This window comes from Alkalitalea saponilacus, from assembly GCF_900168165.1.
Classification (GTDB): Bacteria; Bacteroidota; Bacteroidia; order Bacteroidales; family Marinilabiliaceae; genus Natronoflexus; species Natronoflexus saponilacus.
This window is the reverse complement of record NZ_FUYV01000001.1, coordinates 403,701-461,371: the sequence shown is the minus strand read 5'-3', so window position 1 is coordinate 461,371 and position 57,671 is coordinate 403,701. Positions and strand designations below refer to the sequence as shown.

Here is a 57,671-nt window from a genome sequence, read left to right as displayed (position 1 = left end):
CGACGATGTCCTAAATTAAATGTTCTAAATAAGGCTCTTCCTGTCCTTGAAAAGGTTGCAAAAGCAAAATATCGGCTGCATCCAGAATTTCATCACGTATATCATTCAATTTTTCAGGTGATACTTTGGGGGCAATAAAATTCAGGGCTTCTTCAAGACTAAAAAGCGCCTGCTCCGTATAAACAAGTTTCATCTACTACCTGGATTTGCTATTCTTTGCTCTATTTCTTCTCTTGAAAAAACCCTTCCGGCCTGGATGTCATGTTCCGATTTTTGAGCCCTGCTTCCCAGTTTTGCTTTTAAAACTTCTTCACTACGAAGTTTCTCATATAATTCATCAATTGTCTTTTCATCTGCACGATGCAAATGACTGTGTATAAAATCTCTTTTTTCAACTACATTCATAATTTCCATGGCTTTATCTCCTACAAATTTATAGATTAATAATACCTATTGCCACCGTTTAATGGGTGAAATTTCTCTAGCTTGCTCTGTAAGCTGTCCAGGTTATTCAACTGGGGATCTTTCTGTTGAACTCAATTATGACCGGCTATGTATTGGACTTGTCTTAGATTATGGTTTTTCAGCCAGGAGGTTATCACGCTTGTCCGGATTTGTTTTGGATGAAGGATTTCAATATTCTTCTTTTGAAGAAATTTAAACAGATGCAGACACCCCAAATGCAATAACCATTGAAGACAAAGGGTTAATTGAGCAGGTAAAGCTTATTCAGGAACTCGATGAGAAAGACAAGGACACAATCTTTAATTTTATTGACACCATGCTTACCAAACGTAAATTCAAAGATTTTTTTTAATAAAGATATTGCTGCTTTATAAAGCAAAAAGCCCGGAATTGCCGAACTTTGTTATTACATTAATAACGTAATCTTAAATTAAATCTTATTTTGCCTAATGGCAGTTACAAACTGCCGGTTAGGATTCGACGTAATTACAAATTACGCCGAGCTGGGGTGTTCTTTATTTATATTTTGCATTGCCCCAGTGTCCTCACAAACGAAGAAAGAAGTTCAATGAAAAAACGGAGTTTGCGTATATAAAAGAACCTGTAAGACCTTTCTAACATAATCAAACCGGACACCAATTGGATGGCATTGATTATTAGTTTCAACAAAAGCCATTTTACCCCTATTTTTTCTAATTCCAACACTACTAACTAGCTTGAAATTTTCAACATATATCACGCCAGATAAACTCGTAGACTCATCACTCGTAATTTTATTTTCATAATAAATCTCTCCATTGATATATATTTGAATTAAGTCTTCATTAAAATAGCCTTCTAAAATTATCAATAACGAGTCAATAGCACATGGTCTTTGATTATCTGTTTCAGCCAGATAAGACACTTCTATATCATAAAAATCTATGCTTTTAACAGAATTGCAATCTTGTCCTAAGACACAGCTCTGTGGATACCACCATAAAACAATAAACAAAACAAGTTGATAAAAACTGAAATAATTCATCTTTTAAAATATTTTATTGCTGTTCCTGAACTCTGTTCCTAAGGTCTTGCAGTTGTTCAGTATTTAAATACATTCCATTTTGACCATAAATGTACATTAAATTTCCACGTCCAATATCAATATTATTTTTAGCATCATAAGCTTTTTGATGCCTCAAACCTCCGTTGGCGCGAATTTGTAATTCGATCCCCTATTTACCTTAAAAACCCAGTTCTCGACTTTGCCCCGATTGCAAATCGGCGCTAACGGGATACCGCTCGGCTATAATGCTTAGTTTACCAAGTAGTTTGTGTAAATAAAATAGGTATGAGAACCTTTTTTTTCTAAACACTATCGTTTAGTTACTACCAAATAATGTTATATCTGTTATACCTCCATTATAGACTCCTAAATGACCTGTTTTATCAATTTTATATACTCCTCTGACTTTTACCTTTTTTCCTTTCAAAGTCATTAATCTTTTTCCATTTAAAGTATCATCATTATCACCTTTAAGTGGTTTAAAAAAGTTAAAATCTAACCATATCCTATTTTCATTGTTATTGTTATGTATATAAATATTCTCAATATCCATATGAAAGTAACCACTAATTTCAATTGGTTTATTGTCATAATCTAATGCTTTCATTTCTAAAGAATCAACATCAACAACCTGATATTTTACATCTTGAGAATCATCAGAATAAAAAACAACCTTATTATTACATCCGATTGATAAGAAGGCAGTTAAGAGTGATATTATTTTTAAATTATTCACTTTTAAAAATGTTTTCGCGTGTATCATAGCGTATTGTTACAGGATGATTATAAACTCTTATTATTCAACTCCCTCGCTGGTAGATGGCGGATAATAAGTCCTATATCTTTCGTATTTTCCTAATGGAGATATATAGTTTTTAAAATAACCTGATCTTCTTCCGCCAATACGACTAGAGATATTATAACTTTCGTTGGCGCGAATTTGTAATTCGGCTCCCTATTTACCTTAAAAACCCAGTTCTCGACTTTGCCCCGATTGCAAATTGGCGCGAACGGGGTGTAAATATTGTCTTTTATAAGTCGTTATTGCCCCTCGGCCGCACGGCTATGCCGCTTGGTTTAACAAGAATCATAGATTGACGAAGTCAATGGCAGTTACAAACTACCGGTTAGGATTCGACGTAGTCAACCAACACATAGCCTTGCACAAAAGACAACGAGCGAGGGAAAAGACAATCAATTATTCAACTAAAGCAATTTTTATTTCCTCCCAAGAATTAGATATTAATGAATTCTTTCTTATCAAGCCAATGATATTATCATCTTTAAGCAAGGTAATTATATTTTCATCTCGCCGAATATAGAGACTTTCTTTTAATACAATCAATGAATCTTTTTTAAAAAATGATTTATTAAAATAATGAATTTCAACTGTACTGTCTTTTATTTCAATAAATTCAACGTCTTTTCTGTTTAAATAAAAAACTGACAAAACGCCAATAAAAACAATTATCATACTAAATAAGTAGATAAAACTATAGTCAATATCAAGAGCGGTAAACATAAATAGACTAAGAACAATGCTTACAATGAACATTCTAATAAAAAGTCCATTTAAATATACTGCTCGAAATTTTAAAGCCCGATTCATACTTTCATTATTTATTAAAAAATTCTTTTACTAATGATTCATCAATATCATGTTTGCCTGTAAAATCAATAGGCCTTTCAGAAGAACTTGAAGGAATAACTCGTGTATTATCACTTTTAGCAGATGTATTATTCGTATCAGAAATTCCTATTCCACTATTATTCTCTTGAGTACTAAAGACAGAACCAATTAGGTCAATTGCGAGTGCTCCAACAACTACTTTTTCCGTCAAAGTTGAAGCTCCTCCACTAACATTTACTCCGAAGTCAACAAGAGTTCCAATTTGCCGTCCTGCTGTCCCTCCATCGCTCTTTGCTTGGTCATACATCATTCCGCCAGCTTCACCAAGCCCTCCTGGGATGTTTTGACCATTACCATTATCTCGAACTCCTTCTATAATTATACCTAAACCAATACTCGGAATTCCTGCTGAAATCAAAGCCGCTCCACCTACTTGTCCTGCACCTGTAGGTGTAATTGCTGCTCCTATTCCACCAATCGTTGAAGTAAGCCCTCCAGCTGTAACTGCAATACCGCTACCTACAGTTTTCCAATCTGTATAGCCATAAAGGTCTATGTTTTGTATTGGGTTATTCAAAACATAAACATATGGAGACCATCCAAAATGATGGTCATACATAGCATCTATGCTATGCCAACGTCCCAGTGTCGGGTCATACATTCTAGCTCCGTAATCGTACCAATCCAACACTCCATTTCCAATAACATCCTCTTGTAACTCTTTACCGTTGTAAAGGTACTTGTTGTCGGCACTGCCGCCTTTGCTAAAGGCCATTCCAAACGGATAGTATGCTGTTTGTTGCACGAGGGTGTTACTTTGATTTACCACGACCCTAGTGTTGCACAAATGATCTCTCAGGAAGTAGTGATAGTTGGGGGTGCCACTCATGTCAATGTAAACTTCGCCACGCAAAATTTGTTTTAAAGAGTTGGCATCATAAGTGTCTACTAAAAATTAATTTTCGTTCTTTGAAATCGTTGATAACATACGTTTTACAAGCTTTTTAATGTGGTGACGATTTGAATTGATTAAGTTAGTCTACAAAATAGGCTAACCATGAATCAAGGAAAATTTGTTTTTGCCCAAATTTGTGAGTTTTTACCTCAACGGGGTCTTGTGCGTTGGAGGTTAATATTTGAGTTTCTTATGGTTTTGTCGATTGTCCCCAAAATGTAAGTAAGATTATTTCCTTCTTGTAAGGTTTAACTTTATAAAACAAGCTATTGTGCTTGGTAACAAAGCCTTTTCGGACATTTCTTTTTCGAGGGGATTCAACAAAAGTTTTAGGATGTTTTTTAATAACACCGAGAACTTCCTCTGTCTTATCCACAAAGTTTTTCACTTCATTTAACCCCCAATTTTCATGAAGATAGTCCAATACTTTATAGTAATCTTTTCGTGCTTGATTTGACCAGGCTATTTCCATCTCAAATGCCATATCTTAAGCGAACTTCTTTCATAACTTCTTCATGAGGAGTAGTCTCTCCTCTGTCAGCTTCCTTAATCCCTACTTCAATGTCTTGCTGAACAGATATAGGCAATTCATCCCACCAGTCAGCTTCTTTCTCCTGTTTGAGGATTTGACTGACCTTTTCCAATAAACTTGGTCGGTCAGTATCTAATATCATCTGAACCAATTCCAGTTTTCTTGCTTGAAGATTCATAGCATTCATTGTTTTATCTCTTACAAATTTAAAGATTAATAATCACTTTTGGTATCATTTAATGGGTGAAGTTTTTCAAGTTTGCTATGTAAGCTGCCCAGGTTAATCAGCTGGTACCGTTCTGTTGAACTCACGTAATTTATGACCTGCCATATATTGGATTTACCCTCATTGGCGCGAGTTCCTTTGTAAACCAAGCGGCAGAGCGGAACGGCAACATTGTCGTTAGAATCTATATAGTCTCCTGACTACAATTGTAGAGATAACGCTTTTTTGCTATGGGGCTATGGCAGTTACAAACTGCAAGTTAGGATTCGACGTAATTACCGCTCGGATATGCCGCTTTGCTTGCAAAGAAATTACGCCGAGCTGGGGACTACAAACAATTATGAATTATCACTATCTAAACGACATTGAACCATAATTACTCACCTGCATATTCTTCTAATTCTATCAACAAATCTTGAATTTTACGTTCCCATCTGTTTTGGTTGCTTATATTTACCCCAAAACCCGTTTCAAAATCAAACTGAATCAAGCTTATTTAATTTGAGATCTATCACTTTATTATATGCATCAATATTTCTTTCATTTCTTTTTTGCAATATTTCAACAGCTCTTCTGATTTTCCGAGCATATACCTCATTTATATTAAAATGAATTTGTTCATGCTGCAACCAATATTTAACTGTTGTGTCATTTACAAATGATAGGTTTCTATCCATTTCATTCATCACGGAGACTTCCCAATAATTTGTTGCATATCGAGTTTCGAAAGAAATTGACGTAGCTAAATATGCCGCTGGGATATCATTAAAAACGCCTTTAGGATACCTTGTCTCAACTTCTGATGGCAGTCCTTTAAAGTCATCAATTGTAATTGGAAATTCTTTACTCCATCTCTTCATATTGTCCTGAGCAGAAACATTCGTAGATAATGCAAATACAATCACAAAAAAGATCGTTGTCAACATATTACTCTATAATTTTAAACTCAGTACTCATTCTTTTTTGACCCAAAGTGCTCTTATAATTATTTCCTTTATCATTATCCCATGTTATTTGAGTTTCAGGCAAACCATACGTACGCATTAAATATCGTTGCAATTCCCATGCCCTTCTGTTAATTGCAACTTGAGATAAATCATTTATGCCATCAACCCTCTCATTAAATGGAACATTAGTTTTAATCCTTATTTGGATTCTAATATTCTTATTTAAACGTAAATAATTAACAATTGGCGAAATAAACGCTTCAAAACGTTCTGAGGTTACAATCTCATATGAGTTTGGGGAAAATAAATTACCTTCAAATGACTGAGTAGCTCCAACCGTAATACGTGGCCGAGAGAATCCTCTATTTGTAATAGGTGTATCAACGATTTCCAAAGGAGGCTCAGTTATTGAAGGCATGCTAGATTGTGGTAGTCGCATAGGACTAACAGGTCGAGGTCTATTTGCTTCTCTAACTGCTAACATTGGCCCCATCGAAATTGTACCACCAAAATCAGGACCTGCAGCAACTGGACGCCCATATCCTCCCCTTCTATTATCATTGGGTGATTTTCTTCCATCTCCACTCCATCTTCGATCTCGTTGCCGCTTATCTCTGTTAATCTGCCTTTGTTTTTGACGTTGATGTCGTTTTTCCTTGCTTTCCCAAAATCGCCACCACATACCATCCGGATCCACCAGATTTACAGGATTGTTTAATACATAATTATAAGGTGATATACTAGGTGCAAAATCCGCCAACGGGTCAACAAAGCGAAAACATAAATACTATTGCAAATTGGTTAAAATTAAAATATTGCTGCGTTATAAATCAAAAAACTCATACTGGACAAGCTTTTGCTTTATCTTATTATACCTTCTTTGTTTTTTAGGTTTGATAAAGGAATAAAGTATTGATACTTCCCAAAATCCTTTTGAATTACAAGTCTCTCCATATCGACGACTTCATAAAAGCCACGAAGCATTCTTAAAACTTCCTTTATCCACAAAGCTTTAACTTTCTCATCAATTGAGGTATCTAGTATTGTTTCAATGAGAGCATCAAAACTTAAGAGGTCGTATATTTCAATTTTATTAGGCTTTATAATCAAAAAAGAGGTTAATGGATCTTCATATTCTAAATGATAAAACTTATAGAGGCTAAAAGTTTCAACATTTGTGCTATCAATAAGTTCTTCAATATTAAAACGTGTGCATAATTTATCTAATTCTAAATCTGCCTTTAACTCTCCTTTGATTATCTGATAGTTATACAAATGAAAATATAGACTGTCGGAAAACGCTTGCCCTTTAGCAAACAAAATCACAAATGAAATAGAAATTAATGTAATTATTTTTTTCATAACGCTATCCAATTAATTTGATGGTATAACAACTGCGGGTCTTGGCTCAAGTTTCTCTAAACGATACTGAGGTGTTTGCTTAATTACTTCTATTTGAGTCTGATTAGCGATGGCTTCCCTTTTTGCTAAACTTGGTTCGAAATGTGCATTAGCCGCCTTATTTGTTGCATGCTCTGCTTCGTGAGCTGCTACATTAGCCATAAACTCATCCGTATTTTTAGGTGCATTATCTAGTAAGGCCTGTGTTTCTTCTCCTGGTGTACTTGTTAGCCTTGCCCCATTCTCTAAAGCAGCTTTAACTGTCTGTATTTTATTTACGGTTTGTTCTGCCATTCCCTCATATATTACTATATCTGCACTACCAATATTATTGCCTGATTTGCTAGTTGAAGCATAACCATTTCGTGTACCATCGCCTTTTCCTGGGTCAATAGTTATTGTTATGTTGTGGTTTGCACTTACCATCTTATTAAACATTTCTTTTCCTTTTGGAGTTGCCATCATCGCTGTGCCTATTCGTCTAACATCAGCTGTAAAATTTGAAGACCAACCAGTTTGAGCTGAATATGTAATGGGTTTTCCTGTTGCATCAACAATTTTCCTACCGTCTGGATCAATAAACCTTAAAGGATTATTAGCCACATAAGCGTATGGCGAAATGGGAGCATATTTTTCCGCCAACGGGTCAACACTGTGCCAACGCCCCAGCGCCGGGTCATACATTCTAGCTCCGTAATCATACCAATCCAAAAAATCCAATGCAATCAGCAACCTGAATGCTAACTCACAACCGCTTCCTTATATTTTTCAATTAACCCGATAAACTCATCAAAAAGAAATTCTGTATCAGTTGGTCCGCTTGATGCTTCAGGGTGAAACTGAGTGGAGAAAAATGGCTTGGTTTTATGGCGAATCCCTTCGTTTGTATCGTCATTCAGATTGACAAACAGAGGCTCCCAATCTTTTTCAAGGCTTTTGGTGTCCAACACAAAACCATGGTTCTGACTAGTAATATAGCAAGTATCAGTCCCAACCTTTTTTACCGGGTGGTTATGCGCCCTGTGCCCATATTTCAATTTGTGTGTGGAACCACCGGCTGCGATGCCCATTAGCTGGTTGCCAAGACAAATTCCAAAAATTGGTTTATCACCTTTAAGTGCTTTTTGAATATTGGCAACTGTTTCTTTGTAAACTTCAGGATTTCCGGGTCCGTTTGACAACATGATGCCATCGTAATCCTCCTTTGTAAAGTCGTAATCCCATGGCACGCGAATAACTGTGGTATCGCGTTTTAGCAAGCAGCGAAGAATATTATACTTTGCACCAGTATCCACCAAAACAATTCGGTGCTTTCCGTTGCCATAAATCATCTTCTCTGTTGCGCAAACCTGAGCAGCAAGATTATCATTATCCGGGTTATAGAAAGGAACATCTACATCATCAATGATGATTTTTCCAAGCATTGGACCCTTTTCCCTCAGAATTTTTGTTAATTCACGCGTGTCGATATCAAAAATTCCGGGAACTTCATTTTGAATAAGCCAATCACTTAAGCTGTGGCCTGCATTCCAGTGACTAAATTCAAAGGAATAATCAGACACCACCAAGCCTGAGATATGAATCCGGTCGGATTCATAAAATTTAGGAATACCAAATTCTTCCTCTTTGGATGGAACTCCGTAATTTCCAACCAATGGATAAGTTGACACCAAAATCTGCCCCTTATAAGAGGGGTCGGTTAAACTTTCAGGGTATCCGGTCATGGCCGTATTAAACACCACTTCTCCCGAAACCGACTTAGGAAAGCCAAAAGATTTTCCATTGAACACAGTACCATCATCCAGCACCAGCTTTACTTTTTTTAATCCAGATATCATACAACAGGTTTAATTAGGTTTATTTTGTTGTTGCAAATTTACAAATAATAGAGTTGAGATAACAGAAAAATAATCACTTTTGCATATTTATTTATTAAAAACAACGCATTGTGCATATAAATACAAAAACGGCATCAATTTTAAATTGATGCCGTTTTGAAGTTATCTTCTGTTGATGGCGACATAATCTCGCCTGGTTGACACATTTTTATATGCCGGACGAATAATCCTGGCACTAGATGATGTAACCTCTTCAATTCGGTGAGCAGCCCATCCTGCAACCCTTGCAATTGCAAAAATTGGAGTATATAATTCTTCAGGAATACCAAGACACTGATAAACAAATCCGGAATAGAAATCCACATTGGGAGAAATCACTTTAGAGCTTGAACCTTTAAAACGATAAAAAGCTTCAGGCCCAAGGCGCTCAATGCTTTCATATAGGTTATACTCATCTTCACGACCTTTCTCCTTGGCCAATTCCCGTGCTTTCTCCTTCAGCAACACACAGCGTGGGTCTGATAGGGTATAAATGGCATGTCCGATACCGTATATCTTTCCTGAACCATCATAGGCCTTCTTATTCAGAATTTTTGTAAGATATTCATCTACCTCTTTTTCATCGGCCCAATTCTTAACATTTTTCTTGATGTCCTCCATCATTTCAATCACCTTGATATTGGCGCCACCATGCAAACCACCTTTAAGAGAGCCCAAAGCTGCCGCAATGGCCGAATAGGTGTCGGTTTGTGCCGAACTCACCACTCTTGTTGTAAAAGATGAGTTGTTACCTCCTCCATGCTCAGCATGAAGTACCAGAGCCAAATCAAGCAAATCGGCTTCTAAACGGGTATAGTCATCACCCTTTAGCATATAGAGAAAATTCTCAGCCAAACTCAAATCAGGATTTGGGTGACGAATTATCATTGACTTGTGCTGAAAAGAGTGACGCATCCCAAAGTACGCATATGCCACGATAACCGGGAAGCGAGCCAAAAGACTGATGGATTGCCTGATTAAGTTCTCTGGAGTATAATCCTCTGCATTGTCATCGTCGGTATATAAACCCAGTACCGTGCGGGCAAGCATATTCATAATATTTTTCCCGCGTAGAGATAAAATCAGGTTTTTGGAAAGAGAAAAAGGTAGTTCCTGCTCCTGCTTAATTAGGTCAGTAAATTCCTTTAAATCCTTGTTATCGGGAAGTTGTCCAGTAATTAAAAGAAACGCAGTTTCCTCGAAACCGTGGCGACCATCGGCCTGAAAGCCTCTTGTCAGTTTGGTTATTTCGTATCCTCTGTAATAGAGTTCTCCATGTTGCGGAATGTTTTTACCATCTTCTCCCTTTGTATAACCCACCACATCACCGATGTTGGTTAGTCCAACCAAAACTCCTGTAAAATCGGCGTTCCGAAGTCCCCGTTTTACATTATAAACATTGTAAAGCTCTTTGTCAACTTCGCAGCACTTAACTGCCGACCTGGCTAATCTTTCCAATAATGCCATTTTTCGTAATTTATATGGTTAAGTGATTATTTTTGCTATTGCTTCATTCATTTTATCGAAAGAAAATACCGATACCACCGCATCCATTTTCGATTTTATCTCATTGTTGCAAAGGTTTCCGATGCTTCCGGCATGAGAATGATGAATGGATTCAGGCACCTCAAATTTTCCGGCTTCAATTTCGCGGCCAACCTGTTTGTAAGCCTCCCTGAAGGGGATGCCTTCCAACACACGGCGGTTTACTTCCTCCACGCTGAATGCATATTTATATAGAGGATTTTTTAATAAATCCATATTCACTTTCATGTTTTTAACGGCAAAAGCCGTTAATTCCAAACAGCTCTTTAACTCATCAAATGCAGGAATAAACACCTCCTTGATGATTTGCAAATCGCGGAAATATCCCGAAGGGAGATTTCCTGTAATCATCCCAATCTGATTAGGAAGAGCCTGTATTTTGTTGCATCGGGCACGAATCAACTCAAAAACATCCGGGTTTTTCTTGTGAGGCATGATGCTGCTTCCCGTGGTTAACTCATCGGGCAAACCAATGAATGCAAAGTTCTGACTCATATACAAACAGGCATCCATGGCCAGTTTGCCAATGGTTCCGGCAATGGAAGCCAACGCCATAGCAACGGCACGTTCGGTTTTTCCACGTCCCATCTGAGCATACACCACATTGTAACTCATATCATCAAACCCAAGTAATCGGGTGGTCAGATTTCTGTCCAAGGGGAAAGAACTGCCATACCCTGCGGCGGCACCAAGCGGATTTTGATTAACAATTCGCCATGCCGCATTGAGCATGTACATGTCGTCCACCAAACTTTCAGCGTAGGCACCAAACCAAAGGCCAAAAGATGATGGCATAGCCACTTGCAAATGTGTGTATCCGGGCATCAAATCATCTTTATGCGCCTCACTCTTCCGTTGCAGTTCTGCAAAAAGCTGCTGAACGTCATGGCTGAGTTCGTAAATCCGATGACGAGAATATAGTTTTAGGTCGAGTAAAACCTGATCGTTTCTGGAACGACCACTGTGTACTTTCTTACCAACATCACCAAGTTTACGAGTGAGCATAAGCTCCACCTGAGAATGAACATCTTCGATGCCTTCCTCAATAACAAAGTTGCCATTAATGGCGCCTTTGTAAAGAGAATTTAATTCCGGCAACAGCTGCTGCAAATCAGCAGCGGTTAACAACCCAACCTTTTCAAGCATGGTGATGTGTGCCATGGTTCCCAGGATATCAAAAGGAGCCAATTCTACATCCAATTCACGATCCTTGCCAATTGTGAAATCTTCAATGGCTTTATTTACAACAGTATCTTTTTCCCAGAGCTTCATTCGCTATGCTTTTCTTTTTATATTTAGATATAAGACTTTTAGATTTTTAGATTCAAGATAGGTCTATAATCATTTCTGACTAACACATCTGTACAACTTCAAACTTATTGTCTAAAAAATATATCCCGAAACATTCGGCACCAACATTCTATTGATAATGCTTACGCCCATCCAGAGCTAAATTTAATTTAACACCACTTGCATAGGGCGTTGCCCCATGCTGATAATGACGCCCCCCTGGGGCTATACAAAACAACCATTTTAAAAGCAATCTGTCAAAATAGAGCTCTAACGTCTAATGATCTTATATCTAACATCTAATTTAAATTCCATCAGAACGTAAGTCCATCCAACAGTTTAATATATGTTTCAATACCGGCTTTTATTTCATCAATATATATATACTCGTTTACCGTGTGGGAGCGGGCTGAATCACCGGGTCCAATTTTCAGGGTATCGAATGGCATCACTGCCTGATCGCTTGTGGTGGGTGAACCAAAAGCCTCCAATCCCATGTCAATTCCACGTTTCACGATGGGATGTTCCTGCGGTATGGATGAGGAGTTCAGTCTGAATGAGCGTGCATTCAATTCACAACTTACCTGGTTTTTGAGAATTTCGAACACCTCTTGGTTGCTGTAACACTCATTGATTCTCACATCCACCATGAACGAACACCTGTCGGGTATAACGTTATGCTGAGTTCCGGCATTTATACCGGTTACAGTCATTTTTACCTCACCCAGAAAAGGAGAAACCTTTTCAAATTTATAATCTTTAAAAAATTGCAGTACCGGCAACGCCTCGATTATGGCATTTACGCCTTCGTTGCGGGCAGCATGACCAGCCTTTCCGTAAACTATGCCATCTATCACCAGCAAACCTTTTTCGGCTACAGCCATCTGCATACGGGTTGGTTCACCAACAATCCCCAAATCAACATCACCTATAAGCGGCAATATGGATGCAACATTATTTACTCCAGAAACTTCCTCCTCCGCTGTGGCAGCAAAAATAAGGTTGTAAGCCTGGCTCCTTCCGCTTAAGTATCTGAAAGCTGCCATTAATGCAACCAGTGGCCCCCCGGCGTCATTACTTCCCAATCCGGTAATCTTTCCATCGCTTTCTACCGGCGTTAGAGGATCATGATCCCAATTGCCGGAAGCTTTTACCGTATCAATGTGTGAATTGAGAAGAATGGTAGGTCGGGACTCGTCGTAACCCGGTGCAACTACCCAAACATTGTTATTTTTGCGTGAAGGAGAGAATCCAAATCTCTGCAGACTTTCCTCCATCATATCAGCAGCCTGCTTTTCGTCACGGCTAACTGAAGGGATAGAGATGAGCATTTTCAGCATCTCAACTGCATCGATATGTAAAGATTCAGGTATCATCACAATTTTAAAACTGTTCCGGCGCTTGGACTTGCCAAACCTGCGGTGTTGGTTATTTTTATCTGAAACACGCCTTTCTTAAGCGCATCAAAACTATTGTCGAGTTTTGGAATCATTCCATCGGCCACAATGCCATCGCGCTTAAGGTTTTCATATACATCCGGTGTAATTGTTGAAATCACCGAACCGGGATCATCAATGTCTTTAAGGACACCTGGCAGTTCAAAACAAAACACCAGGGTAACCCGATACAAAGCCGACATGGCCGAGGCTACAGCCGAAGCCATGGTGTCAGCATTGGTATTCAACAATTGACCATTTCCGTCGTGGGTTAACGGTGCGATAACTGGAACCACGCCTGCCTTCAGCAAAGCATCAATGGCATTTGCATTCACCTCTTTTATATCCCCAACAAAGCCGTAATCAATGGCCGAGTTGGTTCTTTTTACCGATTGAATGATGTTCATGTCGGCACCTGTCATTCCCAGGGCGTTACAACCCCGGGCCTGCATTCCCGACACAACGCCTTTATTAACAAGACCTCCGTAAACCATTGTCACCACCTCCAGCATTTCACTGTCGGTAATACGACGCCCCTCCACCATTTTTGTTTCAATGCCAAGACGTGCTGCCACTGAAGTGGCAGAACGACCTCCTCCATGTACCAAAATCTTCGGAGATGGCAATGAAACAAAATCATTCAACAAGCCGGATAAACTATCTGCTTCTTCAACAACTTTACCGCCTACTTTTACAATGGTTAAATCCTGCATTTATTTTGTATTATGGATTCTTTTTTATCTAATTATCAAACCAAAATCTAACATCTAATAACCTTATATCTATCCCAGTTACAAATCTTCTTCTTCAGCGATGTATTGCAACATACGTTTCAGCACAACCTGTGCTGAAACAACACGGTTAGCAGCTTCATCGATAACAATCGAATTTGGACTTTCAATAACCCCATCGGTCACAATCATATTTCGACGAACGGGTAGACAATGCATAAACTTCGCATTATTGGTCAGTGCCATCTTCTCTTCATCCACAGTCCATGAACGATCGGTGGAAAGAATTTTCCCGTAATCAGAATAACTGGCCCAGTTCTTGGCGTAAATAAAATCAGCACCTTCAAAAGCTTTCCTCTGGTCGGGTTCATACTTAACCCCATCCATAAATTCGGGAGCCAGATCGTAGCCTTTGGGATGGGTTACAACCAAGTCCACATTGGCTACCTTCATCCATTCCACAAATGAGTTAGGAACGGCCTGAGGTAATGCTTTTGGGTGTGGAGCCCAGGTTAAAACCACTTTTGGACGTTCCACTGTTTTGTACTCTTCAATGGTAAACAAATCAGCAAATGCCTGCAGAGGGTGTCTGGTTGCTGACTCCAGGCTTATTACAGGAACACCCGAAAGTTCAATAAACTGATTAAGGATTTTCTCACTGTAATCTTCCTCCTTGTTTTCAAATTTTGCGAAAGAACGTACACCAATAATATCGCAGTATCGTCCCATAACCGGCACCGCTTCACGAATATGCTCAGGCTTATCGCCATTCATCACCACCCCAAATTCTGTTTCAAGTTGCCAGCCATCCTTGTTAATGTCCATCACGATAACGTTCATACCAAGGTTAAATCCGGCTCTCTGGCTGCTGAGCCGTGTTCTCAAACTTGAGTTAAAAAAGAGCAAAAGCAACGTTTTGTTGCGTCCTAAAGCCTGGTCGGCATAAGGATTATTCTTTGCGTTGCGAGCATCTTCCAAGGCTTTGGAAAAACTGCCAATATCATCGGGTGTTAAAAATCTCTTCATACAATTAATAATTTATGGTCTGGTTAATCCGTCACTTTCAATAAGCCATTTGTAACTGGTTAATTCGGGCAAAGCCATTGGGCCACGAGCATGCAATTTCTGGGTACTGATTCCGATTTCGGCACCCATTCCAAACTGTGCTCCATCGGTAAATGCCGTGGATGTGTTGGCATAAACAGCTGCGGCATCCACTTCACTGAAGAAACGTACTTTATTAGCTTCGCTGGCAGTGATGATGGCTTCGCTGTGCTTTGTACTATAGCGTGCTATGTGTTGCAAAGCTTCATCCATGCCGCCAACCACTTTTACAGAGAGTTTGTAGTCAAGATGCTCCCTACCCCACGAATCTTCTGTGGCAGGTTTTAACAGTTCTACCGGATATTTGCCTTTCAAGAATTTAAAGCTCAATTCGTCGGCCTCAATTACAACATTTTTCTCTGCAAGAGGCATCACAAGTTCTCCAAGTTCTTCGAGTCTGCATTGATTTACCAATAAGCACTCCAGCGCATTACACACACTTACTCTGCGGGTTTTAGCATTAAAAATGACCTCTTTACCTTTTATTAAGTCAGCCGTTTCATCAAAATATGTATGAACCACTCCGGCCCCGGTTTCTATTACCGGTACTTTGGAATTATTACGTACAGAATCGATCAAACCTTGCGAACCTCTTGGAATCAACACATCCACATAACCAACAGCATTCATCAGTTCTGTGGCAGCTTCCCTTTCCGGAGGAAGAAGTTGCACCACATCTGTGGAAACCCCAAATTCTTTTAAGCTGGCTTCGATTAAAGAAACAACTGCCTGATTGGAATACCATGCATCTTGACCGCCTTTTAGTACCGATACATTTCCCGTTCTGAAACAAAGTGCAAAAACATCGAAAGTAACGTTGGGTCTGGCTTCGTAAATCACGCCCACCACTCCCAGAGCAACTCTCATTTTACGTAATTTCAACCCATTAGGCATTTCACGCTGCTCCAGCACTTCACCAATTGGAGAATTCATTCCTGCAACATTTCGCAGATCACCTGCAATTGCACGAATGCGTTCTTCGGTCAGTTTCAGACGGTCGTACCGGGGATCAGTTACAGGCATTCTCTCCAGATCTTTTTGATTTGCTGCCAACAAATCCTCAATGGCAGCCTCCGCTCGATCAGCAAGATCAAGTAAAACTTTTTGATTTGTATCACTGCTCACTCGCACCATTTCAAGTGCGGCTTCTCTTGCTTTATGAATCTGTGAAATAGCACTCATATGATATTGGACATTTATTTTTGTAACATCAGATAACTAAAATAAGGTTAAAGGTTTAGCTATGAAAACAAATAAAGATAATCATAATGAACCAATGGTTTATACTTCGCATCATTCTTATGCTCATCCGCTTTTTTTCTGTCATATTGGGCTTTGCCTATTCCAACAACCTTGTTGTTGAAATCAATAATTTTCAGCAAATCTCCCTTTTTAAAATCTCCCTCCATTCTAGTGACTCCGGCCAACAAAAGGCTTGTTGCTTTGGCAGAGAAAAGAGCCTGCCGTGCACCTTCATTTATGTGCACTTCGCTGTTGGCAAATCCTGCTGAATAGGCCATCCATTTTTTTACGGCCGGTCGTGGTGTTCCCGGCAAAAAACGGGTATGTCTCACAGATTCCGCATCAGACGCCAACAATGTAATAACATTTTCGTTGGTTCCATTGGCAATGTGAACTGAAATCCCTCCAGCGGCGGTGCTCTGTGCTACCCGTCCTTTGGTTAGCATCCCACCCCTTCCAAAGTTGCTCTTCTGGGTCGTTACATATCCGGTCAAATCCACATTTTCGCTATCAATTTCTTCTACCAACTGCGAATCAGGAGAATTGGGATTTCCATTGAATATCCCATCCACATTGGTAAGGATAAATAAGGCTTCAGTGTTCATCATAGAAGCCACCAAACCAGCCAACTCATCATTGTCTGTAAACATCAGTGCCGTTACCGAAACGGCATCATTCTCATTAATTATCGGGACAATCTGATTATTAAGCAACACCGAAATACAGTTTTTCATATTCAGGTAATGCTCCCTGGTTCTGAAGTCCTCTTTAGTAACCAATACCTGTGCACAGGACATTTTATGCATATCAAACAATGAGGCATAATTGGTAACCAACTTTACTTGTCCTACTGAAGATAGCAACTGTCTCTCGGACACCGGATCTTTCCGGTGTTTATAATTTACCAGGCTTCTGCCGGCTGCCACTGCTCCAGAGGAGACCAAAATAACTTTAACTCCTTTTTTATGCAGAAATGCAATTTGGTCTGTAATGTGCGCCATGCGCTCCACATCCAGTTTACCATCCGGGCGGGTCAGTACGTTCGACCCTATTTTAATAGTGATGCTTTTATACACTTTAATAATATCGCTGCTTTAGAACTGTTACTTCTGCTGTTTACTTCCGTTCTCAATTTTTTGATATGAAGCCATCAGTCCTTTTATTAAAGAAGAACTAAACCCTTGATGCTCCATCTCATTCAAACCTGAAATGGTAATACCTCTGGGGGTTGTAACCTTATCAATTTCGGCCTCGGGGTGAGTTCCGCCCTCAATAAGCAGATGTGCTGCTCCTTTAACGGTTTGGGAAGCAATTTTCAAAGCCAACTCTGATCCAAAGCCAATTTCAATCCCACCTTGTGTAGCTGCACGAATAAACCTCAATGCAAAAGCAATGCCGCAGGCGGCAAGGACAGTTGCACCCGCCATCAACTCTTCGGGGATGAACTGAACAGTTCCCAATTGCTCAAAAAGAGCTTTCACCTTTTCGTCCTGATCGGGAGTTGCATTCAAAGATGCCAGGCATGTCATGGACTGACCAATGGCTACAGCAGTATTGGGCATGGCACGAAAAACGGCATTCTTGCCTCCGCTTAATTCCAACAGAGTTTTGTTATCAATTCCTGTAGCCAGTGAAATCAATACAGCATCACCTGCAATGGCAGGTGATATTTCAGCCAGTAAGTCCTTCATTTGGTATGGCTTAACGGCCAGAAAAACAATTTTTGCAGATTTGACAGCCTCCAGATTATTTGATCCCGTTATAACACCAAAGCCAGCCAATGGAGCCAACAATTGGGCTCTACGACGAGTTACATGAATCATTTGCGGATCGCAGGCTTTTGTGTGAACCAAGCCACGTGCAATGGCTGATCCTAAGTTTCCTCCTCCAATTATGGCTATTTTTTCCATAAAACTAAATTCTTCTCTATACCTGGTTAAATTATGCTTCTATTCCCGGCGAATCATCAGCCAACCAACAAAAGCATGACAAAAATCAACATTATCATTGTTTTTCCAAACACGTAAAGATATAAAAAACTATAGTTTTTTATAATCCATCCACATTATCATTAAAATGTACTTGAACATGGCCCCAGTTTTCTCCTCGCCGTATGCGATGCAGTTGCATCTCGCTTACTCCAAATTGTTTGGCAATAATTCTCAGTTTTGTCTTGCGATCAGGATCAAGTAATTTTTTCTTTAATCTCATCACCTGTGTCATGGTTAACTTTGGCCCTTCCACGGGGATACGCTCTTTGACCTTTTGGCGAGCATCCAGAACTGTAGGATTATGCTGCTGATGAGCCAGAGTCTCCTTTCTGTTTGCCCATTTTAAATTTGAAACAAAATTATTAGTCTTGTTATAATCCAGATGTAAAACAAATTGCTGTCCTTCTTCGGGTTTTGGCAAAAAGTATTCAGCGACTAATTTATGAACATAAAACGTCGTGGATTTACCGAACGGTCGTAAAGGTAAAGTTTTATAGCCTTTAAGTGTACCGCCTTTAACGATTCGTGCGTTTTCAAAGCTGTCAGAGAAACTGACAACACGCCCATAATTACTGATGGCATATCGCTTTCGCAATGCCCCTTTTGGGAAAACAATCTCTTTCCACTCCTCATTCCAAAACGAAGTTTTCAATTGAGGGCAGGTAGTCAGGTTTGTGTTTTTCATAATTTCAATTCTTCATAGGTCTTTTACAATGTTTTTTGTGGGGATTTATAAACCTCTGAAAAACTCTCTAAAAATCGGGATGCCATTTCATGAGTCAGGGTTAGAGGAGGTAAAAGTCGTATAACATTGGTTGATGAAACACCGGTAAATATCCTCTTTTCATCCAAAAGCGCTTTTCTGATTGGGGCTACACTTCCTTCAAACTCAATCCCTATCATCAGTCCGCTACCGCGTACCTCCGAAATCCCATCCAGTTTGCCCAGTTCATCCATAAGATATTGACCTACATTACGGGCATTTTCAATCAGTTTTTGCTCTTCCATTACTTCCAAAACGGCCAGAGATGCTGCACATGCCAGATAATTTCCTCCAAAAGTGGTTCCCAACAGTCCGTGTGATGCCTCAAATGATGGTGAGATTAAAACACCACCTACCGGGAAACCATTTCCCATGCCCTTTGCTGTTGTAATGATGTCCGGGGAAATATTTGATGCCTCAAAGGCAAAAAACGAACCTGATCGGCCATATCCCGACTGGATTTCGTCCAGAATTAAAACTGTGCCCGTTTCGCGGCACAGTTTGTCCAGCTCTGTTAAAAATCCTGCTTCCGGCACCCGAATGCCTCCAATACCTTGTATGCCTTCAATGATTACTGCGCAAACATCTCCATTGGCAATCTCATTTTTCACTCCTACCAAATCATTCAAAGGTAAAATAACGGAGTGGTGTCCTTTATTAACTTCAGCCTGTATTTTTGAATTATCGGTAACTGCAACAGCAGCGGAAGTTCTTCCATGGAAACCTTTACCAAATGCAATCACCCGCTTTTTGCCGGTATGAAAAGAAGCCAGTTTTAGCGCATTCTCGTTGGCCTCTGCCCCCGAGTTGCATAAAAAGAGAGAATAATTCTCAAGGCCGCTTAGTTTACCAAGCTTTTCGCCTAGTTCCACTTGCAATGGATTCTGAACCGAGTTGGAATAGAATCCTATATTGTTAAGTTGACCAGTAATTCGCTTTATGTAATGAGGATGCGAATGACCTATGGATATTACGGCATGACCGCCATACAAATCTAGATACTCGTTGCCCTTATCGTCCCACACGACACAATCCTTTGCCTTTACAGGAGTGACATTCATTAAGGGATATACATCAAATAAATTCATATTTTTCGAATAATTTAAAAACCGGAAGGTTTTAAATAGAGTCCACATTTTTCATCCAATCCAAACATCAGATTCATATTCTGAACTGCCTGACCCGATGCGCCTTTTGTAAGATTATCAATAATGCTTGTGATATGCAGCTTACCATCATATTTAGCCAGATGCAACAGACATTTATTGGTGTTCACCACCTGCTTAAGGTCAATGTTTTGGTTTGATCGAATAGTAAATGCCGCATCTGCATAAAAGCGGTCGAATAATTCAGCGGCACTGCTCTGATCCAAGTCACAATCGAGATAAACCGATGCAAGTATTCCACGGGTAAAATCGCCCCTGAGAGGGACAAAATTTAATGGCAGATTAAAAACAGGCATCAACTGTTTTATCGATTGTCTTATTTCACCGAGATGCTGATGTGAAAAAGCTTTATAAACTGATATATTGCTGTTTCTCCAGCTAAAATGAGTTGTTCCGGTGGGAGCTTGCCCTGCCCCCGTAGAGCCGGTGATGGCATGAATGTGAGTTTCTTTCAGCAAACCTTCTGAAGCCAATGGCAACAAAGCCAACTGAATGGCAGTAGCAAAGCAGCCAGGATTGGCAACCTTTTGCGCTTTGCGAATTTCATCGCGATTCAGCTCCGGCAATCCATACACAAAATCATTACCCGCTGCATTCAAACGAAAATCATGACTGAGGTCAATGATTTTCACCTTGGAAGGGATTTCATTATTCTCTATAAATTCCGCAGATTTTCCATGCCCCATGCAAAAATACAAGACATCAATTGACGAGAAGTCCGGCTTTTCATCAAATGCGAGATTGGTGTCTCCAAGCAAGTCGGTGTGCACCTTATAAACCGGTTGACCTGCATGACTTGAACTCAACACCCATGAGATTTCTGCCTGTGGATGTCCCAACAATATTCTGATAAGTTCTCCTGCCGTGTAACCGGCTCCTCCAATGATTCCAACTTTAATCATATCTTACAGCTCCAGTTGCCCTTTATTTACATTATTATAAATCTTCAATGAATTGGAAATAATGGTTGTAAACCCTTTAACATCATCTCCATTCCATGCTTTATTCACTTCTCCGTATTCGCCAAAATCACTCTTCATCAAATCATGTGCAGAGTCAATTCCTACCATTTCAAAACGGTATGGATGGAGGTTGATATAAACTTTTCCTGATACATTCTGCTGTGTACTTTCCAAAAAGGCTTCAATATCGCGCAAAACCGGCTCGAGGTACATGGCTTCATGAAGCATCATGCCGTACCAATTTGAGATTTGCTCTTTCCAGTACATTTGCCATTTGGTAAGCGTGTGCTTTTCCAATAAATGATGAGCTTTAATAATCAGGGTTGGAGCAGCAGCTTCAAAACCAACACGTCCCTTAATTCCAATGATGGTATCGCCCACGTGAACATCGCGACCAATGGCGTATGCTGAACCTATTTTCTCTACTTCCTTTATGGCATCAATTTTATTGGCGAAAGATTTTCCGTTAACTCCAACCAACTCACCTTTAGCAAACTCAAGCTCGAGCTTTTCCGACTCCGATTTTTGAGGTTGCGACGGATACGCCTCTGCCGGCAGTCCCTTGTCTGATGTAAGCGTCTCTTTTCCGCCTATACTTGTTCCCCAAAGTCCTTTATTTATGGAGTAAGCCATTTTAGTCCAGTCGCGCTCCACACCTTCCTTTTTCAGGTATTCAATTTCGGCTTCACGGCTCAATACCTGATCTCTGATTGGAGTGATGATTTCGATATCGGGAGCCAGAATTTGGAAAGTAAGGTCGAAACGAACCTGATCGTTACCGGCACCTGTACTCCCGTGAGCAATATATTTAGCTCCAATGTTGCGTGCATAATCCACTATGGCCAATGCCTGAAATATTCGCTCCGAAGAGACTGAAAGAGGATACGTGTTGTTTTTCAACACGTTTCCGTACACCATGTAACGGATGCACTTGTTGTAATAATCATCCGTAACATCAAGGCTCACATGTTTGGCAACACCTAAACCATAGGCTTTCTCTTCAATGTCTTTAAGTTCAACATCTGAAAAACCGCCGGTATTGGCAATGGCCGACCACACTTCAAGGTTTCTTTCCTTTGCTAAATATTTCACGCAATAGGAGGTATCTAAACCTCCGCTGTATGCTACAACTACTTTTTCCTTCATAGTTAATGCTATCTTATTCTGTTTATGCTTTTATACAAAAATGGCTACCAGTTTCCTGAAGAAACTCTTGTTGGATTTATCGTTTGCTTTACTCTTTCCGCCCTGTAAAAAGACGAACCGCTTAAACCGAAGCCAACGTTCGTAAACTTTCAGTTTTCTTTTTGGCAATGGTTTGGGTTTGCTTTTCTTTTTCTCCTCTTTCTCCGGGTCGTAAAGCATTCCGGTGCAAAGGCAGTGTTTGCGATTGGTTCGCATCAGAATATCGTAATTGACACAACTTTGACAACCTTTCCAGAACTGTTCATCATCGGTCAGCTCAGAAAAAGTAACAGGCTTATATCCCAGTCCGGAATTGATTTTCATCACGGCCAACCCGGTGGTAAGTCCAAAAATCTTCGCTTTTGGATACTTTTTTCTGGACAACTCAAACGCCTTTTGCTTGATGTCTCTCGCCAAACCCTGTCCGCGAAACTGGTCTGCCACAATCAACCCCGAATTGGCCACAAACTTATCGTGCCCCCATGATTCAATATAGCAAAACCCTGCAAACTCACCTTCAGCCAAAGCAATAATCGCCTTCCCGTCAATCATCTTCTGACGCACGTACTCAGGATTACGCTTGGCAATTCCTGTGCCTCTCACTTTTGCCGCATCGGCAATTGTTTGAAGGATGACATCTACATATTCCAGATGTTTTTCTGAAGCAATATGTATGGTTACCTTTTTCTCCATTAAAATACTTACAATTAATCGTTCCCTGGTTAAACTCCGAATAACAAAAAACTAAATTTTCATTACAAAACTTTATCCTCAATGCCCGGAATAAACATATCCAACGACCTGAGAACTTCTTCAATGCTGATCCCTTCCCTGCAGATTAATAATATGGTATCATCTCCGGCAATGGTTCCAAGGATTTCATAACAACCCTGTCCATCAATTACAGAAGCAATACCATTGGCAAAACCCGGACGGGTTTTTACCACTGCCATATTTCCTGAAAACTCAAGAGACAATATTCCTCCCAAAGGGAAGTCTTCTCTTAGATTCTCCTTTTCAACCTCAACTGTTTCATCAGGCAGCACATATATGTATCCTCCGTCATTGCCCGGTTGTTTGGCAACTTTCAATGCCTTTAGGTCACGCGACAGAGTGGCCTGAGTAGTACTAAAACCCTCTTTTCCCAGCAATGCCAGCAGTTCCTCCTGACTTCCTACCCTGTTTTTTTCAATGAGCCTGATTATGGCATTTATTCTTTGTGTCTTTATCTTCATGGTGAAGACTTAAGGTTATGTGTTTAAAAAAGAGCGAGGGGCTTAACCAATCAATGCTGTAAAATGGCTATCCCCTTTTTATAAACCTGAATAATTATTCAAGCAAAGCGCAAATTTATACAATATTATTCAATCCAAAAAGAAATGGAGATATTTTTTCCGGTTTTGATAAAAAATATTCAAACACCTGTGAAATGTGGTTTTTAAACCACATTTTTTAACACCCTCTGAAAACGTGAGTATTTCTACATATTCAAAAAATATACAAAAAAAGTATCATCATATACATGATTTTTGTTTAAAGATGATGTAAATTTGCACAAATAAGATTCCTAAATCTATCTAAATATCATCATTCGCATGAAAAAACATGTAAACAAGGTTGTAATCCTTGGTTCGGGAGCATTAAAAATTGGAGAAGCCGGCGAGTTTGATTACTCCGGTTCGCAAGCCATTAAAGCTTTAAAAGAAGAAGGCGTTTACACCATCCTTATCAATCCCAACATTGCCACAGTTCAAACCTCAGAGAAACTGGCAGATAAGATTTACTTTCTTCCGGTAACCCCTTATTTTGTTGAGCAGGTATTGATAAAGGAGAAGCCCGACGGACTTCTCCTTTCTTTTGGTGGCCAAACGGCTCTAAACTGTGGCGTAAAGCTCTTTGAGCAGGGAACTCTGGAGAAATACAATGTTGAAGTGCTGGGTACACCGGTACAATCAATCATTGACACTGAAGATCGTGAAATTTTTGCCGGAAAACTGGCTGAAATTGATGTAAAAACACCAAGAAGTCAGGCTGTCACCACTGTGAATGATGCATTAAAAGCAGCAGAAAAAATGGGATATCCCATTATAGTGCGAGCAGCCTATACGCTTGGAGGAATGGGCAGCGGCTTCTGCTCTAATCCGGAAGAGTTGAAACTCCGTGCCGATAACGCCTTTTCTTATTCCAATCAAATATTGGTGGAAGAGTCGTTAAAAGGATGGAAAGAAGTGGAATACGAAGTGGTTCGGGATGCATACAACAACTGCATTACGGTTTGTAATATGGAAAATTTCGATCCTCTTGGAATTCATACCGGAGAGAGTATTGTTGTGGCACCATCACAAACCTTATCCAACTCAGAATATCATAAACTACGAGAACTCGCCATTAAGATAATAAGGCATATTGGAATTGTAGGTGAATGTAATGTACAGTATGCACTTGACCCATACTCGGAAGATTATCGGGTTATTGAGGTTAATGCAAGGTTATCCCGTTCCAGTGCACTGGCATCAAAAGCCACCGGGTATCCGCTGGCGTTTGTGGCCGCAAAACTGGGACTTGGTTATGGATTGCACGAACTTAAGAATTCCGTAACGAAGGTTACATCTGCATTTTTTGAACCAGCCTTGGATTACGTGGTTTGTAAAATCCCCAGATGGGATTTAAATAAATTCACGGGCGTTTCGCGCCAAATTGGCTCAAGTATGAAAAGCGTTGGTGAAATCATGGCAATTGGACGTACTTTCGAGGAAGCAATCCAGAAAGGCTTGCGAATGGTTGGTCAGGGAATGCACGGATTTGTTGGAAATCAGCCATTAAAAAATAAAGACGTACGGACAGAATTGACCGAACCGACCGACCAGAGGGTTTTTGCTATAGCAGAAGCTCTTGAACAGGGCATGAGCGTTGACGAAATTTATGACCTCAGCAAAATAAACAGATGGTTTCTTGAGAAACTAAAAAACATAACCGACCTTAAAGTAAAATTAGGAAAATATTCGTCGCTTGATGAACTGCCTGACGAACTATTGATTGAAGCCAAAAAGCTTGGTTATTCAGATTTCCAGATTGCACGAATCGTTCTTAAAACCCACGACCACCAAATGGAGGAAGGGTTACTGAAGGTTCGCGAGCACAGAAAACAAAAATCAATCTTACCAGTTGTAAAGCAAATTGACACATTGGCCGGTGAATTCCCGGCAAAAATCAACTACCTGTATCTTACATACAATGGGACTCATCACGATGTTGAATTTGAAAAAGATGGTCGCTCGGTAGTTGTTCTGGGATCAGGAGCCTATAGAATTGGCAGCAGTGTAGAATTTGACTGGTGTAGTGTAAATGCTGTTGAAACAGTGAATGAACAGGGCTTCAGAAGTGTGATGATTAATTACAACCCGGAAACTGTAAGTACAGATTACGATGTTTGTAACCGCCTCTTTTTTGATGAGCTCACTCTTGAACGGGTATTGGACATTGCCGACCTTGAATCTCCTAAAGGGGTTGTAATATCTGTGGGAGGACAGATTCCCAACAATCTGGCCATGCGACTGCACCGCCAAAACATCCCCATATTGGGAACTGCCCCTGAAGATATCGACAGGGCAGAAAACCGCCAGAAATTCTCCTCACTTCTGGATGACTTAAAAATAGATCAGCCACGATGGAGCGAACTCACCTCCATTGAGGACATTTATACGTTTGTTGATGAGGTTGGGTTTCCGGTTCTTGTTCGCCCCTCTTATGTCCTGTCAGGTGCAGCCATGAATGTGGTAAGCAACCGCGAGGAACTTCAACATTTTCTGGAACTGGCCGCCAATGTATCCAAACAATACCCGGTAGTGGTTTCTGAATTCATTGAACAGGCAAAAGAGATTGAAATAGATGCGGTAGCAAGAAACGGGGAAGTAGTGGCATATGCCATCTCAGAACACATTGAGTTTGCAGGCGTGCACTCAGGAGATGCCACCATTGTATTTCCACCGCAAAAAATATATATTGAAACCATTCGAAGGGTAAAACAGATTTCCAGGAAAATAGCAGCTGCTCTTAACATCTCAGGACCATTTAACATGCAGTTGCTCGCAAAGGATAACGACATTAAAGTCATTGAATGTAACCTGAGAGCATCCCGAAGCTTCCCCTTTGTTTCAAAGGTTCTTAAAGTCAACCTGATTGACATTGCTACCAGAGTGATGCTGGGACTGTCGGTTGAAAAACCCAATAAAAGTCTTTTCGAACTGGACTATGTTGGCATTAAGGCTCCGCAATTTTCTTTTGCCAGATTATTGCAAGCCGACCCGGTTCTTGGAGTGGATATGGCATCTACAGGGGAGGTTGGATGTATTGGAACCAATTACTATGACGCTGTTTTGCAGTCAATGCTTTCTGTTGGGTATCGGGTTCCTGAGAAAAACATCCTTATTTCTTCTGGGCCATTGAGGGATAAAATAGAATTACTATCAAGTGCAAGACTTCTTTCCGAGAAAGGTTATAATCTGTTTGCAACTTCGGGAACACACAGGTTTTTTGAAGAAAACGGCGTTAAAACAACCTTGTTGCACTGGCCGGATGAACCGGAAAAACAGCCCAATACCATGGACTTAATTAGGGATAAAAAACTCGATTTGGTAATCAACATACCCAAAAACCTGACCAAGGGAGAGTTAAAAAATGGCTACCAAATCCGACGCAGCAGTATTGATTTTAATATCCCACTGATAACCAATGCCAGGCTGGCAAGTGCTTTTATCAATTCATTCTGTAAAATGAGTATGGATGATATTTCGATTAAGAGCTGGGATGAATATAAGTAAAACCCATTCAAAATAGAACTGAAAATAAAAACCGATGCTTTTAAAACAGCATCGGTTTTTATATAAACAGTAATTACTGACAGATTCTATTTGAGAACCTAATTTAAGGGAACAAACCTGACAGCTTTTCCACCTCCTGCAGCCAGTTTTATATTAAATATAGTGTTGCTATCCACCTCCATTTCTGAAATGGCAACCGGTTCAGGGTTGGTTTCCCAATCAGCACCTTCACCGTCGGCGTAAATTTGAGCCAGATAGGTACGCCCCTCATCAAGAAAGGACAACTGATAGTTGAACTCACGAGCCTTCTCGTTGGTCACACTGCCAAGATACCACTCCTCGCTGTGTCTGTCGCGACGCACTTTCGTGATATGCCCACCTATTTCTGCATCTATAACCTGGGTATCATACCAGTCAACAGGCACATCAAGCAAAAACTGGAAAGCCGGATGTCCGTCATAATTCTCAGGTAAGTCGGCCAGCATCTGAATGGGGGAATGAATCAGAACATAAAGAGCCAACTGCTTTGCAACAGTAGTATGCACTCTGCGTCCTTCGCGATACTTAATCATCACATCAAAAATACCGGGGGTATAGTCAATAGGCCCTGCCAAAGCTCTGGTGAACGGAAAAATGGTATAATGGTTTGGGGGGTTACCTTCACTCCATGCATTATATTCCTGCCCGCGAATCCCCTCTGCTGTCATTATATTTGGATAAGTTCTTCTTAACCCGGTGGGTTTAATTGGTTCATGAAAATTAATAGCCAGTTGATATTCGTGTGCTTTCTGAACAACATAAGCATAATAGTTTACACCAAACTGACCATGATGCCACTCCTTCATATTTAATCGGGTACCAACCTGTCCAATCTTGATGTCATTAATCCCATGATCCTTGTATAACTGAAAACCTTCATCTATTTGTTCCAAATAATTGATAAGATTTGATCCGGTTTCGTGATATCCAACAATTTTAACTCCTCTTTCATTACCATAGTTTACAACTTCCGTAAGATCAAATCCGGGAACAGTTTCAGTAAATACAAACTCATGCATGGCATCCAGATACCACTCCATAGTCCATCCGGGGTTCCAACCTTCAATCAACAAACGAGGAATCCCATGCTTGGAAGCAAAATCGATATAGTATTTGGCATTCTCGGTTGTGGCGCCATGAATTGGCCCCAGCCAAAATGTTCTTTTACCAATATGCAGCGACCACCAAATTCCCATATATTTATTGGGTTCAATATATGATAAATCATCAAGTTTGTTAGGTTCATTCAGATTCAACACCATGTAGTTTGTGATAAGATCTCCTGGCTTTTCTGCAAGCTGTATGGTTCTCCACGGAGTTTGCATGGGTGATTGGGTTTTCACTTTTGTTCCATCAGCCCAGGGAACCAGATCAGTTTTCAACCTGTTATTTCCTAACGGAGCTACGGTATAACTGGCATAATCGACCAATGCAGCTTCATGAAGAGAGATATACATTCCATCATTGGTTTGAAACGTAACAGGTGTATGTACCGTATCCATTCTGCTGATGGGAGTTTCTTCATATAGATACTCATATCTGTGCTCCTGATACGCACCTATCCACCATGCTTTGTGATCGCCGGTCATGGCAAATTCAGTCAACTCATCCATGATCACAAATTCACCTATATGTTCCTGCTCAGGTATGATGTAGCGAAAAGCTACTCCATTATCGAACACCCTGAAGACAATGCTCATCATCCTCTCTTCGCCCCCATCTTCCTGAATATCTATCCATAGTTCGTTGTGATGATCACGAATAAACTGCTTCTCACCCCATACCTGCTCCCAAACTTCATCATGAGATGATAAACGTGCATCTACGATTTTAAAATTATCTTTAAGCGGAGCCTGATCTCTAAGTATAAATCCCATAGCAGATGGCTCAATGGCTTTTCGACCATTATATATTACGCTGTAAAAAGGTTCTCCATCAACCAATTCGAACTTAACCTGCACATTTCGATCGGGTGATGAAACGGTTGCTACATCTTTGTCACTACAAGCATTCAGCAACAACCCCATAAAAAATGAAATAAAAAAGAGTCTCTTCATAATAATATATTCAAATTAACATTAGCATTCCAAACGGAATACAAATTAACAAATATATCTGAATTCTGACAGGGGAAGAATGTATTACAGTTATGGATAAAATGTAATGTTTGCTCGTGAAACTGGGGTGCAAATGTCTACAAAACCGGCAATTTATATGGGAAAGATGATTCCCTAACGTGGTATGATACTACGAACTTTTATTCATGGTTAAGAACAGAGATAAGACTATATATAAAGGAATAATAAATGCAAAAGCGCCAACTCCGGTAAATATAATAGCCATCAATGAAAGTGCCATAAGAAGGAAACGGGGCTCATTTCCTTTCCATTTAAAATGAGAAAACTTAAGTGAAAACATAGGAATTTCGCTCACTAAAAGTGCAGAAAAAACAAATACAATAAAAATCACCACCCATGGATTTGTAAGCTGGAGCCAAGCCCCTTCCCGTATTACGATGAGATACGCCAGAGAAACTGCAAACATCCCCGTTGCTGTGGTAGTTAATCCCAAAAAGGTATCGCTCTGTCGGTCATCGTTGTTAAATTTCGCCAAACGAAGAGCGGCAAAAACTGCCAAAACAAAAGGTGCAAGCACCATCAACATTTGCAGAAAAGGGAGAGAAAGAAATGCCCCACCCCAGGTGCCTGTGTAATGAAAATGAATCAATGACGAGAAAACGGCAGCAGGAGCGACTCCAAAACTTATCAGATCAGCAAGCGAATCCAGATCTTTCCCAATGTCACTGTAGGCATTGAGCATTCTGGCTGCAAATCCATCCATAAAATCAAGCAGTGCCGCAGCTAAAATACACCAAGCTGTTAAATCCGGCCTACCTACAACTGCAAGATAGATGCCTACCGTTCCTAATAAAAGATTCAAACTTGTTATTGTGTTTGGAATATGCTGTTTTAGCTTCATAGCTTCATCAAATTAAAAAGATCATGAAACGAATCCGATTTCAAAACATTCAGATTCATTCTGTACACACAGAATGAATTGTGACAAAGCTAATGCATAAAATCTAAATATTAGAAATCATTACAAAAAAAATGGCTTGTTACAGGACTGCGTCAACTTGACTTAAACTTGAAAAAATTGACGGCATCCTTCAGGCTTTCTGCCTGCGATGCTAGTTCTTCGGAACTTGAAGCCAATTCCTCTGACGAAGCAGAGTTTTGGTTGGTCACATTCACCATCGATTGCACAGCAGCATTGATCATATCGGCTCCAGTTCTTTGTTCTCCACTGGATGCGGAAATCTCTTTAACCAAAATTGCTGTTTGCTGAAACTCGGGAATCAGTTTTTCAAGTAATTCCCAGGCATGTTTAGCCACAGCCAGACTATTCTTGCTTAACTGCGAAATGTCATTGGCGGCACGTTGGGTATTTTCTGACAGCTTTTTAACCTCACCGGCTACCACACTGAATCCTCTTCCGGCATCGCCGGCTCGTGCGGCTTCAACCGCAGCATTAAGCGCAAGCAAATTTGTTTGGGTACTTATTTCCTTAATAATGGTAATTCGGGAGGTAATTTGCTCCATGGCCTCCAGAGTTTCCTTAAATGCATCGGTTAATTGTGCCATACTCTGCTCAGACTCATTTACAACAGAATCGGCCTTATTTGCATTATCGGTGTTCTGCATTATACTCGAAACCATCTCTTCCATTGAAGTCCCAATCTCCTCGGTTGAAGCAGCCTGTTCCGATGCCCCATCTGCAATTATTTGGGAGGCACTACTCATTTGTTGAGAAGCAACTACCACATTGGACGCTCCTTCGGAAATTTCCATTACAATCTGCTGCAACTTTTTGATCATATTTGCCAAAGAACGTGACAAATCTCCCACCTCATCATTCAATCTTGACTCCACCTCAACTGAGAGGTTTCCTCCGGCAACCTCCCTGGTTTTATTTGATAAATCTGATATTGGATTGGAAATTTTCAAACCTGCATAATAGGCAAAACCCAATCCCAAAAGCACAAATATCAATGCGATTAAGACTACCCAAACGATGGTTCTTGTCAAGTCCTCCTGACGTTGAACCCGAATGGTTTGAACCGCTTCTTCAATATCGTCATAATAAAGACCGGTACCTATGACCCAGCCAAAAGGTTCAAACAGTAAAGAGTATCCTCTTTTAGGCAATGCCTCAGTCTCTCCTAATTTTGGAAACCAATACTCGGCAAATCCCCCTCCGGAAATCCCTGCGTTTAAGATATCTCTTATAAATTCATTCCCATGGGAATCAACCAGATCAATTCTGTTAAAACCTTCCACCCCTGTACTTCCCGGCAATACAACATTGGTTCCATCTTTGGTGTCGGCCCAGAAGTATCCCTCTTCACCAAATCTCAATTCTCTTAAAACATCAGCTGCTAAACGAGTTCCTTCTTCATATCCAAGCTCTCCTGAAACAATTTTATCATTAAAGCCCTTCAACATTGAAACAGCAGTTTCCACCTCACTAATTAATAATAGGTCGAGGTTATCCATCAATCTAACCTCGAGATCTTCTATTTGACGCACTCCATTTCGGTAAGTAATGTATGAAAATGTTGTTGTAATTAGTGCCGCTAAAACAAACATTGCTACACCGGTGAAAAACGCAATTTTGTTTTTCAGCTTTGAAAAGAACACTTTGATCATTGTTATGATTATGATTTTAATGGAATGGTTGACTAATAATTAATAACAAGCATACTTACGAGAAGTGAAAAAAGAGGTTTCACATTTAACTTAATTATAACTTTTTTAAAAAATCGACTGTATGAGGAATTATAAATATGAAGCCTAAAACATTAAATCACCAACACTTTGATCACTATTCTTTACTTTGAGCTATAAATTAAAGCCAAGTTAATTGAAATTATTGGGAATAAATAGAACTTTTTAACTTCCCAATACGTATAAAAAGTTCAATTTAAACCTTACTAAAACATTGTATTATGCAAGTAAAATGGACGCCGGATTTATCTGTTTCAAACGAAGGATTGGATAAAGAACACCAAAAATGGATAGAAATCCTGAACAACTTTTACCAGGGAATTCTGGATGGTAGTCCTAAAGAGAAACTTGAACAACTTGTTCTTGCTATGCTTGATTACACTAAATATCACTTTGCAAGTGAAGAAGAGTTTATGAAATCGGTAAACTATCCTGATTTGAAAGAACATCAGGAAATACATGCATTCTATGTTGAAAAAATTACCGGCTTTTATGAAAAAATAAAGGAAGGGAAACTGATACTCTCCCTTGAGGTTACCAATTTCCTAAAAACATGGCTCATCAACCACATAAAAGGAACCGATCAGCAATATGCAAGATATGTGGATGGCCAGTAGCCATCCATAAACATTTGATTTTAGCCAGACATTTTTTATTTTCACATTCTTGAACCAATTAAGTATCTAATTAATTTAACCTAAGAAGTATTCAAACAATGATAAAATGGAATGACAATTTCAGTGTCAACAACCAATCAATTGACCAGGAACATCAATCACTTTTTAAGGCACTGAACGATTTCTATGAAGGCTTAAGTAATAAAGCTTCTAATGAAAATATGAGTCGATTGATTGAAAACCTAATCAACTACACAAAGACTCACTTTGCCAATGAAGAAGAATTTATGTTATCCATTAACTATCCCAGAATAGATGAACACATAAAAGAACATCGCGAATTCATTACCAAAACTGAAGACTTTTACACCAAGTTTAAGAGTGGTAAGTTGCTGGTATCATTTGAAGTCACCAACTTTATAAAAGATTGGATTACCCAACACATCATGACAGAAGATCAGCAATATGCTGCCTTTGCGGAAAAACAGATATAACCTGAAAATGTCTCTTGTTTATGGTTGAATGAAAAGATAAAACACAGATTGAGAATGACAAAAACAGGGGTTGCCATAATTGGCAACCCCTGTTTTTATATCAACAGTACCGGAATAATTATTTCCGGACTTCAAGTAACAAATTAAGTATGTCAACAGCAGCTTTGGCAACGGAAGTTCCGGGGCCAAATATTCCTACAACACCCGCATCATAAAGATATTGGTAATCCTGACTTGGAATAACACCACCGGCGATGACCATGATGTCTTCGCGGCCTAGCTTTTTAAGTTCCTCAATAACCTGAGGCACCAAAGTTTTATGTCCGGCAGCAAGTGAAGAAACTCCCATCACATGAACATCATTCTCCACAGCCTGCTTGGCAGCTTCGGCCGGAGTCTGGAACAATGGCCCCATGTCCACATCAAAACCGATATCGGCATAACCGGTTGCTACAACTTTGGCTCCGCGGTCGTGGCCGTCTTGCCCCATTTTTGCCACCATAATACGTGGCTGGCGACCTTCTATTTCAGCAAACTTGCGCGCCAACTCCTGAGCTTGAGCAAAGTCATTGTCATCGCCTGCCTCTGAAGAGTAAACTCCATGTATTGAACGTATCACAGCTTTATATCTTCCTACTATGGTTTCACATGCATAAGAAATCTCACCCAATGAAGCGCGTTTTTGAGCAGCATCCACTGCCAGTTCCAACAGGTTACCTTTTCCTGTCTCCACGCACTTGGTAATGGCTTTAAGTGCAGCTTGAACTTCGTCTTCATTTCTATCAGCCCTTAACTTCTGAAGGCGCTCAATCTGAGACTTACGAACTGCAGTGTTATCAATATCAAGAATATCAATGGGATCTTCTTTCTCTAGACGGAACCGGTTGGTTCCTACAATGACCTGCTTTCCACTGTCAATTTTCGCTTGTGTACGTGCGGCGGCTTCTTCAATGCGCATTTTTGGTAATCCGGTCTCAATGGCTTTAGCCATTCCGCCCATCTCTTCAACTTCCTGAATCAGCGTCCATGCTTTTTCGGCCAATTCGTTGGTTAGCGATTCTACATAGTATGAACCGGCCCATGGATCAATGGCGCGACAAATTTGTGTCTCCTCCTGGATGAACAACTGGGTGTTACGTGCAATACGTGCAGAGAAATCGGTTGGCAAGGCGATGGCTTCGTCCAACGCATTGGTGTGCAACGACTGTGTGTGACCTAAGGCCGCAGCCATGGCCTCAATACAAGTCCTTCCAACGTTGTTGTAAGGATCCTGCTCTGTTAGCGACCATCCTGAAGTTTGAGAGTGAGTTCTCAAAGCCAGAGATTTTGGATTTTTGGGATCGAATTGCTTTACAATTTTTGCCCACAACATACGAGCGGCACGCATTTTGGCGATTTCCATGAAGTGGTTCATCCCTACAGCCCAAAAGAAGGACAGACGTGGTGCAAAAGCATCCACACTCAAACCTGCATCAACTCCGGTACGAAGGTATTCCAGTCCATCTGCCAGCGTATATGCCAACTCAATGTCGGCCGTAGCTCCCGCTTCCTGCATGTGGTATCCCGAGATGGAGATGCTGTTGAATTTAGGCATATACTTGGAAGTATATTCAAAGATGTCAGCAATCACTTTCATTGAGAACTCCGGTGGGTAAATATAGGTATTACGCACCATAAACTCCTTCAAGATATCGTTCTGAATGGTTCCTGAAAGATCCTCCAGCTTACAACCCTGCTCTAGTCCGGCAACGATGTAAAAAGCCATAACCGGCAATACTGCACCATTCATGGTCATTGACACCGACATTTTATCCAACGGAATACCGTCAAAGAGCACCTTCATGTCCAGGATGGAGTCGATGGCAACTCCTGCTTTACCCACATCACCTACCACACGTTCGTGATCAGAATCGTAACCACGGTGAGTAGCCAGGTCAAAGGCTACCGATAAACCCTTCTGTCCGGCAGCCAGGTTTCTGCGATAAAAGGCGTTAGACTCTTCGGCTGTTGAAAATCCTGCATACTGACGGATGGTCCAGGGACGCATGGCATACATACCGGAGTAAGGTCCGCGAAGGAAAGGAGGCAGTCCGGCAGCATAATTCAGATGCTCCATTCCGGCCAAGTCTTCCTTGGTATAAGCACGTTTCACGGGAATACGCTCAGGGGTTACCCAGTCTTTTTTAATCCCGTTTTTTTGAGCCCATTCGGCAGCATTGGCTCCGCATGGCTCTTTTTGAAATGATATTTTTGAAAAATCCGGCTTCATTTTATTATTTTTTAACGCAAAGACACAGAGTCGCAAAGATTTTGATATTTTGTCTAAAAATTATTCACTTTTCGGTAGATTCCCTTCTGAAGTACCGGAACGTTGAAATTAATTAATAAACCCAAACGTTTCCCGGCTAATTTCAGATATGTGACCAACTGAACCTCGTGAACAGGATGAATCTCTTCAACTGCCTTTAGTTCTATTATTATCTCTTTCTCTATTAAAAAATCAAGAAAAAAATTTTTGCCCAATACTTCACCTTTATATATTAAAGGCAACCCGACTTGTTCTTCAACAAGAAGACCTTTATTCCGCAGCTCTTTTGCGAGACACTCTGCATAAACAGATTCAAGTAATCCCGGACCCAATTCTTTGTGAACTTCAATGGCTCCGCCAATTATTTGAGATGAAATATGGTTTAGATGATCCCTTTGCATATTCTCCTAAAAAAGCTCTGCGCTTTAGCGTCTCTGCGTTTAGAAATTAGATATTTAATAGTTTATTGAACTCTTTCAAAGTTTCGAGCACGTTGCTGCGAACATTAATAAAATGTTCAATGCCTATGGCTTTAAGGTCATCCATACATGCGGGTGCACCGGCAACAACGAACTGTGCCTTTCCGCCCAGCTTTTCAAAAGCAAGAGGTGCAGCGTCAATGTATTCATCATCGGAGGAGCAAAGCACCACGATGTCGGCATTGGCTTTTAATGCTGCCTCTACGCCATCTTCAACGGTAGAAAACCCTAAATTATCGATGATTTCATAACCGGCGCAGCCAAAGAAGTTGCCCGAAAACTGTGAGCGAGCCAAACGCATGGCCAGATTTCCGTAGGTCAACATAAAGACTTTTGGTCTTTTGGCTGCTTGTTCGGTGGCAAAACGCAATGATTCGAACTCTTCGGCGTTACGGAACAGGTTAATTGGCTTAATTTCATCGCCTTCTGCGGTATTTTTATTAAATACTGCTGCATCGATTGCTTCGGCTACTTTTTCTGATGTGTTGGGGTACTGGTTAGTACCAACCATAACAGATCTTCTTTGAGCCAATGTTTTGCGTTGTAAATCTGCCGCTTCTTCAATCTGATTTTGAATAAAGCCATCCTTCAAAGCAGCCAGGTATCCTCCTTTAGCTTCAACTTCAAGGAAAAGTTTCCACGCCTCTTTTGCAATGCTGTCGGTAAGTGCTTCAATATAGTAACTTCCGGCAGAGGGGTCGGTTATCATGCTGAAATATGATTCCTCCTTGAGCAGTAATTGCTGATTGCGTGCAATTCTTTCACTGATCTCACCTGGTGTTCTGAAAATCTTATCAAAAGGTTGAACAGTGAGAGAGTGACATCCGCCAATGGAAGCCGACATGGCTTCGGTTTGAGTACGAAGCATGTTCACATAAGGATCATAAACGGTTTTGTTAAACTCGGATGTTTCGGAATGAACCACCATTTTACAAACATCGTTGCCCGATGGTTTGTATTCTTTAACGATGGTTGACCATAATAAACGAGCTGCACGAAGTTTTGCTATCTCCATAAAGTAATTTGAGCCAACACTCAAATTAAAACGAATGGCTTTGGCTGCATCGTTAATATTGATTCCACGATCGGTTAATTGCGACAGGTATTCATTACCCATTGATAAGGCAAAAGCCAGCTCCTGTAAGATGGTTGAACCGGCATTGCCAAAATAACGACCATTTACACTAATGGTTTGAAAGGCTGGAAAATCCTTTGCTTCATTAACCACTTCAGCAACATGCACCATTGTTTTTTCAATAGTCTCACAGGATTTTCCTGAAATGGTGAGTTGGCCAACCGGGTCAAAATTGATAGATCCTGAAACCATACCAAGTTCACGGTTTTGAGACCGGAACTCAGCCACCACCAACTGAAGCAATTTCTTGTTTCCATGACGGGTACTGAAGTTGATTTCCACTTCGTTCGACACCAAATTGTTCAGAAGTTGTGCCACGCTCTCTTTTGAAATCAGATTTTCATCCTCAAAAATGAATCCCAGAGAGTTAACACCTTTGGTCAGCAAATTCAGGGCTTTTTCGTTGGCTGTTTTAGCGTCCTTCACCACAATGTCCTGACGAATCAGCCATTTATTGGTGTTCTTGGTTCCCCTCACATAGGGAAATTCTCCGGGAAGCGAACTGAGGTAACTGAATTTATCCAGATCCTCTTCACGGTAGAAAGGTTGCACACTAAAACCCTCGTTGGTTTTCCAAACGAGTTTTTTCTCAAAGTCAGCACCTTTGAGATCCGCTGTTATCTTATCCATCCACTCCTGTGTTGAAACAGGGGGGAAATCTGCAAACAGCGGTTGATTTGATTTATCTGCCATAATGTAACTGTTTTATAATGCGAGTTTACAGGCCGCAAAAGTACTGCTTTTGTTCCAGATTCGAAAGAATTAATAAAGTGTTTAAAAGCAGTCAATCAGATTAGACGAAAAAACTAACCAGTAGAGTGAGAGCAAGACCTGAAACGGCTATGATGGTTTCCATTACAGTCCAGGATTGGAGTGTTTGTTTTTCGTCCAATCCAAGATATTTACCAACCAACCAAAAGCCACTGTCGTTTACATGAGATAATATGGTTGCTCCTGAACTGATAGCCAAAACGATAAGAGCTCTGTGCATTTCGCTCAAATCGAAGGCAACCAATAGAGGAGCCATGATTCCGGCTGCCGTAATCATAGCAACCGTTGCAGAGCCTTGCGTAACCCTTACTAAGGCAGCAAGAGCCCAGGCAAGAAGAACAGGAGGCCATGCAGATTTTGCCAAAGCACCTGCTAGAACATCACCTATGCCACTGTCAACCAGAACCTCTTTCAATGCCCCTCCTGCCCCTGTTACCAGAATAATAATTCCGGCCGGACCTAATGCTTTGGTACTTAAATCCAAAATTTCCTTTTTTTTAAACCCACGTCGAATACCCAGAAAATATATGGCAACCAGCGTGGCAATGATTAAGGCAGAAAAAGGATGCCCTACAAACATCAACAGATTCGGGAATACCCCTTTTCCAATCACTTCCCTTGTCACCATTACATTTGTAATGGTGGCCAACAAAATTAATATGAGTGGGATCAGTATAATCCAGATAATCTGACCGAAAGGAGGCAGTTTCTCTTCAGAAGTGTTGGCTTCCTCAAAAAAATCCGGCGGAGCAACCATTATCTTCTTACTGATGTATCTCCCAAAAACAGGACCGGCAAGAATCGCCACAGGAATTCCGAGTAAAAAACCAAACAAAATGACATATCCTAATTGTGCATTAATAATTTCAGCCACTGCTACCGGACCTGGAGTGGGAGGAATAAAGGAATGAGTCACGGCAAGTCCGGCCAACAAAGGAATTCCATAATAAAGCAAAGAGAGTTTGGTATCCCGCGCTAAAGCATATACAATGGGAATTAGGATGATAAAACCAACATCGAAAAACACCGGAATTCCAATAAAAAACCCGGAAAGCACCATAGCATATGGTGCTTTTTTATGACCAAACTTTTTCACCAGATATCTGGCAAGCGCCTCAGCCCCTCCAGAGCTTTCCAACATCTGGCCGAAAATAGCCCCCAACCCCACAACAGTTGCTACGAAACCAAGAGTCCCTCCCATGCCCTTCTGAATGCTGTCAAGGACTGTTTGAAAAGGCATTCCACTTGCGATGCCAACAAACATGGCAGTTATTATCAATGCTATAAAAGCATTGATCTTAAGTCTTAATACCAATAAAAGCAACAGGACTACTGCTGCAACCACAACCAATGCAAGAAAAATTCCGGACATAGGCAAAAGGTTTTATCTGAATATCGACCTGCGTTCTGGAGGATTACGCCGAAGCTGCTCTCTTTGCCATGATCTGTAACGGTCGGCAAACCGGGCTCTGAAATTTTCATCCGGCGTAGGAGCCGGCGACAAAGAGAGAAGCCCTTCGGGATTTATTAAATAATAGGCAGGGACTGCCATGATATTGTAATCAAACAACACAGCTGGGGCAGAGGCAAAGTGTAAAAACGTCCAATCATAAGATGGATGCCGATCTAAAAACCTTGTCATTGCTTCAAAATCCTCATCTACAATAATGGTAACAACGTGTAATTGTTCGTGAAAAACCTCCTGAATTCGAACCAACGACTGCATGTCTCTTAAAGCAGAGAAGTTTGCGGTATGCATAAAATTCAAATAGACAAACGTCCCGCTAAAATCTTCCAGACTTTTATAGTTACCATCTCTATCCAACAAAGTAAATTCTGGAGCCCGGGTTCCGGCACGAAGCATTGAAAGCTTTCTATTAAACTGACGAGCCATCTCCCGGGTTTCGGGTGCTGATGCTGTTTGAACAGCATCAGAGGTTATGGTTAACACGGTTTCAGGTGCTAAATTTTCCTGATAAAAAGCTTCGTAAAGAGAATATAGCAACATCACTTCCGCAAATTCACGATTTTTAAAGATTGTGTCCTGAACAGCAATGTCTGTAATCGTATTAAAACTTTCCCTACGGGAAATGCTTCGCAATATTGGTTGTTGAACCTCTTCTGCAAGATTGTTTGGAAAAAAACCTTTAAACACATCATTAAATACCTCCCAATACACTGGCAAATGATATTCAACAGCATGATTTGACATGTAGCGATGAATCAACGACCTGTTTTGTCGTCGAACAGTCATGTGCCATAATTTCATATAATTAAGCTGCTTATGGCGATTAAAAACAGGATGATCAAAGGTAAACCTCTCCTCCAGCATCTCTTCAATTTCAGTTGCTCTGGCAACGTTTCCATTCACAAACAGATCGGTTGCATATCGGCTGAAATTAAACTCAAACATGGCATCAAACTCAACAATATTTCTGTTCAACGCACGTGCTTCTTCGTTTGCAATTCCGAGCAATACCTCTTCCGGCTGGAAAAATGGATTTAATCTTTCAGCTTGATTTTTAGGTTCAAACGGAGGAAAAACCAATTGATAGCTCAAACCGGGTTCCAGATAAATGGACGCTCTGTATCTGCCCAAGTCAACGAATGCGTGAAGGGTTTCATTCAGAGGAAAAGTAAAGTAAAACTCGCCATCGTCATCAATGGCTAGCGTCACCAAAGGTTCTGTTTGAGGAATTATAAAATTTGAATAACGCTCAAAAACGAGATTAAATCCGGCATACTCAGGATTCTTCCCAAAAAATCGAACTTCACCAGTGTTGGTTTGTCCAAAAACGGCACCATTTATACCCAAAAGAACAAGACAGAATATATAAACCCTCATTTAAACTTGTTTATGATTTATTTAAATTATAACTACCATTGTTCAAATGACGAAGCAAACTTCCGGCCATTTTTTCAAAATTTAACCTTCCCAGCTCTGATATCCTGAATCATTCGATAAGTTATTACAGGAATAAACTTTGATGCATCACCATTGTGTTTAAGAATGTCTCTAACAATAGATGAATTTACTGGCGTGTGTTCCGGCGTGGTTAATAAAAACACGGAATCAATTCCGGTCATCAGTTTATTAACCTGGGCAATGGCACGCTCATATTCAAAATCGGCAGCAGTTCTGATGCCGCGCAATATAAAATCGGCCTGTTTTTCGTCAGCAAACTCCACGGTAAGATTCTCATATCTTTCCACTAATATACGTGGCTCGTCCTCAAACTGAGCTTTAATGAACGCCACGCGTTCATCAATCGAAAAATAGTAGCTCTTTGTGGCATTGTAACCAACCGCTATAATTATCTTATCAAAAAGCTTTAACCCACGACGAACGATGTTCTCGTGACCAACCGTAAAGGGATCAAATGATCCGGGGAAAATTGCTATTCTTTCCATTCAAACATAGATTTATTGAAAAGGTAAAATTTGGAAAAATAAGTTGAAACAGCAAACCTTTAATTCTTGATTAACGTTGAAATTTAATAATCACTAACTTTAACTGCAAAAATAAAATTTAAAGCAACCATTTGTAGTGTCTGCATCATTTTAAACAAATGAGTTATTGATACTTTTAATAACTGAGAATTAAAGAGTATTTTTAAAACCTGTAAAAAACACGGCTTCTCTTTTCCAGCTATTTGTAATAAACAAAGAAAAATGATATTTAAGAAAAAAAAAACGATCACATTTACTCAATTCATCTTTAATCACAATCTCTTACGCAAAAGCCTCCTAGCTGCTTTCATTTTTGCATCGGCATTTTTTTTCTTTAACCTATCAGCTCAGCATATACGGATAAATGAAGTCATGGCTTCAAACTCTTCAACCATTTCCGATGAGGATGGTTCATTTGAAGATTGGATTGAGATTATTAACATCGGTGATCAAACCATTAACCTGAAAGGCTATGGCCTTTCAGATGATTATAACGATATTCGAATGTGGATTTTCCCCGACTACCTCATAGAACCAGGGGAAAAGCTTATTGTTTGGGCATCAGGCAAAGACCGGAAGCCCATAAAAGGAGCGATGAACAATGGAATAAAAAGACGTTTTTACGACAATATACCGGGAAACCTGATAAGTGATTTGACGAACCATTCAGACTTCTCGGATAATCCAACACTAAGCCATATAATTACAAGCTATTTTGAATCACCAATAAACATTGGAGACAATTATGGTCAACATATGTTTACTTGGATCAAGCCACCACAAACCGGAGAGTATCGTTTTTGGATTTCCGGTGATGACAACTCGGAACTACATCTCAGTATTGATGCATCAAAAGGGAACACATCTCTCATAGCCAGCGTTCCGGATTGGACAAATCCACGGCAATGGGATAAATATCCGTCTCAGACCTCTCTGCCGGTATATCTGGAAGAAGGGAAGCTCTATTACCTCTCTGCTTTAATGAAAGAAGCACAGGGTGGAGATCATCTGTCAGTTCGCTGGAGAATGCCCGATGGAACCATTGACGAACCTATCAATGCACAATACTGCTATGTTCCAGGGGGCTTTTTGCATACGAACTTTAAAATTGATGCCAGCGGCGAGGAGATCGTACTTACGAACCCTCAGGGTTTTATCATTGATCAGGTGCCACCAACACCTATTCCATCCGACATATCGTATGGCCGATATCCGGATGGAAGCGGACTCTGGTATTATTTTGAGAATCCAACACCCGGAAATGCAAACCCGGACAACTACGTGTCCGGGTTATCAGCCAAGCCAGCCATCTCTCCCAGTGGAGGAATTTATAAAGAGAATATTATAGTAAGTTTATCCTCAAATGAGGGAGCAACCATCCGTTATACCACAAATGGGAGCGAACCTACCACCGAGAGTCCGGTTTATGAAAATCCCATCACCATTTCTCAAACCACACAGTTAAGAGCTGCTGCTTTCGAGGAGGCAAAACTGAGAAGTGAAACAGTTTCAGCAAACTTTTCGATTACTCATAAGAGTCTGGAAGGGTTCAGTTCCAACTTACCTGTAATGACCATTTTTGGATATAATACCCCGATTACACCCGGAAGCAGAACGCCAGCTTACATGGTCATAACCAATAATGAAAACGAAGGAAGAAATGAAATTACTGATATTCCTGAATTTCAAAGTAGAATCATCATCAACAAAAGGGGATCAAGTTCTTTAAGTTTCCCAAAAAACAATTACGGTTTTCATATCCAGGAAGAAGATGGTAGCAACCGTAAGGTTTCTCTTCTGGGACTACCGGAAGAACACAACTGGGTTTTGCATGGCCCCTACTCCGACAAGACATTGATGCGCAATGCTTTTTCTTACGGTTTAAGCAATGAAATTGGACAATACTCTCCATACACCAGGTTTGTTGAGCTTTTCATTCACACAGGAACAGGTACGCTTAACGAACTACACTATCACGGTGTTTACCTGCTGACACAACGCATAAAAGTTGCACCGGGAAATGTAAACATTCAGGATCTGAAACCATGGCATAATAACCATCCGGAAATTACCGGCGGATACATATTTAAAAATGACCGCTTAAACCCGGGAGAATCGGGGTTTTACACCAACCGCAACAGCCATTTCGCATTTGTAAGACCTGATGAAGCAACCATTACCCCGCAACAAAAAGATTATCTTGTTGGGTACATTGACTCTTTGGAAACAGCATTGTTTGGTAACGATTTCAAGGATCCGAAAGTTGGATATCGCGCCTTTCTGGATGTTCCCTCATTCATTGATATGCATCTGATAACTGAAGTCACCAAAGAGATTGACGGATATAGACTAAGCACCTTTTTCACTAAAGAGAGAGGAGAAAAAATTAAATCGGGTCCTCTATGGGATTTCAATTTATCTCTTGGAAATGCAAATTATAATGAAGGATGGAGTCCCGAAGGCTGGTATGGCAATCTGCTTAATCAGGAACAATATCTTAAAGGCTGGTATACCCGACTATTCGAGGATGAGGAGTTTAGAAGAAAGTACAATAAAAGATACCGGAGTTTAAGAACCGGTAAGTTTTCCAACGCCTTTCTAAAAAACAAGATACTGAGCTATTACGATCTACTTGGCGAGGCACAAGTCCGAAACTTTGACCGGTGGAGAATTCTTGGAAGATATATCTGGCCCAACTGGTTTATAGGAAATACATACGAAGAAGAAGTGTTCTGGATGATTGACTGGTTGGAAAAAAGATTGGAATGGATCGATACTCAATTGGGGGAGCCATTTTCTGTGATTCATTACTGGAACTTTAACAATGAGAACAACCTGCTTTTTCCCTCATACACAATCGGAGAAGGTTCGGTGTACTTTCTACCCGGTGATTTAGGCGAAATAACTTCTGATACAGGACAAGGATTTGCCGCTATTAATGCTAAAGATAATGATCCGGCAGGATCACATCTGCGAATCAACAACCCATTGGGCTCTGCAATCGTATTCAACCTTCCATCAACGGGATATCAGGATTTGCTTTTTGCATATGAAACAAGAAGGTCCGGGAGTGGTGCAAACCGACAATACCTCTCATATACTACAGATGGAATTGAGTTTATCCCTTTTGATACAATAAATGTAACAGATGTTCCGGTATACCATGGTTTTGATCTGGCTCTGCTTCCAGAAACTGACAACAATGAGAACCTAGCCATCAAAATCTCAATGGATTTTGATGAATCTGATTTTGGAGGAACCACAGGAAACAACAGAATTGACAATGTCTCTCTTGAAGGAGAACCTTTTGATGGCACTGTTCAGCCACCTATAAAATTCAAATATTTCAGGGATCCGTTAAAACTGATTGAGAACTCGGGACAATATATAATAGACTTGTCTGATTTTTTCAGCCAACCTCAAGGTCTGCCTCTGACCTACTCGGTCGAAATCAGTAACGAAAATGTTCTTGAATATGATTTAACCAATTCCAGATTAACAATAAACCCAGTAAACAGGGGTGGAACAACGATTCTAATTTCAGCTTCAGATGGACAGAACCCCCCAATTGAGCACTCTTTTTACACCATTGTTTATCCTGAAGCTGTAGATCCTGACAACACTGAATTCAACTTCAATTATTGGGATGCGAACGCTCCTGAAGGAACATTCCCTAACCATATAATATTTATGCAGAGCGATACGGACGACCCTGTACCTTCGACTAAATTTCAGAGGGTATATCATATTCCAGAACAGGAATTTTCCTCTGGTGATCAAAACAACATAGGTTTTCCATACAGAAATGAAAGCAGAACCCGGATCAATGGACTTGGAGAAAATGGGATATCTTTTATAAATACTGGTAGAGGACGGGATTTGGGAGCATTAGTGCTTGCCATTAACACACAAAATTCCGACAATATCGTTTTAAACTGGAGTGCTTCAACACTCAGAGCCAATTCGAGAGCCTACAGAATAAGGCTTCAATATCGGACTGAAATTGGCGCAGAGTGGAAAAACTGGAAAGACATCCATGGTAACAAAAAAGAATATTACCGTTCTTTTGCTGAAAACGAAATAGAGACATTCGAAAACATCGTATTTCCTAAGGAGTTATTAAATAAAGACTATGTACAGCTGAGGTGGCTCTTTTATCACACAGGAGAAAGGGTTGATCCAACCAGTGGGGCACGTGACATGCTTGCCATTCATTCCATTAACATATCCGGTCCAACCGGCATTCCCGGTGATTATGATGAGAGCAATCTTTCTGAATTAAGAGTATATCCAAACCCTGTAAATGAAACTTTTATTAACTTTAGTGAACGAACGACAGGCCGTATTTTTAACATGGCGGGAGTTGAAGTCGGACGGATGTTCAACAAAAACGTAGCAAGGGTGGGACATCTTCCGGGAGGAATATATATCTATCAGGAAGTCAACACCGGACGGATGGTAAAATTCATCATTCAATAGAATTGATCTTTATATGAAACGAGTTCCGAGGCTTCGGGAGAAATTGAAACATAAATTATATGAAAAAAAACTTGTTATTCTTAGCACTAATGCTTCTTATTTCTATCCATACAATGGCACAACAAGCACTTTGGGGTGGATCTGAAATTGTTTCACCGGAAATAAACGATGACAATTCCGTCACTTTCCGTTTGCATGCTCCCCATGCAAATCAGGTTCAACTTACAGGCGACTGGATCCCTTCAGAAGGTTGGAATCCGAGACTTGTTGAGATGAAAAAAACTGAAGATGGCTTATGGATTTATACCACCAAGCCATTGGAGTCCAATCTTTATGGCTACTCCTTTTTTGTTGATAAAATGAGAATGAACGATCCATCCAATGTATACCTTATAAGGGATGTGGCAACCTTAACCAACGTTTTTATAATAAGTGGTGGTCAAGGAGATTATTATAAAGTCAATGATGTTCCTCACGGAACCGTCACACGCCAATGGTATCATTCGCCGGGAAATGAAAAGAACCGTCGTATCACCGTTTACACTCCTCCCGGATATGAATCCAGTGGTAAAGATTACCCAGTGTTATATCTTTTGCACGGAATGGGAGGTGACGAGGAGGCTTGGATGGCACTGGGACGCACCTCCCAAATCCTGGATAATCTAATAGCTCAGCGGAAAGCTGAACCAATGATTGTTGTGATGCCAAACGGAAATGTTTATCAGGAAGCTGCTCCGGGAGAATCCAGCCTTGGCTTTGTTAAACCAACCATGCAACTTCCTAACACCATGGATGGTAAAATGGAAGAGACTTTTATGGATGTTATCAACTTTGTTGAAAGCAACTACCGGGTAAAACAATCCTCCGGAGCAAGAGCCATTGCCGGTTTATCTATGGGAGGATTCCATTCCCTTCATATTTCACGCTATTACCCAAATACTTTTCATTACATTGCGTTGTTTTCTGGTGCTGTTTTTCCTGCAGAAGATGCCACTTCTCCCGTATACAAAAACTTTGAAGAGACTCTTATGAATCAAAAAGATAACGGATACCAGCTTTACTGGATAGCCATGGGGAAGACTGACTTTCTTTACGAACAGTGTGTTGAGTTGAGAAAAATAATGGACAGAATTAACATGCCATACACTTATCGTGAAAGCGAGGGAGGACATACATGGGATAACTGGCGTTTATATTTAACTGAATTTGTTCCGATGTTGTTTAAATAAAAAATAGAAGATATGCGGAAAAGATGACCATTGGTCATTTCTCTGTCAAAAGTAAATAAAAACACCCCGTGAAATTCACGGGGTGTTTTTATAAAATCATATGTCAAATATTCTATTTAGTCTTTATAAGAAAACGCCAAATACTGCGTTATTCTCGTTTTTGAAACAGTCATTTACGAAAATTCTTAGAGGTACTATTTATTAAAAAAGCTTTGCGGTGGTCCTAAGTAAGTCTCGCCCATTTCACCCGTTTGCACAACTATTTTTTGGATAACTACATTTGGGTTCTTCATCCAGATTTTAAGAGTATGCTTACCTGGTTTATCAATTGTGTGGGTTGTTCTAAGTACATTGATATTATTTGAAACCCAACTGGCCCAAACTCCATATTCTGGAGCACCGTAACTGTAATCTCCCCAGTTTAATATTTCGGTATGAATATTCTCAATCTGTGGATCTTCGTCGTTAAAAGAGATGCCATATTTCAAACCTGTTCGTTCATGTTTAAAATTTTTGGTAGGAGCCAAGTATACATGAACGGTTACTTCGCCTTCCGAGAAAAGGTGCATATCATATTCCAACCTTGGAGCATCCTGATCTCCGGGGGTCTGAACATCAGCCAAAACAGGGAAAGACACCATAGAAGCATAGGTTCTTCCTAAATCAGGAACATACTTCCACCATGCATCTTCTGAATCAATCTTTCGGGTGAAATTCGGAGCTTCAATGGAAACATAACCATTGGCCTCAACAAATCCCTGAACTTCCTCACGAACAGGATATGAAGGATTAAATACCTCAGCATAAACAATAATATTCCTATTGTCGGGGCCGCTTATTCGTATAGGCTGACGATGAGTGCCTTCAGGAACCTGTGTCCAGTCCACACTGACCAATAAGCGCTCTTGTTTTTCTACAGTCCCAGTAGGATTGTCAATCAACAACCAGGGCACGTCTGTATCTGCTGAATACTCAAATGAAAATCTTCCGCGGTTAAATACATCTATATAGAATGACTGTTGATTAAATTTATCAAACTTAGGTAAGACGGCGTCCTGTCTGTTGCGACCAGCTTGTGGCCATGCATATCCTGAACCTTCAATTGCTACCCCCATATCGGCTGGATCATGAGGTGTGGCAACAGTTACATTCGGCATAACGTCCCATGGAGGTTGATTCCAGTATGTATAACCAATGCGCGTCTGAGACATCATATGCATCCATTTACCATCAGCTATGCTGTGGTACTTATCATTAAGCTTGGCATCCATATCAAAATGGTATCGTACCTTATCAGCCATTTCCGTTGTATTTGAGCGCAATTGTCTGGCATACAAACGATTTTTTGCCACGGAAACATACATTTCATTTAAATTGGCTGATGCTTTTACAGGATAAAGAACCAATTGAAAAAATGCATCCCGGTACTCTTCTGAAATTTTTTCGTTAATGCGTTCAGCTTCCTTCAACAAATTATTATAATCCTCAACCACTCTTTGACCTTCACGGAAATGAATGATACTATATGTATCTTCATTTAATAATTCAGGTTTCCTTCTGGAGTTTATTCTTGTGTATTCATTTAGCAGGTGTGCAATTTCCTCTGCAAACTCTTTCCCAAACTGTTGTTGAGCCCACCATTTTGGATATTGTCCCATCACATCAGCTGGGATAGCGTCAGGATTCCAGGCAAAATCCAGGAAAAATGAAATAGGAAACTCCATCGGCTTAAGGTCTCCAACATTTACCAACCACATTTTATCAATGTTGTGGCGATATGTAACGTTCATCTGTTCCCATATTCTTGAAATTTGGATGGTGTTAATCCACTTGTAACTTCTTGGCCCGCCTACATAGTCAAAATGGTAATACATACCCCATCCTCCGGAGCGCTTTGCAGCATCATCAGGATCTGGAAGATAACGAATGTTACCCCAATTGTCATTTGTGAGGAGGATTAACACGTCATCAGGTACTTCCATGCCTCTGTTGTAATAATCCATTACCTCTTTATAGAGAGCCCATACCTGAATTACATCATCCGGATTTTTTGCGTAGTTTTGAATAATCTCTCTCTGATCATTTACAACCCTTTCTATAAGCTCAATGTTCGCCTCTTCACTCAAAGGTTCATCTCCATCTCCTCTCATAGCAAGAGTAACAGTACTCTCATAGTCTTTCATTCTTTCAATTCCTTCTATCCAGAATTCCCTCAGCCCTTCTTCATTGGTCTGGTAATCCCAATCACCTTCTCCATAACGAGCCCATTCAATATGAGCTCTCATCATTGGTTCATGGTGGGTATAACCAATCACTACGCCGTACATATCAGCCAAAGGGGCATTATGAGGACAATCATCATGAAAAGCTTTCCCCCACATTGCCGGCCATAAGTAATTTCCTCTGAGTCTTAAAATCAACTCAAAAACTTTTTCATAAAATTGATGATTAAACCCTCCAAAAGAGTGTCTGACCCAATTTCCCAATGCAGGTTCATCGTTATTAAGAAATATTCCTCTGTATTGTACCTTTGGTTCTCCAAGTGTGAATCGTTCAGGCGACACATAAAGATTTGGCTGATGAGAAACAGGAACATCAGCCCACCAGTACCATGGAGAAACTCCTATTTGTCTTGAAATTTCATAAATACCGAAAATGGTTCCCCGTTTGTCGCTACCGGCAATAACTAAGGCCTGATCTACACCTTTAACGGGATTATCAACAACCTGAATAATAAATTTCTCCCACTTTCCGTCTAACTCCTCTGCATTTATTTTACCATCTTCTGCAAGTTTGTCAATAACCTGATTATTGCCAAGCGTACCGGCAATCACAACCCTTTTAGATTTTGGAACTGAGTTGATTGAAAGTTTTGGCTTGTTCTTAGTAACAAGCTCAAAATCACTCTGCAGATCCTTTAAAGCACGTATGACTCCCTGATAATCATCAGAATGAGTATATAAAGGCACAGGTTTTCCACTTACGGCTAATGGGAAATAGCCGTCCACAGCAGAAAAACTTATAATACTGGACGAATGCGAACCGACATCTGCATCGGACGCTAATAATTGATTGTTGTTACTCACCAATTCTCCAGCTACTGCTAATAAGAACAGAGAAAGTAAACTTCTGATAACTAAACACTTTTTTTTCATGTTTCTTTTCTTTTGTTTATAATATGTCGATAAATCGATTTCTCATATGGCTTTAGTCAGCAATCAGGATAGAGTTAAACATTACACCCACAGTCCTCAAATTCAACACCTTCATGACACACAGAAACAGTTAAAACAACCCCTGTAAGGTAAAAAATGAGTAGGACGATTTGATAAAAATCAGGATTTTTCTTTTGAGATGCTTCCTCTGAAAAATCCTAATTACAAAATAAGTTAAAAACACCGTGCAGAATGTGGATAAAATCATTATAAAGGAGGATATTAATGTAATAACTAAGATAAAAAAAAGAACTCAATACATAAATTCACAAAATGCAAGGAGTGTCTATTGAATCAAACCTCTGTCAACATGATTCAGAAGTTTTAAAAAACCTGTAATATTATCTTTTATTCAATTATCAATTCAGTATATTTGATAGATCAAAAATTCAAAAGAGACGACCTTTTTCTCTTAAGAGAGAAAAAGAGATGGATACAGACAAGCATCTGCCACTGTTCCGGAGTTTCATATTTAATCATGCTTAAAACAGAAAAAAATGCAATACCGTCAACTAGGAAAAACAGGATTTAACATCTCAGAAATATCTCTTGGCACATGGCAAGTGGGAGGAAAATGGGGTTCAGGCTTTAACGATAAATTGGCCGATGAGATCATTAACACCGCCATAGATAACGGGGTAAACTTTATTGACACTGCCGATGTTTACGAAAACGGCCTCAGCGAAACCGCTGTTGGACGAGTAGTGCGCAGCCGATCGGAACGGATTTATGTGGCCTCAAAATGTGGGCGACAAATCAATCCGCATGTTAGCGAAGGCTACCAACCGGATGTGCTTCAAAAATACGTTGAGGAGACTTTAAAACGCACTGGATTAGAACAACTGGATTTAATTCAGTTGCATTGTCCCCCTACCGAAGTTTATTACCGGCCTGAAATATTTGAACGCTTTGAGAGGCTTAAAGAGCAAGGAAAAATTGCCAATTTGGGAGTCAGCGTAGAAAAAGTAGAGGAAGCTTTAAAAGCCATTGAATATCCAAACGTAACCACAGTTCAAATCATCTTTAATCTTTTTAGGCAAAGGCCTTCAGAACTGTTCTTTAACGAAGCAAAGAAACGGAACGTTGGGATCATTGTACGCGTCCCTCTCGCCAGTGGCTTGTTAACTGGAAAGTTTAAAGCCGACACGCTATTCACATCAGACGATCATCGGAATTTTAATCGCAATGGTGAGGCTTTTGATAAAGGCGAAACTTTTTCCGGAATTGATTATAATCTGGGATTAAAGACTGTTGAAGAGCTCAAAGAGATATTCCCCGGTGTTGAAAATCTTGCACCAGCAGCCTTAAAGTGGATATTACAATTCAAAGAAGTGAGCTGCATCATTCCAGGCGCATCAAAAAAAGAGCATGTAATTTCTAATCTTTCAGTATACGACTTTCCAGATCTTACACCTGAGCAGGTATCTCAAATGAATGAGATTTACAAAAATCATATAAAGAAAGAAGTTCATCACTTATGGTAAACGCATTTCGATTATGGAGCAACTCACACTGACCACACCGGCATTGCTTTTTTCAGCAATATCTTTGATATTACTGGCCTACACCAATCGCTTTCTGGCCTATGCCTCGGTGGTTAGGGCTTTGCACGATAAGTTCATACAATCTCCCAACGACATATTGTATGGGCAGATACAAAACATGAGGAAACGGTTAATATTAACCCGCTCCATGCAAATCATGGGCATAGCCAGCTTGTTGCTTTGTGTGCTGTGTATGTTTTTGATTTATATTGGATGGCAAACAGCAGCCGAAATCATTTTTGGCGTTGCGTTGGTTTTACTGATTCTTTCACTCGGTACATCTATAAAAGAAATCCAGATCTCGGTAAAAGCTCTGGATTTACATCTTAGTGATATGGAAAAAAAGGAGTGCTAAAGCACTCCTTTTGTACTTGGCAGCTGATCACTGAAAATATCCTTACGAATAGCATTTTTAATGGCTTTCGCGAAAGCCTTAAAAATTCCTTCTATTTTATGGTGTTCATTCCCACCTTCAGCTTTAATATTCAAGTTACTAAGTGATGTATCGCTAAAACTTTTAAAGAAGTGGTGAAACATCTCGGTGGGCATATCTCCTACCTTTTCGCGCTTAAAATCTGCATCCCATACCAACCATGGACGGCCGCCAAAATCAATGGCAACCTGCGCCAAAACATCATCCATGGGCAAACAAAAGCCGTAACGCTCAATCCCTCTTTTATCGCCCAAAGCCTTTTTGAAAGCCTCACCCAAAGCCAATCCGGTATCTTCAATGGTATGATGCTCGTCCACGTGCAAATCACCATCTACTTTAATGGTAAGATCGCAACCGGAATGGCGACCAATCTGCTCCAGCATGTGATCGAAGAAATGAAGGCCGGTTGAAATATCACATTTTCCTGTTCCATCCAAATCAAGTTCGATGTGAATTTTGGTTTCTGCAGTAGCTCTGTCAACCACGGCAGTTCGCTCCGACGAAAATAAAAAAGCTGCAATTCCATCCCAATCAGCAGATACAAAAACAGCATACGCAACAAGATCTTGCTCTTCAAGCATGGCTACACCTTTAATCTGATCCTGCACAAAAATGGCTTTACAGCCAAGGTTTTTTGCTAATTGTACATCAGTCAGCCTGTCGCCGATAACATAAGATCCGGCAAGATCATATTCATCGGAGTAGTATTCAGTAAGCATCCCTACTCCAGGCTTGCGATTCGGGGAGTTGTCCTCCGGCATTGATGGATCAATATGCACTTTCGAAAACTCAATTCCCTCACCTTGCAGAGTAGCCATCATTTTATTTTGAGCAGGCCAGAAAGTCTCCTCCGGAAAGGATGTTGTTCCCAATCCATCCTGGTTGGTTACCATCACCAATTCAAAATCGAGTTTTGATGCGATAAGATGCAAATTCCTGATTACCTTCGGAAAAAACTCCAGCTTCTCCAGGCTATCCACCTGATAATCAATCGGTGGCTCTTTTATGATTGTTCCGTCGCGATCGATAAAGAGAACTTTCTTCTTCATTTTATAGTAAAGTGTTAATCTATTTTATTCTTTAACCAAACATCCAGATACTCTATCCAGTATTCAACTCCTGAGTTTTCGCGAAATCCGTATCCATGTCCTCCAAAAGGAAGAATCAACTGAGTTACATCCACTCCTTTTTCAGACAAGGCGTCTGCGTAGCGAAGTGAATTTTCCAACGGCACAGCTCTGTCGTCCATAGAATGGACTAATAAAGTGACTGGGACCTCCGAAGAAGCTTGCTTTTCAAGAGAAAACAACTCCACAAACACACTCATCGGATTTTCACCCAACAAGTTGATTTTACTTCCGCGATGGGTGATTTCATCATCCATCGAAATAACCGGATATACCAAAATCGAAAAATCAGGTCGGACATCTTCCGTCTTTAAGTTTTTATTAACCGGAACATCGAACATCACTGATGCCGAACCGGCCAAATGGCCGCCGGCAGAAAAACCGATGACCCCAATTTTAGCTGCATCAACACCATATTTATCTGCATTACTACGAACATGATGAATGGCCTGCTGCAAATCGATTAATGGAGCAAAAGCCGGATTTTCAACAATTTCCTCGTCCGGTAATCGGTACTTCAGCACAAAAGCTTCGTAACCGCGTGATGCAAACCACTTAGCCACCATAACGCCTTCATGATTTGTCGCCTGACGAGCGTATCCTCCACCCGGAACTATAATAATGGCCGGCTTCTGTTTTACAGCCATTTCACATGCAGCAAAGCGGAATATACCAGGTACAGAAACGCGTGAAACCCGATAATTTTCGTTTATTTCCTCTACAGCAATACCATCCCTGTTAAATGGTATGATTTCATCCCACAACGGAATCATCTGCTGACTGATTAATAATTGGGAAATCATTATCAGATAAAGTATTATCAGCACCCTATAGAGTCTCATAGCACCTAATATTTACATTTACACAAACAGGTGTAAAGCATTCATCAAAATCCTGTTTTCCTCGGGAGATCCTACTGTTATTCTCAAGCACCCTTCACAAAGAGTGACAGTTGAACGGTCGCGAATAATGATCTTCTTGTCCACCAGAAAATTATAAATCCTCTTGGGTTCGGTGGTTCTGACCAACAAAAAATTAGCATCCGAAGGGTAAATGTGCTGAACAAACGGTAGCTTTTTCAGCTCAGAAGCCAATTTCATGCGCTCATCCAGCAAAAGTTTTATCCACTGCTCTGTTTTCTCTTTGTTTTGAGATATCAGCTCCATGGCCTTTTTCTGGGTGAGGATATTCAGGTTGTATGGATACTTAATGCGACTTAAAATCTTGATGATGTCAGGTTGAGCAAATGCCATTCCCAAACGAATACCAGCCATACCCCATGCTTTGGAGAATGTTTGCATGACAACCAGATTGGGAAAATTATTCAATTTTCCCAGCATTGAACGTCCCGGAGCAAAATCAATGTAGGCCTCATCCAGAACCACGATACCGTCGAATTTTCTCAAGAGCGTTTCTACATCAGCTTCTCTGAAACAATTACCGGTGGGATTATTGGGTGAACATATCCACAACATCTTGGTATTGGCATCAACCGCATCAAGTAAGGCAGCCACATCCAGTTCAAAGCCGGATGTTAATTTCACTTTTTTGACCTTAACATCATTGGTTTCGGCAGCTACCTGATACATCCCGTATGTTGGGTCAATGGATACCACGTTATCAACACCTGGTTCGCAAAAGGCTCTATACACCAAATCAATGGCTTCATCCGAGCCGTTACCCAAAAATATCTGAGTTGCATCAACCTCCTTTAATTCAGCGATAATAGCTTTCAACTTTCGCTGATAAGGGTCGGGATAACGATTGTAAGGTTCATTGAAAGGATTTTCGTTGGCATCAAGAAAAACGCCTTCCTCACCCGTGTATTCATCGCGTGCTGATGAATAGGGTTTGAGGTTTTGTATATTGGTTCTTAATAGTTGAGTGAGTGCCCTCATGTTTTAATTATAAGATTCTTAGTAATTTTGAATAGGCGCAGAGACGTAAAGGTGCATAAAAAAGTCTGGCAATCATGCGCACAGAAACCATTCAGTTTCTCCAAGTATTCCCGCTTAATCTCCAATTTCGTTTAATCTGATGGTGACAGCATTTTTGTGTGCATCCAACATTTCTGCTGCAGCCATTTCCTGGATTACAGGCCCCAGTTGTTTTAACCCTTCCGGGGTAATATGCTGAAATGTAACCTTACGAATGTAGCTGTCGATGTTTACTCCGGAATAGGTTCTGGCATGGCCGTAAGTTGGCAAGGTATGGTTTGTTCCTGAGGCGTAATCACCTGCACTTTCGGGAGTATAATGTCCGATAAAAACAGAACCGGCATTAATAATCCTGTCTGCCACCTCTTCCGCATCATTAACCGCCAAAATAAGATGTTCAGGCGCGTAGAGGTCACTCATTTTTATCATCTCATCAATGGATGTCAGCAAAAAAGCTCTGCTGTCGTTCAGTGCACCTCTTGCTCCATCTTCTCGTGGAAGTGATTTCACCTGCTTTTCAACTTCGGCCATTACAGCATCCAGAAGTTCGGGAACTGTGGTGAGCAGAATGACCTGGCTTCCTGCGCCATGCTCTGCCTGCGACAACAGATCTGCTGCTACAAATGCTGGGTTAGCCGATTCATCGGCCATGATCAACACTTCTGATGGTCCCGCCGGCATGTCAATGGCCATATTTTTAAGACTTACCAACTGCTTAGCTGCGGTGACATACTTGTTTCCGGGACCAAATATCTTATAAACTTTAGGAACAGATTCTGTACCGAAAGTCATTGCTCCAATGGCCTGAATTCCACCTATCTTGTAAATCTTATCAATTCCTGCCACACTGGCTGCATAAAGAATGGCAGGATGAATTTTTCCATCTTTTCCGGGAGGCGTACAGAGTATAATCTCCCGACAACCAGCAATTTTGGCAGGCACACCCAACATGAGCACCGTGGAAAATAATGGAGCTGTACCACCCGGAACATACAATCCCACCTTCTCAATGGGGACGTTCTTTTGCCAACAGGTTACTCCCGGTTGGGTTTCAACTTTCTCCATTAATTGCCATTGGGTAGCATGAAACGTTTTAATATTTTGTGCTGCGGTTTCAATGGCGCTTTTTAATTCTTTAGTTATTTTTGATGAAGCAGCGGCAATCTCCTCCTCGCCCACTTGTAATTCAGCTCCTTCATAGCCATCAAACATCCGGCTGTATTTTAAAACTGCCTGATCTCCGGCAACCTCTATTTCATCCAGCACAGATTGCACCTGCTCATATAATCCGGATACATCTAACTGAGGCCGCTGTAGCAACTCGTCCCACTGGTTACGTGGCGGATTTACATACGTCTGCATAATAACCAACTTTAATAGTGTTACAGAATCATCTTCTCGATCGGAATAATCAATATTCCCTGTGCTCCGTTCTCTTTTAACTGATCAATCACTTCCCAGAACTTATCTTCGTTAATTACCGAATGAATTGAACTCCAACCCTCTTCGGCAAGCGGAAGAACCGTAGGACTCTTCATGCCCGGTAAAATATCAACGATATTTTTAACCTTTTCGTTTGGGGCATTCAAAAGCACATATTTGTTTGAGTTTGCTGCCTGTACGGCATCAAAGCGGAAAAGCATCTGTTCCAGAAGTACACGTTTATCTTCTGCAAGGTTTTTGTTAGCCACCAGAAGAGCTTCTGATTTCATAACCACTGCCACCTCCTTCAAACTATTGGCAACCAATGTACTGCCGGAACTAACAATATCAAAAATAGCATCTGCCAAACCAATTCCCGGAGCAATTTCAACAGAACCCGCTATCTCATGTATGTCGGCCTGAATTTTCTTCTCGGCAAAAAATTTCTTTAGTATTTCAGGGTACGAAGTGGCAATTTTCTTTCCATTAAACCAACCTACTCCGGTATAATGTTCGCTTTTAGGTATGGCAAGCGACAAGCGGCATTTACTAAATCCAAGACGCTTTACGATATCTAGTTCGTATCCTTTCTCGGCATATTCATTTTCTCCAACTACTCCCAGATCAGCCACGCCGTCGTAAACAGATTGAGGTATATCATCATCTCTTAAAAAAAGTGCTTCGATGGGAAATCCAGTTGACTGTGCAACCAAACGGCCATTGCCAATATTAAACTTAATACCGGATTCCTTCATGAGACCCATGCTATCGTCATGAAGTCTTCCCTTTTTCTGAAGTGCAATTCTTAAAGTTGTTTCAATATTCGCTTCCATAACTATATTGTTAGAATTTATATTATACAAAACGCAAAAAGGCTTACCACACAGGGTAA

The 57,671-nt window shown here is 40.5% G+C and carries 49 protein-coding genes; 7 read left to right on the top strand and 42 right to left on the bottom strand.

All coding sequences use genetic code 11. The features are described 5' to 3' along the window. Window positions 1–10: 10 nt before the first annotated feature. From B5X70_RS01690 to argR, 27 genes are all read right to left on the bottom strand, one after another. Window positions 11–193: a hypothetical protein gene (locus B5X70_RS01690; RefSeq protein ID WP_079556115.1), complete on the bottom strand. Its 183-nt coding sequence runs from the start codon at window positions 191–193 to the stop codon at window positions 11–13. Continuing rightward, the gene (locus B5X70_RS01685; RefSeq protein WP_143255007.1) at window positions 190–405 is read right to left on the bottom strand and encodes a hypothetical protein; all 216 of its coding nucleotides are present in this window, start codon (window positions 403–405) and stop codon (window positions 190–192) included. Before B5X70_RS01685 ends, B5X70_RS01690 begins: the two co-directional genes overlap by 4 nt. Before the next feature lie 625 nt (window positions 406–1,030). Next, entirely contained in the window at window positions 1,031–1,489 is a 459-nt protein-coding gene (locus B5X70_RS01675; protein WP_079556112.1) for a hypothetical protein, read from the bottom strand. A 337-nt stretch (window positions 1,490–1,826) separates the two neighbouring features. Continuing rightward, window positions 1,827–2,246, bottom strand: a complete 420-nt coding sequence (locus B5X70_RS01670) for a hypothetical protein (RefSeq protein WP_079556111.1) — start codon at window positions 2,244–2,246, stop codon at window positions 1,827–1,829. Between the two features lie 462 nt (window positions 2,247–2,708). Next, window positions 2,709–3,119: a hypothetical protein gene (locus B5X70_RS01665; protein WP_079556110.1), complete on the bottom strand. Its 411-nt coding sequence runs from the start codon at window positions 3,117–3,119 to the stop codon at window positions 2,709–2,711. 7 nt (window positions 3,120–3,126) lie between these two features. After that, window positions 3,127–3,987, bottom strand: coding sequence for an RHS repeat-associated core domain-containing protein (locus B5X70_RS01660; RefSeq protein WP_157666477.1), 861 nt, complete (start codon window positions 3,985–3,987; stop codon window positions 3,127–3,129). Between the two features lie 298 nt (window positions 3,988–4,285). Beyond that, the gene (locus B5X70_RS01655) at window positions 4,286–4,567 is read right to left on the bottom strand and encodes a type II toxin-antitoxin system RelE/ParE family toxin (protein ID WP_157666478.1); all 282 of its coding nucleotides are present in this window, start codon (window positions 4,565–4,567) and stop codon (window positions 4,286–4,288) included. A 1-nt stretch (window position 4,568) separates the two neighbouring features. Next, a complete protein-coding gene (locus tag B5X70_RS01650; RefSeq protein WP_143255005.1) occupies window positions 4,569–4,805 on the bottom strand; it encodes a hypothetical protein in 237 nt (78 codons plus the stop codon). Window positions 4,806–5,329: 524 nt separating this feature from the next. After that, window positions 5,330–5,779: a hypothetical protein gene (locus B5X70_RS01645; protein WP_079556106.1), complete on the bottom strand. Its 450-nt coding sequence runs from the start codon at window positions 5,777–5,779 to the stop codon at window positions 5,330–5,332. 1 nt (window position 5,780) lies between these two features. After that, window positions 5,781–6,560: a hypothetical protein gene (locus B5X70_RS17835; protein ID WP_143255004.1), complete on the bottom strand. Its 780-nt coding sequence runs from the start codon at window positions 6,558–6,560 to the stop codon at window positions 5,781–5,783. 101 nt (window positions 6,561–6,661) lie between these two features. Next, the gene (locus B5X70_RS01630) at window positions 6,662–7,162 is read right to left on the bottom strand and encodes a hypothetical protein (RefSeq protein ID WP_079556103.1); all 501 of its coding nucleotides are present in this window, start codon (window positions 7,160–7,162) and stop codon (window positions 6,662–6,664) included. Window positions 7,163–7,174: 12 nt separating this feature from the next. Then, window positions 7,175–7,933 carry an RHS repeat-associated core domain-containing protein gene (locus B5X70_RS01625; protein ID WP_198314232.1) on the bottom strand — a complete coding sequence of 253 codons (759 nt, stop codon included), beginning with the start codon at window positions 7,931–7,933 and terminating at the stop codon, window positions 7,175–7,177. Between the two features lie 8 nt (window positions 7,934–7,941). Beyond that, window positions 7,942–9,039 (bottom strand): glutamine-hydrolyzing carbamoyl-phosphate synthase small subunit, encoded by a 1,098-nt coding sequence (carA, locus tag B5X70_RS01620; RefSeq protein ID WP_079556102.1) that lies wholly within the window; start codon window positions 9,037–9,039, stop codon window positions 7,942–7,944. 162 nt (window positions 9,040–9,201) lie between these two features. After that, a complete protein-coding gene (locus B5X70_RS01615; RefSeq protein ID WP_079556101.1) occupies window positions 9,202–10,545 on the bottom strand; it encodes a citrate synthase in 1,344 nt (447 codons plus the stop codon). A gap of 18 nt (window positions 10,546–10,563) precedes the next feature. Further along, window positions 10,564–11,895 carry an argininosuccinate lyase gene (gene argH, locus B5X70_RS01610; protein WP_079556100.1) on the bottom strand — a complete coding sequence of 444 codons (1,332 nt, stop codon included), beginning with the start codon at window positions 11,893–11,895 and terminating at the stop codon, window positions 10,564–10,566. A 332-nt stretch (window positions 11,896–12,227) separates the two neighbouring features. Further along, window positions 12,228–13,289: a M20 family metallo-hydrolase gene (locus B5X70_RS01605; RefSeq protein WP_079556099.1), complete on the bottom strand. Its 1,062-nt coding sequence runs from the start codon at window positions 13,287–13,289 to the stop codon at window positions 12,228–12,230. After that, window positions 13,289–14,062, bottom strand: coding sequence for an acetylglutamate kinase (gene argB, locus B5X70_RS01600; RefSeq protein ID WP_079556098.1), 774 nt, complete (start codon window positions 14,060–14,062; stop codon window positions 13,289–13,291). The genes B5X70_RS01605 and argB overlap by 1 nt, the downstream gene beginning before the upstream one ends. Window positions 14,063–14,140: 78 nt before the next feature. Further along, window positions 14,141–15,106 (bottom strand): N-acetylornithine carbamoyltransferase, encoded by a 966-nt coding sequence (locus B5X70_RS01595; RefSeq protein ID WP_079556097.1) that lies wholly within the window; start codon window positions 15,104–15,106, stop codon window positions 14,141–14,143. 12 nt (window positions 15,107–15,118) lie between these two features. Continuing rightward, the gene (locus B5X70_RS01590; protein WP_079556096.1) at window positions 15,119–16,366 is read right to left on the bottom strand and encodes a glutamate-5-semialdehyde dehydrogenase; all 1,248 of its coding nucleotides are present in this window, start codon (window positions 16,364–16,366) and stop codon (window positions 15,119–15,121) included. Between the two features lie 59 nt (window positions 16,367–16,425). Continuing rightward, complete coding sequence (proB, locus tag B5X70_RS01585) at window positions 16,426–17,502, bottom strand: glutamate 5-kinase (RefSeq protein WP_232468404.1); 1,077 nt, start codon at window positions 17,500–17,502, stop codon at window positions 16,426–16,428. Between the two features lie 27 nt (window positions 17,503–17,529). Continuing rightward, window positions 17,530–18,336, bottom strand: a complete 807-nt coding sequence (proC, locus tag B5X70_RS01580; RefSeq protein ID WP_079556094.1) for a pyrroline-5-carboxylate reductase — start codon at window positions 18,334–18,336, stop codon at window positions 17,530–17,532. 139 nt (window positions 18,337–18,475) lie between these two features. Beyond that, window positions 18,476–19,102, bottom strand: coding sequence for an NUMOD4 domain-containing protein (locus B5X70_RS01575; protein WP_079556093.1), 627 nt, complete (start codon window positions 19,100–19,102; stop codon window positions 18,476–18,478). 23 nt (window positions 19,103–19,125) lie between these two features. Further along, a complete protein-coding gene (locus tag B5X70_RS01570) occupies window positions 19,126–20,268 on the bottom strand; it encodes an aspartate aminotransferase family protein (protein WP_079556092.1) in 1,143 nt (380 codons plus the stop codon). A gap of 14 nt (window positions 20,269–20,282) precedes the next feature. After that, entirely contained in the window at window positions 20,283–21,248 is a 966-nt protein-coding gene (argC, locus tag B5X70_RS01565; protein WP_079556091.1) for an N-acetyl-gamma-glutamyl-phosphate reductase, read from the bottom strand. Between the two features lie 3 nt (window positions 21,249–21,251). Next, the gene (locus B5X70_RS01560) at window positions 21,252–22,454 is read right to left on the bottom strand and encodes an argininosuccinate synthase (RefSeq protein ID WP_079556090.1); all 1,203 of its coding nucleotides are present in this window, start codon (window positions 22,452–22,454) and stop codon (window positions 21,252–21,254) included. 30 nt (window positions 22,455–22,484) lie between these two features. Further along, on the bottom strand, window positions 22,485–23,186 hold the full coding sequence (locus B5X70_RS01555; RefSeq protein ID WP_079556089.1) for a GNAT family N-acetyltransferase: 702 nt from the start codon (window positions 23,184–23,186) through the stop codon (window positions 22,485–22,487). Between the two features lie 62 nt (window positions 23,187–23,248). Continuing rightward, the gene (argR, locus tag B5X70_RS01550) at window positions 23,249–23,728 is read right to left on the bottom strand and encodes an arginine repressor (RefSeq protein WP_079556088.1); all 480 of its coding nucleotides are present in this window, start codon (window positions 23,726–23,728) and stop codon (window positions 23,249–23,251) included. Between the two features lie 360 nt (window positions 23,729–24,088). Between argR and carB the strand changes: the two genes are divergently transcribed. Next, the gene (carB, locus tag B5X70_RS01545) at window positions 24,089–27,313 is read left to right on the top strand and encodes a carbamoyl-phosphate synthase (glutamine-hydrolyzing) large subunit (RefSeq protein ID WP_079556087.1); all 3,225 of its coding nucleotides are present in this window, start codon (window positions 24,089–24,091) and stop codon (window positions 27,311–27,313) included. A 98-nt stretch (window positions 27,314–27,411) separates the two neighbouring features. On the opposite strand, the gene B5X70_RS01540 is transcribed toward carB, so the two are convergent. The 3 genes from B5X70_RS01540 to B5X70_RS01530 all read right to left on the bottom strand — a co-directional run bounded on the left by B5X70_RS01540 (window position 27,412) and on the right by B5X70_RS01530 (window position 32,061). Beyond that, on the bottom strand, window positions 27,412–29,409 hold the full coding sequence (locus B5X70_RS01540) for a glycoside hydrolase family 97 protein (RefSeq protein ID WP_079556086.1): 1,998 nt from the start codon (window positions 29,407–29,409) through the stop codon (window positions 27,412–27,414). A gap of 190 nt (window positions 29,410–29,599) precedes the next feature. Beyond that, complete coding sequence (locus B5X70_RS01535; protein WP_079556085.1) at window positions 29,600–30,331, bottom strand: CDP-alcohol phosphatidyltransferase family protein; 732 nt, start codon at window positions 30,329–30,331, stop codon at window positions 29,600–29,602. A 152-nt stretch (window positions 30,332–30,483) separates the two neighbouring features. Beyond that, on the bottom strand, window positions 30,484–32,061 hold the full coding sequence (locus tag B5X70_RS01530; RefSeq protein WP_079556084.1) for a methyl-accepting chemotaxis protein: 1,578 nt from the start codon (window positions 32,059–32,061) through the stop codon (window positions 30,484–30,486). 299 nt (window positions 32,062–32,360) lie between these two features. Between B5X70_RS01530 and B5X70_RS01525 the strand changes: the two genes are divergently transcribed. Further along, entirely contained in the window at window positions 32,361–32,756 is a 396-nt protein-coding gene (locus B5X70_RS01525; RefSeq protein ID WP_079556083.1) for a bacteriohemerythrin, read from the top strand. A gap of 98 nt (window positions 32,757–32,854) precedes the next feature. Then, window positions 32,855–33,250, top strand: coding sequence for a bacteriohemerythrin (locus B5X70_RS01520; RefSeq protein WP_079556082.1), 396 nt, complete (start codon window positions 32,855–32,857; stop codon window positions 33,248–33,250). Between the two features lie 118 nt (window positions 33,251–33,368). On the opposite strand, the gene scpA is transcribed toward B5X70_RS01520, so the two are convergent. The 6 genes from scpA to coaD all read right to left on the bottom strand — a co-directional run bounded on the left by scpA (window position 33,369) and on the right by coaD (window position 41,354). Then, window positions 33,369–35,519, bottom strand: coding sequence for a methylmalonyl-CoA mutase (scpA, locus tag B5X70_RS01515; protein WP_079556081.1), 2,151 nt, complete (start codon window positions 35,517–35,519; stop codon window positions 33,369–33,371). Window positions 35,520–35,572: 53 nt separating this feature from the next. Then, window positions 35,573–35,959, bottom strand: a complete 387-nt coding sequence (locus B5X70_RS01510) for a GxxExxY protein (protein ID WP_079556080.1) — start codon at window positions 35,957–35,959, stop codon at window positions 35,573–35,575. Window positions 35,960–36,005: 46 nt separating this feature from the next. After that, window positions 36,006–37,865 (bottom strand): methylmalonyl-CoA mutase family protein, encoded by a 1,860-nt coding sequence (locus B5X70_RS01505; RefSeq protein ID WP_079556079.1) that lies wholly within the window; start codon window positions 37,863–37,865, stop codon window positions 36,006–36,008. 100 nt (window positions 37,866–37,965) lie between these two features. Then, on the bottom strand, window positions 37,966–39,315 hold the full coding sequence (locus B5X70_RS01500) for a GntP family permease (RefSeq protein WP_079556078.1): 1,350 nt from the start codon (window positions 39,313–39,315) through the stop codon (window positions 37,966–37,968). Between the two features lie 12 nt (window positions 39,316–39,327). Continuing rightward, a complete protein-coding gene (locus tag B5X70_RS01495; protein WP_079556077.1) occupies window positions 39,328–40,788 on the bottom strand; it encodes a TlpA family protein disulfide reductase in 1,461 nt (486 codons plus the stop codon). A 74-nt stretch (window positions 40,789–40,862) separates the two neighbouring features. Further along, complete coding sequence (gene coaD / locus B5X70_RS01490; RefSeq protein ID WP_079556076.1) at window positions 40,863–41,354, bottom strand: pantetheine-phosphate adenylyltransferase; 492 nt, start codon at window positions 41,352–41,354, stop codon at window positions 40,863–40,865. A 261-nt stretch (window positions 41,355–41,615) separates the two neighbouring features. Here coaD and B5X70_RS01485 point away from each other — a divergent pair, with 261 nt between their 5' ends. Together B5X70_RS01485 and B5X70_RS01480 are read left to right on the top strand one after the other, a co-directional pair. Next, window positions 41,616–45,872 (top strand): CotH kinase family protein, encoded by a 4,257-nt coding sequence (locus tag B5X70_RS01485; RefSeq protein WP_079556075.1) that lies wholly within the window; start codon window positions 41,616–41,618, stop codon window positions 45,870–45,872. A 59-nt stretch (window positions 45,873–45,931) separates the two neighbouring features. After that, the gene (locus B5X70_RS01480) at window positions 45,932–47,101 is read left to right on the top strand and encodes an esterase (protein ID WP_079556074.1); all 1,170 of its coding nucleotides are present in this window, start codon (window positions 45,932–45,934) and stop codon (window positions 47,099–47,101) included. Between the two features lie 194 nt (window positions 47,102–47,295). On the opposite strand, the gene B5X70_RS01475 is transcribed toward B5X70_RS01480, so the two are convergent. Beyond that, entirely contained in the window at window positions 47,296–50,256 is a 2,961-nt protein-coding gene (locus tag B5X70_RS01475; RefSeq protein WP_079556073.1) for a glycosyl hydrolase 115 family protein, read from the bottom strand. Between the two features lie 557 nt (window positions 50,257–50,813). Here B5X70_RS01475 and B5X70_RS01470 point away from each other — a divergent pair. Then, window positions 50,814–51,800: an aldo/keto reductase gene (locus tag B5X70_RS01470; protein WP_079556072.1), complete on the top strand. Its 987-nt coding sequence runs from the start codon at window positions 50,814–50,816 to the stop codon at window positions 51,798–51,800. Between the two features lie 13 nt (window positions 51,801–51,813). Next, entirely contained in the window at window positions 51,814–52,215 is a 402-nt protein-coding gene (locus tag B5X70_RS01465; RefSeq protein WP_079556071.1) for a DUF2721 domain-containing protein, read from the top strand. Here the strand turns inward: B5X70_RS01465 and hisB are convergent. The 5 genes from hisB to hisG form a co-directional block, all read right to left on the bottom strand. Further along, window positions 52,212–53,342, bottom strand: coding sequence for a bifunctional histidinol-phosphatase/imidazoleglycerol-phosphate dehydratase HisB (gene hisB / locus B5X70_RS01460; RefSeq protein WP_079556070.1), 1,131 nt, complete (start codon window positions 53,340–53,342; stop codon window positions 52,212–52,214). The two genes, B5X70_RS01465 and hisB, sit on opposite strands and share 4 nt — an antisense overlap. 14 nt (window positions 53,343–53,356) lie before the next feature. After that, complete coding sequence (locus tag B5X70_RS01455; protein ID WP_079556069.1) at window positions 53,357–54,262, bottom strand: alpha/beta hydrolase; 906 nt, start codon at window positions 54,260–54,262, stop codon at window positions 53,357–53,359. 18 nt (window positions 54,263–54,280) lie between these two features. Further along, window positions 54,281–55,318, bottom strand: a complete 1,038-nt coding sequence (gene hisC / locus B5X70_RS01450; protein ID WP_079556068.1) for a histidinol-phosphate transaminase — start codon at window positions 55,316–55,318, stop codon at window positions 54,281–54,283. 114 nt (window positions 55,319–55,432) lie between these two features. Beyond that, window positions 55,433–56,719: a histidinol dehydrogenase gene (gene hisD, locus B5X70_RS01445; protein ID WP_079556067.1), complete on the bottom strand. Its 1,287-nt coding sequence runs from the start codon at window positions 56,717–56,719 to the stop codon at window positions 55,433–55,435. A 20-nt stretch (window positions 56,720–56,739) separates the two neighbouring features. Beyond that, complete coding sequence (gene hisG, locus B5X70_RS18485; RefSeq protein ID WP_079556066.1) at window positions 56,740–57,612, bottom strand: ATP phosphoribosyltransferase; 873 nt, start codon at window positions 57,610–57,612, stop codon at window positions 56,740–56,742. Window positions 57,613–57,671: the final 59 nt, after the last annotated feature.

What these genes read in the sequence shown, in the direction of transcription:
- B5X70_RS01690 (WP_079556115.1), bottom strand. Translation starts at nt 193, where the DNA reads ATGAAACTTGTTTATACGGAGCAGGCGCTTTTTAGTCTTGAAGAAGCC.
- B5X70_RS01685 (WP_143255007.1), bottom strand. Translation starts at nt 405, where the DNA reads ATGAATGTAGTTGAAAAAAGAGATTTTATACACAGTCATTTGCATCGT.
- B5X70_RS01675 (WP_079556112.1), bottom strand. Translation starts at nt 1,489, where the DNA reads ATGAATTATTTCAGTTTTTATCAACTTGTTTTGTTTATTGTTTTATGG.
- B5X70_RS01665 (WP_079556110.1), bottom strand. Translation starts at nt 3,119, where the DNA reads ATGAATCGGGCTTTAAAATTTCGAGCAGTATATTTAAATGGACTTTTT.
- B5X70_RS01655 (WP_157666478.1), bottom strand. Translation starts at nt 4,567, where the DNA reads ATGGAAATAGCCTGGTCAAATCAAGCACGAAAAGATTACTATAAAGTA.
- B5X70_RS01650 (WP_143255005.1), bottom strand. Translation starts at nt 4,805, where the DNA reads ATGAATCTTCAAGCAAGAAAACTGGAATTGGTTCAGATGATATTAGAT.
- B5X70_RS01645 (WP_079556106.1), bottom strand. Translation starts at nt 5,779, where the DNA reads ATGTTGACAACGATCTTTTTTGTGATTGTATTTGCATTATCTACGAAT.
- B5X70_RS01630 (WP_079556103.1), bottom strand. Translation starts at nt 7,162, where the DNA reads ATGAAAAAAATAATTACATTAATTTCTATTTCATTTGTGATTTTGTTT.
- carA (WP_079556102.1), bottom strand. Translation starts at nt 9,039, where the DNA reads ATGATATCTGGATTAAAAAAAGTAAAGCTGGTGCTGGATGATGGTACT.
- B5X70_RS01615 (WP_079556101.1), bottom strand. Translation starts at nt 10,545, where the DNA reads ATGGCATTATTGGAAAGATTAGCCAGGTCGGCAGTTAAGTGCTGCGAA.
- argH (WP_079556100.1), bottom strand. Translation starts at nt 11,895, where the DNA reads ATGAAGCTCTGGGAAAAAGATACTGTTGTAAATAAAGCCATTGAAGAT.
- B5X70_RS01605 (WP_079556099.1), bottom strand. Translation starts at nt 13,289, where the DNA reads ATGATACCTGAATCTTTACATATCGATGCAGTTGAGATGCTGAAAATG.
- argB (WP_079556098.1), bottom strand. Translation starts at nt 14,062, where the DNA reads ATGCAGGATTTAACCATTGTAAAAGTAGGCGGTAAAGTTGTTGAAGAA.
- B5X70_RS01595 (WP_079556097.1), bottom strand. Translation starts at nt 15,106, where the DNA reads ATGAAGAGATTTTTAACACCCGATGATATTGGCAGTTTTTCCAAAGCC.
- B5X70_RS01590 (WP_079556096.1), bottom strand. Translation starts at nt 16,366, where the DNA reads ATGAGTGCTATTTCACAGATTCATAAAGCAAGAGAAGCCGCACTTGAA.
- proC (WP_079556094.1), bottom strand. Translation starts at nt 18,336, where the DNA reads ATGGAAAAAATAGCCATAATTGGAGGAGGAAACTTAGGATCAGCCATT.
- B5X70_RS01575 (WP_079556093.1), bottom strand. Translation starts at nt 19,102, where the DNA reads ATGAAAAACACAAACCTGACTACCTGCCCTCAATTGAAAACTTCGTTT.
- B5X70_RS01570 (WP_079556092.1), bottom strand. Translation starts at nt 20,268, where the DNA reads ATGAATTTATTTGATGTATATCCCTTAATGAATGTCACTCCTGTAAAG.
- argC (WP_079556091.1), bottom strand. Translation starts at nt 21,248, where the DNA reads ATGATTAAAGTTGGAATCATTGGAGGAGCCGGTTACACGGCAGGAGAA.
- B5X70_RS01560 (WP_079556090.1), bottom strand. Translation starts at nt 22,454, where the DNA reads ATGAAGGAAAAAGTAGTTGTAGCATACAGCGGAGGTTTAGATACCTCC.
- B5X70_RS01555 (WP_079556089.1), bottom strand. Translation starts at nt 23,186, where the DNA reads ATGGAGAAAAAGGTAACCATACATATTGCTTCAGAAAAACATCTGGAA.
- argR (WP_079556088.1), bottom strand. Translation starts at nt 23,728, where the DNA reads ATGAAGATAAAGACACAAAGAATAAATGCCATAATCAGGCTCATTGAA.
- carB (WP_079556087.1), top strand. Translation starts at nt 24,089, where the DNA reads ATGAAAAAACATGTAAACAAGGTTGTAATCCTTGGTTCGGGAGCATTA.
- B5X70_RS01540 (WP_079556086.1), bottom strand. Translation starts at nt 29,409, where the DNA reads ATGAAGAGACTCTTTTTTATTTCATTTTTTATGGGGTTGTTGCTGAAT.
- B5X70_RS01535 (WP_079556085.1), bottom strand. Translation starts at nt 30,331, where the DNA reads ATGAAGCTAAAACAGCATATTCCAAACACAATAACAAGTTTGAATCTT.
- B5X70_RS01530 (WP_079556084.1), bottom strand. Translation starts at nt 32,061, where the DNA reads ATGATCAAAGTGTTCTTTTCAAAGCTGAAAAACAAAATTGCGTTTTTC.
- B5X70_RS01525 (WP_079556083.1), top strand. Translation starts at nt 32,361, where the DNA reads ATGCAAGTAAAATGGACGCCGGATTTATCTGTTTCAAACGAAGGATTG.
- B5X70_RS01520 (WP_079556082.1), top strand. Translation starts at nt 32,855, where the DNA reads ATGATAAAATGGAATGACAATTTCAGTGTCAACAACCAATCAATTGAC.
- scpA (WP_079556081.1), bottom strand. Translation starts at nt 35,519, where the DNA reads ATGAAGCCGGATTTTTCAAAAATATCATTTCAAAAAGAGCCATGCGGA.
- B5X70_RS01510 (WP_079556080.1), bottom strand. Translation starts at nt 35,959, where the DNA reads ATGCAAAGGGATCATCTAAACCATATTTCATCTCAAATAATTGGCGGA.
- B5X70_RS01505 (WP_079556079.1), bottom strand. Translation starts at nt 37,865, where the DNA reads ATGGCAGATAAATCAAATCAACCGCTGTTTGCAGATTTCCCCCCTGTT.
- B5X70_RS01500 (WP_079556078.1), bottom strand. Translation starts at nt 39,315, where the DNA reads ATGTCCGGAATTTTTCTTGCATTGGTTGTGGTTGCAGCAGTAGTCCTG.
- B5X70_RS01495 (WP_079556077.1), bottom strand. Translation starts at nt 40,788, where the DNA reads ATGAGGGTTTATATATTCTGTCTTGTTCTTTTGGGTATAAATGGTGCC.
- coaD (WP_079556076.1), bottom strand. Translation starts at nt 41,354, where the DNA reads ATGGAAAGAATAGCAATTTTCCCCGGATCATTTGATCCCTTTACGGTT.
- B5X70_RS01485 (WP_079556075.1), top strand. Translation starts at nt 41,616, where the DNA reads ATGATATTTAAGAAAAAAAAAACGATCACATTTACTCAATTCATCTTT.
- B5X70_RS01480 (WP_079556074.1), top strand. Translation starts at nt 45,932, where the DNA reads ATGAAAAAAAACTTGTTATTCTTAGCACTAATGCTTCTTATTTCTATC.
- B5X70_RS01475 (WP_079556073.1), bottom strand. Translation starts at nt 50,256, where the DNA reads ATGAAAAAAAAGTGTTTAGTTATCAGAAGTTTACTTTCTCTGTTCTTA.
- B5X70_RS01470 (WP_079556072.1), top strand. Translation starts at nt 50,814, where the DNA reads ATGCAATACCGTCAACTAGGAAAAACAGGATTTAACATCTCAGAAATA.
- B5X70_RS01465 (WP_079556071.1), top strand. Translation starts at nt 51,814, where the DNA reads ATGGAGCAACTCACACTGACCACACCGGCATTGCTTTTTTCAGCAATA.
- hisB (WP_079556070.1), bottom strand. Translation starts at nt 53,342, where the DNA reads ATGAAGAAGAAAGTTCTCTTTATCGATCGCGACGGAACAATCATAAAA.
- B5X70_RS01455 (WP_079556069.1), bottom strand. Translation starts at nt 54,262, where the DNA reads ATGAGACTCTATAGGGTGCTGATAATACTTTATCTGATAATGATTTCC.
- hisC (WP_079556068.1), bottom strand. Translation starts at nt 55,318, where the DNA reads ATGAGGGCACTCACTCAACTATTAAGAACCAATATACAAAACCTCAAA.
- hisD (WP_079556067.1), bottom strand. Translation starts at nt 56,719, where the DNA reads ATGCAGACGTATGTAAATCCGCCACGTAACCAGTGGGACGAGTTGCTA.
- hisG (WP_079556066.1), bottom strand. Translation starts at nt 57,612, where the DNA reads ATGGAAGCGAATATTGAAACAACTTTAAGAATTGCACTTCAGAAAAAG.